At 67.7% G+C, this 55,442-nt stretch carries 52 protein-coding genes (2 of these 52 cut by a window edge); 32 read left to right on the top strand and 20 right to left on the bottom strand.

Annotated features, from left to right (window positions below; translation table 11 throughout):
* Positions 1–24: the final stretch of a TetR/AcrR family transcriptional regulator gene (locus tag ACS5PK_RS04520; RefSeq protein WP_439439058.1), read on the top strand. The gene continues 621 nt to the left of window position 1, outside the view; only the last 24 of its 645 coding nucleotides appear in the window; the start codon falls outside the window, past its left edge; it ends in the stop codon at positions 22–24.
* A complete protein-coding gene (locus ACS5PK_RS04515) occupies positions 21–2,051 on the top strand; it encodes a DEAD/DEAH box helicase (protein ID WP_439439057.1) in 2,031 nt (676 codons plus the stop codon). The genes ACS5PK_RS04520 and ACS5PK_RS04515 overlap by 4 nt, the downstream gene beginning before the upstream one ends.
* Positions 2,052–2,177: 126 nt before the next feature.
* Here ACS5PK_RS04515 and ACS5PK_RS04510 read toward each other — a convergent pair whose 3' ends face one another.
* Positions 2,178–2,453 (bottom strand): HU family DNA-binding protein, encoded by a 276-nt coding sequence (locus tag ACS5PK_RS04510; protein WP_439439056.1) that lies wholly within the window; start codon positions 2,451–2,453, stop codon positions 2,178–2,180.
* A gap of 221 nt (positions 2,454–2,674) precedes the next feature.
* On the opposite strand from ACS5PK_RS04510, the gene ACS5PK_RS04505 reads away from it, so the two are divergent.
* Genes ACS5PK_RS04505 through ACS5PK_RS04495 form a run of 3 tightly spaced genes read left to right on the top strand, consistent with a single transcriptional unit; the run spans position 2,675 to position 5,150 of the window.
* Complete coding sequence (locus tag ACS5PK_RS04505; protein ID WP_439439055.1) at positions 2,675–3,295, top strand: hypothetical protein; 621 nt, start codon at positions 2,675–2,677, stop codon at positions 3,293–3,295.
* An 8-nt stretch (positions 3,296–3,303) separates the two neighbouring features.
* Positions 3,304–4,284: a phosphotransferase family protein gene (locus ACS5PK_RS04500; RefSeq protein WP_439439054.1), complete on the top strand. Its 981-nt coding sequence runs from the start codon at positions 3,304–3,306 to the stop codon at positions 4,282–4,284.
* Positions 4,281–5,150 carry a hypothetical protein gene (locus ACS5PK_RS04495; protein WP_439439053.1) on the top strand — a complete coding sequence of 290 codons (870 nt, stop codon included), beginning with the start codon at positions 4,281–4,283 and terminating at the stop codon, positions 5,148–5,150. Before ACS5PK_RS04500 ends, ACS5PK_RS04495 begins: the two co-directional genes overlap by 4 nt.
* A gap of 102 nt (positions 5,151–5,252) precedes the next feature.
* On the opposite strand, the gene ACS5PK_RS04490 is transcribed toward ACS5PK_RS04495, so the two are convergent.
* On the bottom strand, positions 5,253–5,831 hold the full coding sequence (locus tag ACS5PK_RS04490) for a peroxidase-related enzyme (RefSeq protein WP_439439052.1): 579 nt from the start codon (positions 5,829–5,831) through the stop codon (positions 5,253–5,255).
* Positions 5,832–6,186: 355 nt separating this feature from the next.
* The gene (locus ACS5PK_RS04485) at positions 6,187–7,413 is read right to left on the bottom strand and encodes a diaminopropionate ammonia-lyase (protein ID WP_439439051.1); all 1,227 of its coding nucleotides are present in this window, start codon (positions 7,411–7,413) and stop codon (positions 6,187–6,189) included.
* Between the two features lie 421 nt (positions 7,414–7,834).
* Here ACS5PK_RS04485 and ACS5PK_RS04480 point away from each other — a divergent pair, with 421 nt between their 5' ends.
* From ACS5PK_RS04480 to ACS5PK_RS04470, 3 genes are all read left to right on the top strand, one after another.
* Positions 7,835–10,921: a beta-1,3-glucanase family protein gene (locus ACS5PK_RS04480; protein WP_439439050.1), complete on the top strand. Its 3,087-nt coding sequence runs from the start codon at positions 7,835–7,837 to the stop codon at positions 10,919–10,921.
* Positions 10,922–11,142: 221 nt separating this feature from the next.
* Positions 11,143–11,556: a hypothetical protein gene (locus ACS5PK_RS04475; protein WP_439439049.1), complete on the top strand. Its 414-nt coding sequence runs from the start codon at positions 11,143–11,145 to the stop codon at positions 11,554–11,556.
* Positions 11,557–11,838: 282 nt separating this feature from the next.
* Positions 11,839–12,759, top strand: coding sequence for a hypothetical protein (locus ACS5PK_RS04470; RefSeq protein ID WP_439439048.1), 921 nt, complete (start codon positions 11,839–11,841; stop codon positions 12,757–12,759).
* Positions 12,760–12,840: 81 nt separating this feature from the next.
* On the opposite strand, the gene arsA is transcribed toward ACS5PK_RS04470, so the two are convergent.
* Entirely contained in the window at positions 12,841–14,604 is a 1,764-nt protein-coding gene (gene arsA / locus ACS5PK_RS04465) for an arsenical pump-driving ATPase (RefSeq protein ID WP_439439047.1), read from the bottom strand.
* Positions 14,605–14,617: 13 nt separating this feature from the next.
* Entirely contained in the window at positions 14,618–14,977 is a 360-nt protein-coding gene (gene arsD / locus ACS5PK_RS04460; RefSeq protein ID WP_439439046.1) for an arsenite efflux transporter metallochaperone ArsD, read from the bottom strand.
* A gap of 108 nt (positions 14,978–15,085) precedes the next feature.
* On the opposite strand from arsD, the gene ACS5PK_RS04455 reads away from it, so the two are divergent.
* The 7 genes from ACS5PK_RS04455 to ACS5PK_RS04425 all read left to right on the top strand — a co-directional run bounded on the left by ACS5PK_RS04455 (position 15,086) and on the right by ACS5PK_RS04425 (position 20,860).
* Positions 15,086–15,409, top strand: coding sequence for an ArsR/SmtB family transcription factor (locus ACS5PK_RS04455; protein WP_439439045.1), 324 nt, complete (start codon positions 15,086–15,088; stop codon positions 15,407–15,409).
* Positions 15,410–15,437: 28 nt separating this feature from the next.
* Entirely contained in the window at positions 15,438–15,932 is a 495-nt protein-coding gene (locus ACS5PK_RS04450) for an arsenate reductase ArsC (protein WP_439439044.1), read from the top strand.
* Positions 15,933–15,950: 18 nt separating this feature from the next.
* The gene (locus ACS5PK_RS04445) at positions 15,951–16,454 is read left to right on the top strand and encodes an arsenate reductase ArsC (RefSeq protein ID WP_439439043.1); all 504 of its coding nucleotides are present in this window, start codon (positions 15,951–15,953) and stop codon (positions 16,452–16,454) included.
* Positions 16,455–16,458: 4 nt separating this feature from the next.
* Positions 16,459–17,160 carry an aquaporin gene (locus ACS5PK_RS04440; protein ID WP_439439042.1) on the top strand — a complete coding sequence of 234 codons (702 nt, stop codon included), beginning with the start codon at positions 16,459–16,461 and terminating at the stop codon, positions 17,158–17,160.
* Between the two features lie 111 nt (positions 17,161–17,271).
* The gene (locus ACS5PK_RS04435; RefSeq protein WP_439439041.1) at positions 17,272–17,778 is read left to right on the top strand and encodes a MarR family winged helix-turn-helix transcriptional regulator; all 507 of its coding nucleotides are present in this window, start codon (positions 17,272–17,274) and stop codon (positions 17,776–17,778) included.
* Complete coding sequence (arsN2, locus tag ACS5PK_RS04430; protein WP_439439040.1) at positions 17,769–19,649, top strand: arsenic resistance N-acetyltransferase ArsN2; 1,881 nt, start codon at positions 17,769–17,771, stop codon at positions 19,647–19,649. The genes ACS5PK_RS04435 and arsN2 overlap by 10 nt, the downstream gene beginning before the upstream one ends.
* 2 nt (positions 19,650–19,651) lie before the next feature.
* Positions 19,652–20,860, top strand: a complete 1,209-nt coding sequence (locus ACS5PK_RS04425) for an MFS transporter (protein WP_439439039.1) — start codon at positions 19,652–19,654, stop codon at positions 20,858–20,860.
* 51 nt (positions 20,861–20,911) lie between these two features.
* Here the strand turns inward: ACS5PK_RS04425 and ACS5PK_RS04420 are convergent, their stop codons facing one another.
* The 6 genes from ACS5PK_RS04420 to ACS5PK_RS04395 all read right to left on the bottom strand — a co-directional run bounded on the left by ACS5PK_RS04420 (position 20,912) and on the right by ACS5PK_RS04395 (position 32,242).
* Positions 20,912–21,748 (bottom strand): hypothetical protein, encoded by an 837-nt coding sequence (locus ACS5PK_RS04420; protein ID WP_439439038.1) that lies wholly within the window; start codon positions 21,746–21,748, stop codon positions 20,912–20,914.
* Positions 21,745–27,321, bottom strand: a complete 5,577-nt coding sequence (locus ACS5PK_RS04415) for a CHAT domain-containing protein (protein ID WP_439439037.1) — start codon at positions 27,319–27,321, stop codon at positions 21,745–21,747. Before ACS5PK_RS04415 ends, ACS5PK_RS04420 begins: the two co-directional genes overlap by 4 nt.
* Positions 27,322–27,851: 530 nt before the next feature.
* Positions 27,852–28,865, bottom strand: a complete 1,014-nt coding sequence (gene truD, locus ACS5PK_RS04410) for a tRNA pseudouridine(13) synthase TruD (RefSeq protein ID WP_439439036.1) — start codon at positions 28,863–28,865, stop codon at positions 27,852–27,854.
* Positions 28,866–29,328: 463 nt separating this feature from the next.
* Positions 29,329–29,583 carry a poly-beta-hydroxybutyrate polymerase N-terminal domain-containing protein gene (locus ACS5PK_RS04405; protein ID WP_439439162.1) on the bottom strand — a complete coding sequence of 85 codons (255 nt, stop codon included), beginning with the start codon at positions 29,581–29,583 and terminating at the stop codon, positions 29,329–29,331.
* Between the two features lie 14 nt (positions 29,584–29,597).
* The gene (locus ACS5PK_RS04400) at positions 29,598–30,851 is read right to left on the bottom strand and encodes an acetate/propionate family kinase (protein ID WP_439439035.1); all 1,254 of its coding nucleotides are present in this window, start codon (positions 30,849–30,851) and stop codon (positions 29,598–29,600) included.
* Positions 30,851–32,242 carry a bifunctional enoyl-CoA hydratase/phosphate acetyltransferase gene (locus ACS5PK_RS04395; protein ID WP_439439034.1) on the bottom strand — a complete coding sequence of 464 codons (1,392 nt, stop codon included), beginning with the start codon at positions 32,240–32,242 and terminating at the stop codon, positions 30,851–30,853. The genes ACS5PK_RS04400 and ACS5PK_RS04395 overlap by 1 nt, the downstream gene beginning before the upstream one ends.
* Positions 32,243–32,389: 147 nt before the next feature.
* Here ACS5PK_RS04395 and fabI point away from each other — a divergent pair, with 147 nt between their 5' ends.
* From fabI to ACS5PK_RS04375, 4 genes are all read left to right on the top strand, one after another.
* The gene (gene fabI, locus ACS5PK_RS04390; protein WP_439439033.1) at positions 32,390–33,169 is read left to right on the top strand and encodes an enoyl-ACP reductase FabI; all 780 of its coding nucleotides are present in this window, start codon (positions 32,390–32,392) and stop codon (positions 33,167–33,169) included.
* 18 nt (positions 33,170–33,187) lie between these two features.
* Positions 33,188–35,158 carry a DUF47 family protein gene (locus tag ACS5PK_RS04385; RefSeq protein ID WP_439439032.1) on the top strand — a complete coding sequence of 657 codons (1,971 nt, stop codon included), beginning with the start codon at positions 33,188–33,190 and terminating at the stop codon, positions 35,156–35,158.
* Between the two features lie 6 nt (positions 35,159–35,164).
* A complete protein-coding gene (locus ACS5PK_RS04380) occupies positions 35,165–36,763 on the top strand; it encodes a PEP/pyruvate-binding domain-containing protein (RefSeq protein ID WP_439439031.1) in 1,599 nt (532 codons plus the stop codon).
* A gap of 344 nt (positions 36,764–37,107) precedes the next feature.
* On the top strand, positions 37,108–38,007 hold the full coding sequence (locus ACS5PK_RS04375; RefSeq protein ID WP_439439030.1) for a LysR family transcriptional regulator: 900 nt from the start codon (positions 37,108–37,110) through the stop codon (positions 38,005–38,007).
* 94 nt (positions 38,008–38,101) lie between these two features.
* Here the strand turns inward: ACS5PK_RS04375 and ACS5PK_RS04370 are convergent, their stop codons facing one another.
* Both ACS5PK_RS04370 and ACS5PK_RS04365 read right to left on the bottom strand, forming a co-directional pair.
* Complete coding sequence (locus ACS5PK_RS04370; RefSeq protein WP_439439029.1) at positions 38,102–38,761, bottom strand: pyridoxamine 5'-phosphate oxidase family protein; 660 nt, start codon at positions 38,759–38,761, stop codon at positions 38,102–38,104.
* Positions 38,762–38,945: 184 nt separating this feature from the next.
* A complete protein-coding gene (locus ACS5PK_RS04365) occupies positions 38,946–39,278 on the bottom strand; it encodes a thioredoxin family protein (RefSeq protein WP_439439028.1) in 333 nt (110 codons plus the stop codon).
* 260 nt (positions 39,279–39,538) lie between these two features.
* Here ACS5PK_RS04365 and ACS5PK_RS04360 point away from each other — a divergent pair, with 260 nt between their 5' ends.
* From ACS5PK_RS04360 to ACS5PK_RS04345, 4 genes are all read left to right on the top strand, one after another.
* Positions 39,539–40,981 (top strand): dihydrolipoyl dehydrogenase, encoded by a 1,443-nt coding sequence (locus ACS5PK_RS04360; RefSeq protein WP_439439027.1) that lies wholly within the window; start codon positions 39,539–39,541, stop codon positions 40,979–40,981.
* A 36-nt stretch (positions 40,982–41,017) separates the two neighbouring features.
* Positions 41,018–41,647: a glutathione S-transferase family protein gene (locus ACS5PK_RS04355; protein ID WP_439439026.1), complete on the top strand. Its 630-nt coding sequence runs from the start codon at positions 41,018–41,020 to the stop codon at positions 41,645–41,647.
* Between the two features lie 2 nt (positions 41,648–41,649).
* Entirely contained in the window at positions 41,650–42,261 is a 612-nt protein-coding gene (locus tag ACS5PK_RS04350) for a glutathione S-transferase family protein (protein WP_439439025.1), read from the top strand.
* Positions 42,262–42,359: 98 nt separating this feature from the next.
* Positions 42,360–42,845 carry a DUF1348 family protein gene (locus ACS5PK_RS04345; protein WP_439439024.1) on the top strand — a complete coding sequence of 162 codons (486 nt, stop codon included), beginning with the start codon at positions 42,360–42,362 and terminating at the stop codon, positions 42,843–42,845.
* Positions 42,846–42,959: 114 nt separating this feature from the next.
* On the opposite strand, the gene ACS5PK_RS04340 is transcribed toward ACS5PK_RS04345, so the two are convergent.
* Positions 42,960–43,628 (bottom strand): TetR/AcrR family transcriptional regulator, encoded by a 669-nt coding sequence (locus ACS5PK_RS04340; protein WP_439439023.1) that lies wholly within the window; start codon positions 43,626–43,628, stop codon positions 42,960–42,962.
* 141 nt (positions 43,629–43,769) lie between these two features.
* Between ACS5PK_RS04340 and ACS5PK_RS04335 the strand changes: the two genes are divergently transcribed.
* Positions 43,770–44,789 carry a zinc-dependent alcohol dehydrogenase family protein gene (locus ACS5PK_RS04335; RefSeq protein ID WP_439439022.1) on the top strand — a complete coding sequence of 340 codons (1,020 nt, stop codon included), beginning with the start codon at positions 43,770–43,772 and terminating at the stop codon, positions 44,787–44,789.
* A 53-nt stretch (positions 44,790–44,842) separates the two neighbouring features.
* Positions 44,843–45,391: a carboxymuconolactone decarboxylase family protein gene (locus ACS5PK_RS04330; RefSeq protein WP_439439021.1), complete on the top strand. Its 549-nt coding sequence runs from the start codon at positions 44,843–44,845 to the stop codon at positions 45,389–45,391.
* A gap of 73 nt (positions 45,392–45,464) precedes the next feature.
* Here ACS5PK_RS04330 and ACS5PK_RS04325 read toward each other — a convergent pair whose 3' ends face one another.
* Genes ACS5PK_RS04325 through ACS5PK_RS04315 form a run of 3 tightly spaced genes read right to left on the bottom strand, consistent with a single transcriptional unit; the run spans position 45,465 to position 47,725 of the window.
* On the bottom strand, positions 45,465–46,400 hold the full coding sequence (locus tag ACS5PK_RS04325) for a PDR/VanB family oxidoreductase (RefSeq protein WP_439439020.1): 936 nt from the start codon (positions 46,398–46,400) through the stop codon (positions 45,465–45,467).
* Positions 46,397–47,329: a pyridoxamine 5'-phosphate oxidase family protein gene (locus tag ACS5PK_RS04320; protein ID WP_439439019.1), complete on the bottom strand. Its 933-nt coding sequence runs from the start codon at positions 47,327–47,329 to the stop codon at positions 46,397–46,399. Before ACS5PK_RS04320 ends, ACS5PK_RS04325 begins: the two co-directional genes overlap by 4 nt.
* Before the next feature lie 21 nt (positions 47,330–47,350).
* The gene (locus tag ACS5PK_RS04315) at positions 47,351–47,725 is read right to left on the bottom strand and encodes a DsrE family protein (RefSeq protein WP_439439018.1); all 375 of its coding nucleotides are present in this window, start codon (positions 47,723–47,725) and stop codon (positions 47,351–47,353) included.
* A 570-nt stretch (positions 47,726–48,295) separates the two neighbouring features.
* Between ACS5PK_RS04315 and ACS5PK_RS04310 the strand changes: the two genes are divergently transcribed.
* The 6 genes from ACS5PK_RS04310 to ACS5PK_RS04285 all read left to right on the top strand — a co-directional run bounded on the left by ACS5PK_RS04310 (position 48,296) and on the right by ACS5PK_RS04285 (position 52,283).
* Positions 48,296–48,799, top strand: a complete 504-nt coding sequence (locus ACS5PK_RS04310; RefSeq protein ID WP_439439017.1) for a YHS domain-containing (seleno)protein — start codon at positions 48,296–48,298, stop codon at positions 48,797–48,799.
* A gap of 76 nt (positions 48,800–48,875) precedes the next feature.
* Complete coding sequence (locus ACS5PK_RS04305; protein ID WP_439439016.1) at positions 48,876–49,163, top strand: BufA1 family periplasmic bufferin-type metallophore; 288 nt, start codon at positions 48,876–48,878, stop codon at positions 49,161–49,163.
* A 46-nt stretch (positions 49,164–49,209) separates the two neighbouring features.
* Positions 49,210–50,043, top strand: coding sequence for an MNIO family bufferin maturase (gene bufB / locus ACS5PK_RS04300; protein WP_439439015.1), 834 nt, complete (start codon positions 49,210–49,212; stop codon positions 50,041–50,043).
* Complete coding sequence (locus ACS5PK_RS04295) at positions 50,036–50,812, top strand: HvfC/BufC family peptide modification chaperone (protein ID WP_439439014.1); 777 nt, start codon at positions 50,036–50,038, stop codon at positions 50,810–50,812. The genes bufB and ACS5PK_RS04295 overlap by 8 nt, the downstream gene beginning before the upstream one ends.
* A 66-nt stretch (positions 50,813–50,878) precedes the next feature.
* Entirely contained in the window at positions 50,879–51,349 is a 471-nt protein-coding gene (locus ACS5PK_RS04290) for a DoxX family protein (protein WP_439439013.1), read from the top strand.
* 82 nt (positions 51,350–51,431) lie between these two features.
* Complete coding sequence (locus ACS5PK_RS04285) at positions 51,432–52,283, top strand: cupin domain-containing protein (protein WP_439439012.1); 852 nt, start codon at positions 51,432–51,434, stop codon at positions 52,281–52,283.
* A gap of 164 nt (positions 52,284–52,447) precedes the next feature.
* Here the strand turns inward: ACS5PK_RS04285 and ACS5PK_RS04280 are convergent, their stop codons facing one another.
* The 3 genes from ACS5PK_RS04280 to ACS5PK_RS04270 form a co-directional block, all read right to left on the bottom strand.
* On the bottom strand, positions 52,448–52,792 hold the full coding sequence (locus ACS5PK_RS04280; protein ID WP_439439011.1) for a hypothetical protein: 345 nt from the start codon (positions 52,790–52,792) through the stop codon (positions 52,448–52,450).
* A 485-nt stretch (positions 52,793–53,277) separates the two neighbouring features.
* Entirely contained in the window at positions 53,278–54,366 is a 1,089-nt protein-coding gene (locus ACS5PK_RS04275) for an ATP-binding protein (protein WP_439439010.1), read from the bottom strand.
* Positions 54,363–55,076 carry a response regulator gene (locus ACS5PK_RS04270; RefSeq protein WP_439439009.1) on the bottom strand — a complete coding sequence of 238 codons (714 nt, stop codon included), beginning with the start codon at positions 55,074–55,076 and terminating at the stop codon, positions 54,363–54,365. The genes ACS5PK_RS04275 and ACS5PK_RS04270 overlap by 4 nt, the downstream gene beginning before the upstream one ends.
* Positions 55,077–55,293: 217 nt before the next feature.
* Between ACS5PK_RS04270 and ACS5PK_RS04265 the strand changes: the two genes are divergently transcribed.
* Positions 55,294–55,442, top strand: the 5' portion of a protein-coding gene (locus ACS5PK_RS04265) for a flavin monoamine oxidase family protein (RefSeq protein ID WP_439439008.1). 1,306 nt of this gene lie beyond the right edge of the window; the window shows 149 of its 1,455 coding nt (coding positions 1–149); the start codon lies at positions 55,294–55,296; its stop codon lies off the right edge, out of view.

Genomic DNA, 55,442 nt, shown 5'->3' with positions numbered 1-55,442 from the left:
CTGGGCAGCAGCACTGCGACGTGAGCCTGGCCGACCTGCGGGCGGCCCTGGACGCCGAGCTGGCCGCCACGCCCGAGTACTACGACTTCAAGGTCCTGCGCAGCGAGCGCGAAGGCCCGCTGTGGCGCGTCACGCTCGAGCCGGGCTACGTCTACGCCCAAGGCCAGCCGCCCGGCCAGGCAGCGGCGCTGAGCCTGCTGGATGACAGCCTGGATGGCGCCTCCGCCTGGTGGGGGGAGCCCGCCAAGGGCCATGCCAGCGTGCTGGCCCTGCGGGTGGAGGAGGACCAGCTGCTGCTGCAGAACGCCAGCACCGCCCCGCCGGGGCCGGACCAGTTGATCCGCCTCTATCCGCCGCGCTTCCTCAAGGCCTTGGTCGAGGCCGCCTGGGACACGCCCTGGGCCGAGGCCGCGCTGGCGCTGCGGCCCGCCCTCTCGACGCCGCAGCCGGCGCCCGCGGGCCCGCCCCTGACCGGCGCCCCGTTCCGCTGGCTGCGCGAGGCTCAGCGACGGGCCCTGCAGACCCTGGTGCAGCACCGTTGCGCCTACCTGTGGGGCCCGCCCGGCACCGGCAAGACCACCACCCTGGGGGTGCTGCTGGCCGAATACCTGGACAGCCGCCCCGGCGCCCGCATCCTGCTGGTCTCCAGCACCAACCAGGCGGTGGACCAGGCCTTGATCGCCGTGGACAAGGCCCTGCTCAAGGGGCGGCGCGAGCCCCTGCGCGGCACGCTGCAGCGCTTGGGCACACGCTTCGACCCGGCGGCCTACGACGGCCGCGAGCACCTGCTGCCGGGCACCGATCCGGCCCTGCTGGCCGCCCTGTCACGCCTGGAGGCCGCGCGACCACCCAGCCACGACGCCCAGGCGCTCAAGGCCTGGAGCGACCGCCTCACCGCCCTGCGCGAGCAGCTGCGCGCCGACACCCGCCGCGCGCTGCGCCAGGCCCGTCTGGCGGCCATGACGGCCAGCCGCGCGACCGCCAGCCTGCCCCTGCTGCGCTCGCTGGACGACAGCGGCGCGGGCGAGCCGCCCTTCGACCTGCTGGTTTTCGACGAGGCCAGCCAGCTGAGCCTGGCCCAGACCCTGCTGCTGATGCCCCTGGGCGCGGCAGCCCTGTTCGCCGGGGATCCCCAGCAGCTGGCGCCGGTACTGCGCAGCCGCGAGCCCGCCGCTCGGCGCTGGCTGGGGCGCTCGGCCTTTGCCGACATGCCGCGTCAGGGGCCGGCCGTCGTGCTGCTGGACGAGCAGTCCCGCATGGCGCCGCCCATCAGCACCCTGGTCAGCGAGGTGTTCTACGACGGCGCGCTGAAGGTTGCCGCGGACGCGCTGGAATCGCCCGACTGGCTGGCGCGCCGGCAGCGCCCGCTGGCCGCGCTGCCGGCCTCCGCCCATGTGGCGCTGCTGCCGGTGAAAGGCGCGGGGCGCTGGTCCGCCCAGGACCGCGGCCCTCAGCGACCGGCCTCCGCCGAGGCCCTGTCTGGCGCCGTCGCCCAGGCCCTGGCGGACGGCCACTGGCAGCCCCATGAGCTGGTGGTGCTGACGCCCTTTCGCGCCCAGCGCGCGCTGATCCGCCGCGGCCTGCAGGCCCGGGGCATCGGTGACGAGGCCGGCGTGAGGGTGAGCACCGTGCACCGCGCCCAGGGCAGCGAGGCGCCGGTGGTGTTCTTCGACCCGGTGGACGCCAGCCTGCCCTTTTTGCAGACGGAAGACGCCCGCCGCCTGCTCAATGTGGCCCTCAGCCGCGCCCAGGCCAAGGTGCTGCTCTACCTCTCGGACGCGGACGCCGCCAGCCCGCTGCTGGCGCCGCTGGTGCAGCGCCTGCGCCTGGCCGGGGACAGCCGCCCCGTCGTCCCCCTGCAGGTCCTGGCCGCGGCGCCCGACTTCCCGCGCAATGCCCTGGGCCTGCGGGTGAGTGCCGGCCGCGTCACGGGCGAGGTCCAGCGCCTCAGCCCCGATGGCCGCCAGCTCTGGCTCGTCAACGAGCGCAGCGGCGCCGCCCTGCCCCTGGATACCGACTTCTGGCGCACCAAGGCCAGAAGCAGCGCCTGAGGCAGCGCTTGAGGCAGCGCCTGACGCATTGAGGGACCCGCCCCGCAGCAGACGGCCAGGCCAGAAATGACAAGGGCCGGCACCGCACGAGACGGTACCGGCCCTGGGCCTTCAGCGGCGAACCGCTCAGGCGTTCAGCGCATCCTTCAGCACCTTGCCCGGCGTGAACTTGGCCGACTTGGAGGCAGCGATTTCCAGCGTGGCGCCGGTGGCGGGGTTCTTGCCGGTGCGGGCAGCGCGCTCGCTCACCTTGAAGGTGCCGAAGCCGACCAGGGCGATGGCCTCGCCCGCCACCAGGGCCTCGCTGATGCTGGCCAGCGTGGCGTCCAGAGCCGTGCCGGCGGCGGCGCGGCTGATGCCGGCCTTGGTGGCGATGCTATCGATCAGTTCACTCTTGTTCATGCAAATGCTTCCGTTGGCGCCCGAAGGGGGCAAAGGGGCCGGATTATCACGGAAAGGCAGAGCGGGCCCATGCGGCGGCAACAATGGGCCGGGACCTTAAACTAGACAGTCGTCCGACAGCGCCCCTCCCCCCCCGACCAGCCATGACCTTGGTGGAACTCCTTCCCGACCTCCGGCGCACACTGGCAGCCTGGGGTGGCCATGCCTCGCTGCAACGGGTCATGCAGACCTTTCCAGACCTGCAGGTGTTCCTGGCCGGCGGCGTGATCCGCCAGCTGATGACTGGACACGGCACGGCACCAAAGGACTTTGACTGCTTCCTGGCTGGTCCCAGCGTCGAGCAGGCTGTCGCCAGCCTGGCCCGTGAAGGCACGCTGCATCGCACGCCCTACGGTGCGCCGCGCTGGTACCCCCAGGGAGAGCCCAGCTGCTACGCGGACCTGATTCCCATTGCCGACTTCGTGCCCGGCCTGTGGCCTTGCGAGGACATCGTCGACGTCCTCAACCAGTTCGACTTCACCGCCAATGCCGTGGCCATCGACCTGCGCAGCTGGGTGACCTACGATCCGCAGCACGGCCTGCGCGACGCCCGCCGACGTGTGATGCGCATGGTGCGCTTCGACTACCCCAGCGGCCCCTACATCGCCGGAGCGTCGCTGGACCGCAACGTGGTGCTGTGGTTCCGGGTCATCCACTACGCCAGCACCTTGGCCCTCGAGATCGAGCCCCTCACGGCAGGCTGGCTGCGCCAGCACCGCCGCTGGTGCTCGCATGAAGCCGAGTTCGCGCGGCTGTTCTTCAAGCCGGACCTGCGCGCACTGGCAGCGCTGGGCGTGGCTTGAGCACGCCCATGCTGGACCGCAGCCTGCATCCGCCCCATCTCGCGGGACTGGCCGCCCAGGTCGTCAGCGGGCTGAGCGGCGCGTCGGTGCGCAGCGCGGAAGTGCTGCTGCACGGCATGATGACCTTCAAGTGCCGCGTTCGGACGTCCAGCGGCGAGGACCTGATCGTTCGCTTCTATCCTCGCGGACGCTCCTCCATCGTTCACCAGGAGCCGGACCTGCTGGCGCGGTGCCGGGAGCTGGGCTTTGCAGTCCCCGAGCCGGTGGGCGACTCCCGCAGCGGCCCCCCCTCGCCCCTGGCCTATATGGTGTACAGACGCATCGAAGGCCGGACCCTGCAAGAGCACCTCTCGGACACCGGCGAGCGGCCCCAGGATAGGCTGGCCGGCGAACTGGCCTGGCATCTGCACCGCCTGCAGGAGTTGGACTTCGAGGGCGCAGGCGAGCTGGTCTCGGCAGGCCGTGCACGCGACGCCAGCTGGCAGGCCTTCGCCAGGCAGTCCTTCCATGCCGGCCTGGCAGCCATCGAGGCGCATGCGCTGCTGCCCCAGGCGCTGAGGTCCGCGCTGCGGGACTTGGCAGACGCTGAGCCCGCCCGCATGGCAGGCCCGGCACACCGGCTCATCTGGGGCGACTTCAACTTCGGCAACATCCTCGTGACCGAGGCCGGCAACATGGCCGGCCTCATCGACTTCGAAGGCTGCCTCAGCGGCGACCCGCTCGCCACCCTGGGCTACGGCTTCGCAACACACGGCTTGCATCCCTTCTTCGACCTGGTCCTGCGGGCCTGGCCTGAGGCGCTGGGGCAGGAGGCCCTGGACGCCATTGCCTGGTACGCCCTGCTGCGTGCCATGAGAATCGCGTGCTACGCTCATTTGCCTTTGCCCACGGGGCGCCATCGCGACCCGTTGATGGAAATCCTGCCCGGCATGCTGCCCGCGCTGCAGCGACTGACTGGGCGCCTGTTCACCGCTGTGAGGCCTGAATGAATACCAGCACAACGTCACCGGCCCCAGACGCGGGCAGCCATCCGCCTGCACCTGCCGCGGCATGGTGGGAAAAGCTCGCGCTCTTCGTGGCCCTGCTGGTGCTCTCCGTCACCCTGCTGAAGCTGACCTACCGCACCATCGAACGCTTCAACAATGGCGCGGTAGCCGAATCCACAATCGCCTGGGAGTTGCCCGAGCGGGCCAGCATCAAGCCGGGCCCCGCGAATTTCCACTACGACGCCGAATCCCGTCGCCTGCTGCACCGCGGCCCCATGGACGCACGCCAACTGCTGGCGCTGCGCGACCTGCTTGAGTTCGACACCGGCAAGGGGGCAACAGCCACGCCCGCGGCTACGGCCGCGCCGGCGCGTGGCGCCGCATCGGCGAGCGGCAATGCCGAGCCTACGGCGAGTCAGGTCCAGGCGGCCCTGAAGAGCTACCACGCCGCGCTGGACGCCCTGGCCTACCGCTCCAACGCAAGGCAGGTGGGGCAGATCCAGTTGCTGCTGCTGCTGGGCCTTCTTGGCGGCTGCCTGGGGGCCATACTCCGCTCGCTCGTGGATTTCGTGGGCAACGCCTGCTACAAGGACGCGCTGGACCTGCGCCGCTGGTGGCCCCTGTATGCCACCCGGCCCCTGGTGGGCGCAACGCTGGGCTTCCTGCTCGTGGTCCTGTTCAAGGCCAAGCTGCTGACCTCCCTCGAAACCCAGACCGGGGACGACTCCTTCTGGTGGCTGGGCGTTGCGGCCATCGGCGGCTTCAGCACGGTGGATGTCACCATGCGCCTGCGCCTGGCGGCCAAGGCCTTGTTTGGCGTCGAATCCAAGGATGCGAGCAAGTCAGGCAAGGGCGACGCGGGCGCCTGAGCCGCGTGCAGTCAACCGGTCGGCACGGACAGCCGCGGCAGCCAGGGCAGCCAGGGCAGCCAGGGCAGGCCAAGGCCGGCCGCAGTCCTCGGCCTGCAGCCCTCAGCGCCCGAGTGTGTAGAACTCGTCGTTGGGCCGCATGCTGCTGACATTGGCGATGCGGTTGGAGAGACCAAAGAAGGCCGCGATGGCGGTGATGTCCCAGGCGTCATCCATGCTGAAGCCATGCCGCTGCAGGATCTCAAAGTCCTCGTCTCCGACGGCGTACGAAGCGGTAGACACCTTCATCGCAAAGTCCAGCATGGCCTTTTGTCTGGGCGTGATGTCAGCCTTGCGGTAGTTGATGGCAAGTTGGTCCGCGATCAGCGGACTCTTGGCTCGGATACGCAGGATGGCTCCGTGCGCGACCACACAGTACTGGCACTGGTTGGCGTTGCTCGTCGCAACCACGATCATCTCGCGCTCGGCCTTGCTCAGAGAGCCAGGCTTCTCCATCAGGGCGTCGTGATAGGCAAAGAAGGCACGGAACTCCTCCGGCCGGTGGGCCAGAGCCAAGAAGACATTGGGCACGAAGCCCGACTTCTCCTGCACCGCAAGAATGCGGGCACGCATGTCATCCGGGAGCTCGGCAAGCTCGGGCACGGGAAAGCGGCTGATCTTGAAGGTCGATTTGGTGGGCATTCAGATTCCTTGGCGAGAGCCTGTGGGCAATGAGGGCCTAGCCAGCGCATGGCGGCCATCTGGACGCCTGGAGGGCAGGAGCCGCCAGCGCGGGTTACTCGTGCGGGCAACTCGTGCAGCTTGCTCGAGCGGGCCCCTGCTGATGCCCTCCATGCCAGGCAAGAGGATCATCGCAGAAGGACTGATCCCATCGGCATCTGCACCTCACCGCCCGGCTCCGGCACGCTTGCGCGACCTGCGGCTCCCCGCCGCGCCAGGGTGCTGGCTTCGATGCGCCAGGCCCGACCACCGTCAACGCGAGACGACTCGAATCGCGCGCGCTGACTCTGATGTTGCGCGACCAGCGTCGCCGCAGCTACCGGCTCCAGGTAGTCAGCCAGGCCTGCTGCGCTGCACGCACCGCGGTATCGGACCGGCCGACGATGCCCGCATAGACACCGGGCGCCGTCGCGCCTTCCGTGCTGATGAGCAGCACGCGCGACTGTGCATCGAGTCCGACGGCGCACCGCTCGGCATTCGAGGCCGCCAGGCTTTGCAGCGCCGCCAGACCGGCCACGCCCGACTCGCCCGCCACCAACGGCACGTCGCCCTGGGAGCCGTCCGCCAGGCATCGCATGGCAGCCTCGGCCTGCGTGTCGCTGACCGTCATGAAGGCATCCACGGCTGGCTGCAGGAAGCGCCAGGCCAGGGGCGAGGCCTCGCCGCAGGCCAGGCCCGCCATCACAGAGTCCACGCTGCCTCCCGCCCTCGCCGGCCGGCCCGCGATGGCGCTCTGCAGCAGACAGTCCGCCTGCTCCGGCTCCACCACGATGAAGTGCGGGCGCGCCGCACCGAAGCGATCCCAGAAGCAGCCGACGATGCCGGCAGCCAGGCCACCGACACCGCCCTGCAGCAGGACATGGGTCCAAGGGCAGGAGCCCTCGCTGCCCTGCTCGGTTAGCAATTCGTCGGCGATCACGCCATAGCCCTGCATGACGTCGCGCGGGACGTCCTCATAGCCTTCGTAGGAGGTGTCGGACACCACCTCCCAGCCCCGCTCTTGCGCCAGGCGCGCAGCCTCGTGGACCGAGTCGTCGTAGCTGCCTCTGATACGCACGATCTCGGCGCCAAAGGCTGCAATGGCCTGCTCTCGCTCATCGCTGACCTGGGCATGCAGCACGATCACGCAGCGGCAGCCCAGGCTCTGCGCAGCCGCCGCGAGAGCCCGGCCATGGTTGCCATCAGTGGCACTGATCACAACGAGCTGCGCCAAGTCCTGCGCACACCGGCCAGCCAGCAGCTCGACCGCAGACCAACCCGCCTGCGCAAAGCGGCGCTGCACCAACTTGATCAGGGCATTCGGAGCACCCAGGGCCTTGAAGCTGCCCAGCACAGAACGCCGGGACTCGTCCTTGATCGTCAGCTGCGCGATGCCCAGTGCTCGGGCCAGCCCGGGCATGGACCAGGCCGGCGTGGCCTGCGCGCTCAGCCCGGACCAGCCCGCCAGGCGCAGGCGGGCCGCATGGGCCTCGTCCAGACTGAGCAGGGATCGAAGCCCGGCGTCATAGGTGCGTCGCGTCGCATGGGTGTTCATGAGGAGCATGGGGCGGTCCTTGAGCCAGGGGGCGGAGCGCGCGGACGGGCAGGATGCGGTCGTCAGCGTCGCGGCAGGCCTTGTGAATGGCCATGCTATCGGCTTCGTCGACCTCCGCAGCTGGCGGCAAGAACGAGGGTTCAGCAGCGCTGCTTCATCAATCACCCCACAACAGCCACCCTGGTACGCAACAGGTCAACACTGAACCGCGTACCTGGACGACTGGATGCCTGGCCTTGAACGCAAAATAAAGACATTCAATGAAACCGATTTCATGCCTAACATTGAATACATATTTTTGCGACAGATCGAGCAGCTTTACGCCTATTCAGGAAAGCGCTTTCAATGCAGAATTCAGACTGCAGTACTGAGCACATACGAGCGCCTTCATGCGCCAGAGGGATCCCCCTCAACGAGACTGGAGACAAGCATGACACACACTTTTCTCGGGTTGATAGGACGGCTGCTCTGCGCCGTTCTTGCCCTCTCCCTGGGCCTCCTGCCCGCCCACGCGCGCGCGGCCGACTTCACGGCCGGAGCCGAGCTCGCAGGCAGCACGGCCACCCTCTGGTTCAAGCCCGGCGTCAGCACCAGCTGGGTGGATGCCCACTACAGCGTGGCGGGCGGTGCGCAGATGAATGTGCGCATGAACTACAACAGCAGCACGGCGCGCTTCGAGACCTCATTTGACGCCAGTGCGGGCCAGACCATTACCCACAGCTTCACCTATTTCACCGGTGGCGCGGCCTATGACTCCAGCACCGGTTCCTCGTTGCTGCAAGGCGGCGGTGGCGCGCCGGCCGCGCCGGGCTTCTCGGTGCCCGCAGGCAGCTACGCCGCGCCGCTGAGCATCAGCCTCAGCAGCACGAGCGGCGCGACCATCCGCTACACCCTGGACGGCAGCACACCCACCTCAGTCTCGCCCGCCTACACGGCTGCGCTGACGCTCAATGCCAGCGCCACACTCAAGGCGGTTGCCCTGCTCAACGGGCTCAGCTCCGCCGTCAGCAGCGCCAGCTACACCATTACCAGCAGCGGCGGCACCGGCTACACCCAGGGTGTGGACCATGCCGGCGGCGTGGCCACCTTCTGGTTCGCCCGCGAGCTGGCCAGCACGGCCTGGGTCGACGTGCACTACGACGCTGGCAGCGGCCAGCAGAACGTGCGCAGCAGCTACAACAGCAGCACCCAGCGCTTCGAGTACAAGACCGCCCTGCCCGCTGGCGCCACCGTGAAGTACAGCTTCACCTGGTTTGCCAACGGCAGCGGCGCGGCGGACAGCCCCCTGTTCGTACTCACACTCGGCGGTGGCGGTGGCGGTGGCCATGTGGCGGCGCCAGGCTTCTCCGTGCCTGCAGGCAGCTACAGCAGCGCCCAGCAAGTCAGCCTCAGCAGCAGCACACCGGGGGCCGTGATCCGCTACACCGTGGACGGCAGCACGCCGACCAGCGCATCGCCCGTCTATGCCGGCCCCATCCCCGTGGGCCGCAGCCTGACGATCAAGGCCTTTGCCAGCGCGTCCGGCATGACGGACTCCCCCGTGTCCAGTGCGGACTACGTGATCAGCATCGCCAATGGCGGCTTCTCGCAAGGGGTGTCAGAGTTGGGTGCCACGGCCACCCTCTGGTTCAAGCCCCTGGCGGCCCAGCGGTTCGTGATCCTGCATTACCAGATCGGCACCGGTTCGCAGATCAATCCCCAGATGGCCTACAACCCCAGCCTGGACCGCTACGAGACCGTGCTGAGCGGCCTCAGCGCCGGCCAGCGCATCCACTACGCCTTCACCTATGCCCCGATGTCCGGCGCGCAGACCGACTCGCCGGCCTACAGCTACGTCATGGGCATGGGCAACGACATCCCCAAACCCGTCTTCAGCCCACCCGGCGGCAACTACGCCAGCCCGGTCAGCGTCAGCCTGACCACCCTGGCTTCCACAGGCGTGGTCCGCTACACCACGGACGGCTCCGCGCCCAACGCGCTGTCGCCGCAGTACACCGGCCCCATCGTGGTCAACACGGCCATGACACTCAACGCCATCAGCGTGCTGAGCGACGGCAGCCAGTCCGGCATCAGCAGCAGCACCTATGTGGTGGGCTCGGCTGGTGGCCAGGTCGCCGCACCCGTGTTCTCCCATGCCCCAGGCAGCTATGGCGCACCCATCCAGCTGACCCTGGCCTCCAGCACCGTGGGGGCAACCATCCGCTTCACCACGGACGGCAGCCTGCCCAGCGCCAGCTCGCCCGCCTATGGTGGGCCCATCCCTCTTGCCACATCGACGATGGTGCGCGCCATGGCCTTCAAGCCCGGCATGACGGCCTCCAGCATGAGCCAGGCCAGCTACAGCATCGGCGGCGGCAACGCGCAGGTGTGGAATGGCCAGACCACCTTCAAGCTGGTCAACGCCACGCGAGGCAGGTTCAGCGATGCACAGGTCTACTGGGCCATCATCGGCAAGGACTGGGCCAGCGACCAGTTCGTGCACGTCAATGCGCAGGGCCAGTTGGTGCCCATGAGCCTGGCAGACAACGGCGCCCTCATGAAGAACGGCCTGCCCTACAGCAACTATTTCTTCACCCTGGAGCAGCTGAAGTCCGTAACCATCCCACCGATCAACTCGGCGCGCATCCTCTTCAGCGTGGGCAGCCCCATGTATATCTGGGTCAACACCGACGCCAACGGGAAGATCGCCTATGCCGGCGCGAACATCGAGAACCCGACCGACCCCAACATTGACGTCACCTTCGACTTCGGCGAATTCGCCATCCTGCCCCCGGGCAGCAATCCTCAGGGTATCTTCGTCAACACGACACGGGTGGACCAGTTCGGTTTCCCGGTGCAGCTGGCGGTGACCGGCCTGGACGGCTTCACGCAGACGGTGGGCGAGTCGCTCACCGAGACCCGCGAGGAGCTCTTCGCCAAGTTCATCAACGACATGCCCGCGCCCTTCAAGGGCCTGGCCCAGGCCCCCTATGCGCCGTTTCGCATCATGGCGCCCGCCCACGCCACCTTCCAGGCCGGCCAGGCCCAGGAGCACTACCTCGATGACTACATCAGCGCTGTCTGGGCCCAGTACAGCCAGCAGGATCTGGTGCTGGACCTGCGCAACGGCTGGGGCAGCTTCCGCGGCCGCGTGAGCGGCAACGTGATGCGCTTCACCGATGCCAATGGCGGCGTCTACTACATCAACGGCAAGCCCACGACGGCCATGGTGATGCTGGGCAACGGCCTGCTGGACGACACCAGCGGCGGCCCGACGAACGCAGGCAAGCAGTTGCAGCTGCAGGCCCAGCTGTGCGCTGCGCTGAACCGCCGTGTGGCCCATCTGCCCTTCGAAAGCTGGTGGGACCCGGCCGCCCATTTCCCTGCAGGCCAGCCAGCCAACCACTTCGCCCGCTTCTGGCATGAGCACAGCCTGGGCGCCCTCGCCTACGGCTTTGCCTATGACGATGTGGGCTCGCGCAGCCCGTCCATCCACACGAGGTCACCCCAGACGGTGACCTTCTCGATCGGATGGTGAGCACCACGCCCAGGCGGCCTGGCCTCGACGCCACCCCGCAAGGCCAAGGCCCCGCGACGATCGGGCCCCTGGGCTGGGCTGGCAGCCTGGCGTTGGGTCTGCTGGGCCTGACCGCATGGCTGTTGGGCCCGCCAGACAGCGCACCGGCCCCGGCAGCAAGCCGGCCGGGCCTGCCCGCGTCGACGGCGGCACCCGCGGTGGCCCCGCCGAACCCGGCAGGGTTGAGCGCGTCTGCCGCACGGCCCGCCACGGCTCAGGCCCCGTCACCGGCCCTGAGCGTCCGCGTCCTGGCCCTGCGCAGGGACAGCCGCGGACGCTGGCTGGCGAGGCTGCAGCTAGGGCAAGAGGCGCCTCGCCTGGCCCTGGTGGGTGACGTGGTGGCGCCCGGCCTGCGCATCGAGCACATGGCCCCAGGCGGCATCACCCTGCGCCGGGGCCTGCAGCTGGAGCACCTGAGCTTTGACGGGCCCGTGGAAGCGAGCCCCACGGCGCCAGTGCCCCAGCGGCCACCGGCCCCCTCGGTGATCGTCAGCCCGCCAGGGCAGGAGGCGCCAAGCAGCAGCAGCGTGGAGCGAGCCATCCAGCGCGCAGCCTGGCAGGCCGGCTACGGAAGCGGTCAGCAGAGCGGTCACTAGAGCTGCCATTGACGCAGACTCGGAGGCCGCTGCCCCCCCATGCCCACGCCGGTCCAGGCCCGTCGGAAGGCATAGGGCTGAAAAGGCAGCGGCACCCAGTGGCCAGTCCCGGCGCAACACGGTCGGCTAGCGGTCGGCTAGCGGTCGGCTAGGAAAAACTGTGCCGCAATCTCAGCATTCAGCTGATGGCGCCCACCCCTGAGCTCATGCCAAGCTGCCTGGCACGCGTGACGGCGGGAGGCGCAGATGGCAGGGTTCGATTCAAGAGCAGGCAGGGACGGCGTGAGCCAGCGGTATCCCGCGTCGCAGGGAGCGGGGCCTCAGGAACGAGGCGCATCGGGCGCTGGCGGCGCGCAGGGCACCTCCCTGGGCATCAGGCAGTCGCCGCGGGTGCTCGCTCAGCGCAAGCTGATCACGGGCTGGAACGCCAGCCTGCCGGTTCAATGCTATTCAAAGGTAGGAAGCAAGCTGGTCAGCGCGAGCGCGCAGTACGTGCTGGATGAAGACAAGCGGGACATCCTCCATGCGGCCCAGGGTGCCGCTGTCCCCCAGCCCGCCCAAGCGTTTGAAAAGACAGGGACCACCATCTTCACGGGCGAAGCCCTGGGACGGGAGCAAGATCCTCAGAACTTTGATTCGTACAAGGGCAAGCTCCAGTTCAACGGTGCGCAGTCCTCCGTCAATCCCAATGACTGCGGCATGTATGCCAACGCGCTGGCACGCGGTCGCGACGCCTGGTCAAAGGAGACCCTGAATGGCTTGAGGCCCAGCCGTCGGGAGGGCCTCTCCACGCCGGAAGATCGCTACAAGGCGGCGCAAGGCAATGAAGGGCTGAAAGCCCTGGCCAATCGCGATCGATATGACGAAGGCGACGAGGACAACAAGGAGCCCTACCTGAACATGCAGGTGGGCGATGTCTTCGAGCTCTACTTCTTGGACCACGTGAGCAAGGCGCTCAAAGAGGGCGGGGAATGCTCGCACCATGCGGCAGCCGTCGTCGCCGTGGACGGGACCGACCAGATCACCCATGAGGCCAACGCCGGCCTGGACATCACTGCCGGGCAGTTCTTCATGTACGGACAGGCCCTGAACCAGCAGTTCTACAGCAAGAACATTGGTGGGTTCGACTGGGACAAGGCCCCCTCCATCAAGGATGACGCCGACAAGAAGGGCATCCTGGACCGGCTGATCAAGACGGACTAGCGCTCGGCCGCGCCCCGCAGGCGAACAGCCCGGTCCTCTCGAGCCCCGAAGAACACCCGCCGCCAGGTGCCGCGTGCAGCCTCAGTCCGCTGGCCGCGACAGCCGCCCCAGGCGCTCTATCCCCACCGGCTCCTCGGCCAGCAGCGGCACCACGGCGTAGCGCCTGGCATGCGTGCCGGCCACAGCCTCGATGAAAGGCACTTCCTTCGCGGCCCGCGCCCGCAGCAGCGGCGATGTCACCGGCCTCGCCGCCACGCTGTTGTTGATCACCCAGGCCCAGGGTTCAATGCCCGCCCTGCGCAGGTCCTCCTGCAGCAGGGCTGCCTCCTGAACCGGCGTGTTCTCGGCCAGCGTGGCGATCAGGACCCGGGTGCGCGCCTCGTCCTGCAGCTGCATCATGGGCGTCGTGAAGTGGACGCCGGAGCCCGACATCTGGCGCGCGATCTCCCGGTGGTAGGCCCCCGTGGCATCCAGCAGCAGCAGGGTGTGGCCGGTCGGCGCCGTGTCCATGACGACGAATTTGCGCCCCGCCTCGCGAATGATCCGCGAGAAGGCCTGGAAGACGGCGATCTCCTCGGTGCAGGGCGAACGCAGGTCCTCTTCCAGCAAGGCACGGCCCTGGGCGTCCAGGTTCCTTCCCTTGGTCGCGAGGACCTGCTCGCGATAGCGCTGTGTCTCGACATGCGGGTCGATGCGACTGACCGTCAGATGCTCCATCTGCCCCTCCAGCGTCTCTGTCAGGTGCGCGGCCGGGTCTGAGGTCGTCAGGTGCACGGGCAGACCGCGCCGCGCCAACTCGACGGCCAGCGCCGCGGCCAGCGTCGTCTTGCCGACGCCCCCCTTGCCCATCACCATGACCAGCCCGTGACCCGCCGTGGCCAGCTCGTCCACCAGGCCGGCCAGGGTGGGCGCGTCGATCGCCTCCTGCGCGGGGCTGCCGCCGTCCTGCGCCAGTGATGGGGTGTCATTGAAGAATCCGCGCAGGGCCTCGAGCCCGACGAGATCGAAGGCCTTCAGCGGGACCTGGTCCGTCGGCAACTCGCGCAGGGGAGCGGGCACGGCCGCCAACGCGGCCTGCTCACGCCGGACCACGGCCGCCGCCAGCGGGTCCTGCGCCCCTTCGGCGGCGGGCATGACACCGTTGACGACCAAGTGCTGGCGCGTCAGGCCGATGCGCGCCAGCTCGTCATGGGTGCGCGCCACCTCGCGCAGCGTCGAGGCCTGCGCTCGGGCCACCAGGATCAGACGCGTGCGGGCCGGGTCGGACAGCGCATCGACGGCCGCCTTGTACTGGGCACGCTGCTTCTCCAGGCCGGCCAGGGGGCCCAGGCAGGAGGCGTCGCCCTTGCCGGCTTCAAGAAAGCTGTTCCAGGCGCCAGGGAGCTGCAGCAGGCGGATGGTGTGGCCCGTGGGCGCGGTGTCGAAGATCACATGCTCGAATCGCCCGACCAGCGTCTCGTCGGTGAGCAGTCCCGTGAACTCGTCGAAGGCGGCGATCTCGGTCGTGCAGGCACCGGACAGCTGCTCTTCGATGCCCTTCACGACCTCGCTCGGCAGCACGCCCCGCACCGGCCCGACGATGCGGTCCCGGTATCCCTGAGCGGCGGCCTGCGGATCGATCTCCATGGCCCACAGGTTCGCGACCTCGGGCACCGCCGTGATCTGGTTGCCGATGCGGATGCCGAAGACCTGGCCGACATTGGACGCCGGATCGGTGCTGACCAGCAGCACGCGCCGGCCGGACTCGGCCAAGCTGACGGCCGCGGCGCAGGCCAGGGACGTCTTGCCGACACCCCCCTTGCCGGTGAAGAAGGCGAAACGGGGCAACTGGTCGAGGAACTTCATGGGCACTCCTGGTTCAGCAGCACCGGCCGCCGCTGCAGCAGCTGGCGGCGGTGGGCGCGTCTGCAGGCATTGTCAGGCCGGCCCACTGCGCCAGCTGCTGGCGGCTGGGATAGCGCCCGGCCAGCACCACCTGCCCGTCCAGCACGGCGATGGGAAGGGCGTCCTGCCCCGAGCGCTCCAGAAAGCCGCGCACGGCCTCGTTCTGGGCAAAGGCCAGGGGCTGCTGGGCGAGGTTGAAGCGCTCGATCTGCGCGCCTTGCGCCTGGGCCCAGGCGATGTCGGCGGCGGCCTGGATCAGGCCGGCGTCGACGTCCGGGCCACAGACGCCGCTGCTGCAGCACAGGGCAGGGTCAAAGATCTGGAGAGAAGGCATGGCGAACTCCTATGGATAGCGTCATCAGACTGACACAAGCATGGCGGACAGTCAGGCCTCGCGGCTTGTGTTGCATCAATAGTTCCAATTCTATAGAATTATCAACCTATGGAAGAGCAACACGTTGTCCGCGCCCTCGCAGCCCTGGCTCAAGCCCACAGGCTCAAGGTGTTTCGTCTGCTGGTCGTGGCAGGCCCACAAGGCCTGACCCCAGGCGCGATTGCCGAGGCGCTGGAAGTGCCTGCGGCGACGCTGTCCTTTCACCTGAAGGAACTCAGCCATGCCGGTCTGGTGACCCAGGAGCGCATCAGTCGCAACGTGGTGTACCGCGCCGCCTTCGAGCGCATGGACGAGCTGCTGACGTTTCTCACCGAGAACTGCTGCAAGGGGGAAGCCTGCCTGCCCGTGTCATCCACGTCCTGCGCGTGCTGACACCAACCCCTGTCCTCGAAGGATTCGCGTGAACGCTACTGCCTACAACGTGCTTTTTGTCTGCACCGGCAATTCGGCCCGGTCCATCCTGGCCGAAGCACTGATGAACCATCTGGGTCGAGGCCGGTTCAAAGCTTACTCTGCGGGTAGTCATCCCGCAGGCCGAGTCCACCCGCGGTCTCTGGACACGCTCGCCTGGCTGCAACTGCCCATTGACGGCTACCGCAGCAAGCGCTGGGAGGAGTTTGCTCGCCCCGACGCCCCTGCGCTCGACTTCGTGTTCACCGTCTGCGACAAGGCGGCCGGTGAAGCCTGCCCGGTCTGGCCCGGCCAGCCCATCACGGCACATTGGGGCCTGCCCGACCCTGCCGCTGCCGAGGGCAGCGAAGCCGAGAAGCTGCAAGCCTTTCACGACACGGCCCTGGCCTTGAAGCGACGCATCGAGCTGATGCTGGCGCTCCCTTTTTCCACCCTTGACAAGATGTCGCTGCAGAAGGCCGTCCGCAACATCGGCCAAGCCTGACCACTCTCATCGCCCACCATGACCACCCACGTCCTCATCCTCTGCACCCACAACTCCGCGCGCAGCGTGCTCTCCGAGGGCATGCTGAACCACCTGGCCGCCCGGCTGGGCAAGGACGTCCGGGCTCACAGCGCCGGCAGCGCCCCCAGCGGGCGGCTGAACCCCTTCGCGCTGGAGGTGCTGACCCAGGCCGGCGTCGATGTCAGCGGCTACCGCAGCAAGAGCTGGGACGAGTTCACCACGCCCGAAGCGCCGCCGCTGTCCATCGTGATCACCGTCTGCGACAGCGCCGCGGCCGAGCAGTGCCCGGTCTTCTTCGGCGGGCATGGCCAGCCGGTGAAGGTGCACTGGGGTTACCCGGACCCCTCCCATGCCGAAGGCGGCGATGAAGGCAAGCGCCGCGCCTTCGAGCTGACGCGCCAGGCCATCGGCTACCGCATGCTGCAGCTGCTGGCGCTGCCGCTGGAAACCCTGGGCAGGCAGGAACTGCTGGCGGCCCTGAACGCCATCGCCAAGAGCTGAGCCCATGTCTGCGCGAAACACTCAGAAGTTGCTGGCCGAGGGCCTGGGCACAGCACTGCTGCTGGCCGTGGTGATCGGCTCCGGCATCATGGCCGAGCGCCTGGCCGGCGGCAACGTGGCCATCGCCCTGCTGGCCAACACGGCGGCCACCGTGGGCGGGCTCTACGTCCTCATCGAGGTGTTCGGCCCGATCAGCGGGGCGCACTTCAACCCAGCGGTCTCCCTGGTGATGGCCGCACGCGGCGAGCTGGCCCGGGGCCTGCTCCTGCCCTATGTGCTGGTTCAGCTCCTGGGGGCGATGGCCGGCGCCTGGCTGGCCCATGCCATGTTCGACCTGAGCCTCCTGCAATGCGCCGGCAAGCTGCGCGGCGGCCAGGGGCAGTGGATCGCCGAGGCCGTGGCCACCTTCGGCCTGCTGCTGGTGATCCTTCGCGCACCGGCCGGGCGGGCCTCCGCCCTGGTGGCAGCCTACATCGGCGCGGCCTACTGGTTCACGGCCTCCACCTCCTTCGCCAATCCGGCAGCCGTCTTCGGCCGCATGTTCAGCGACAGCTTTGCGGGAATCGCCCCCGCCAGCGCGCCTGGCTTCGTCCTGGCGCAGTTGCTGGGCGCGGGGGTCGCCATGCTGGTGGCCCGCCTGCTCTCGCCGTTGCGTCCGTCGACACCGCCCCTGGCCGCCGGGACGGAGCAGACTCAGAAAGCCTGAGCGATCGGAGCACGGGGCTGCGGCCCCGTTCTTTCCGCCCAGATAGTTGCTATTGACAACCTACAAAAGGAGCTCGTATGGTGTCGACAGATAGTTGCTATTCGCACCCATATGAACCCACCCGTCCTTTCCCCGGCGTCCAGTCCCGGCAGCCTGCTGCGCGAGGTGGCGCGTCTCTACACCCGGGCGCAGCGCGTGGTCGCGGACTGCTGCCGCACCACCAGCACGCAATGCCATCTGCTGACCGAGCTGGCGCGCTCAGGGCCCTTGCCGCTGTCGGAGCTGGGCCAGCGGCTCAGCCTGGAGAAGAGCTGGGTGTCACGCGCGGTGGAGGCCATGGCAGCCCGTGGCTTGGTGACCAAGGAGCCGAACCCGTCCGACGCAAGGAGCTGGCTCGTCACGCTCACCGCCGACGGCGTTCGCACGGTCCATGAGCTGAACCACACGCTCGATGCCCATGCGGACCAACTCCTGGACCGCCTGGGCGAGCGCAATCGCGCTGCGATCGAGAACTCTCTGCTGCTGCTGCTCCAGGCCCTGCGGGACGACCAGGCCGCCAATTGCTGCCTCCCGCCGCCTGAAGCCCAAGACACCAAGGACAAACCATCATGTTGCTGAACCAAGTTGCACTGCGCCAGGCTGGCGCTGCGGACTGGCCCGAGATCGAAGCCCTGCTGCAGGCCAACCAGCTCCCCACCGCGGGAGCACGGGAGCACCTCTCGACCTATGTGCTGGCCGTGTCCAACGGCGAGGTCGTCGGATGCGCGGGTGCCGAGGTCTATGGCTCCGTGGCCTTGCTGCGCTCGGTGGCGGTGCGGCCGGGCCTGCACAAGCAGGGCATCGGTCGGATGCTTCTGCAGCCCCTGCTGCAACAGGCTCGTGTGCGTGACATTGCCTCGCTCCATCTGCTGACCGTCACCGCGCCGGAATACTTCGCCCAGTACGGCTTCAAGCGAGGCAAGCTGGAGGAGGCGCCCGCCGCCCTCAGGGCCTCGGCCGAGTTCCAGGGCGCCTGCCCGGCCTGCGCCGCCTTCATGAGCCTGAGCTTGCGCGAGATGCCCCAGGCGGAAGACGGCCTGCCAGTCGCGGTGCTGGGCGCGGGCCCTGTGGGGCTGGCTGCCGCCGCACAACTCATCGAGCGCGGGCTGCCTTTCGTGGTGCTGGAGGCCGGAAGCAGTGTTGGCGCCCACCTGCTGGATTACGGCCATGTGCGCTTGTTCTCCCCCTGGAAATACAACATCGATGCCAGCATGGCACGACGGCTGGCATCAACCGGCTGGGTGGCCCCCCCGGACGCCGAGCTGCCCCTGGCTGCGGAGCTCGTGGAGCGCGTGATGAAGCCCTTTGCGGCCCTGCCAGAGGTGGCTGGATCCCTGAAGCTCGAGGCTCGGGTGGTCGGACTGAGCCGCGAGGGCCATGACAAGGTGAAGAGCACGGGGCGAGACCAGGCCGCCTTCGTCGTGCGCTACCTGCAGGACGGCCGCCTGCAGGAGCTGCGCGCACGCGCCGTCATCGACGCGACGGGCACCTGGAGCAGGCCCAATCCCCTCGGCGCGAATGGCCTGCCCGCTCTCGGTGAAGCCGAGGTGGCTGACCAGATCTTTCACGGCATTCCCGACGTCGCCGGCACACAAAGGCCGCGCTATGCAGGCAAGCGGACCCTGGTCGTGGGCGCCGGGCATTCGGCGGCCAATGCGCTGTTGTACCTGGCCGAACTCGCCCGGCAGGAGCCCGGCACGCGGCTGGCGTGGGCCGTGCGTTCGCCGTCGCTGCAGCGTGTCTTCGGTGGCGGCAGTGCCGACGCGCTGCCAGCGCGTGGCGAACTGGGCGGCTCGCTGCAGCGCCTTCAGCAAAGCGGCGAGATGGAGTTCTTCAGCGGCCTGCACATCACGGAAGTCCGGCGCGAGGCCTCGGGTCAGCTAACGGTGCGGGGCAGGGACACTCAGCGCCGTCCAGTCGAGGTGGCAGGCATCGATGAAATCATCTGCGCGACCGGCCAGCGCCCTGACTTGAGCATGAGCCGAGAGCTGCGCCTGAGGCTGGATCCCTGGCTGGAATCCACTGAGGCCCTGGGCCCGCTGATCGACCCCAACCTCCACAGCTGCGGCACGGTGAGGCCGCATGGCCACCGTGAGCTGTCCCACCCTGAGCCTGGCTTCTACACGGTCGGCGTGAAGAGCTATGGCCGCGCGCCGACCTTTCTGATGGCCACCGGCTTCGAGCAAGCCCGGTCTGTCGTAGCGGCCCTGGCCGGCGACCTCGAAGCGGCGGACCGGGTCGAGCTGGAGCTTCCGCAGACGGGCGTCTGCTCCATAGGACCGGCCCACGCGGGCACGGGCGGCAGCGCCTGCTGCGACACGCCTGCCGAGGCGCCGCAGGCCGCCGCGACGCCCGAGCCCCTCCCGACCCCGGCCTCTGCGGCCTCGTCCTGCTGCAGCGCCCGCGCTGCAGCTCCGGCGACGGCCTCTGCATCCAGCTGCTGCGGCTGAGCATGCGCCAAGGACGTTCGGCCACCGCCACCGTCGTCGCCCTGGGCCTGGCTCAGACCCTGGCCTGGGCCTCGTCCTACTACCTCCCGGCGATGCTGGCGCAGCCTATGGCCGCCTCGCTGGGCCTGGGGGCGCCGGACATCTTTGCGGCCTTCTCGGTGGCCCTGGTGGTGTCTGCCCTCGTGGGCCCTCGCGCGGGCCGGCTGATAGACCGGCACGGCGGCCGGCCAGTGCTCGCAGGCACCAGCCTCCTCTTTGCCGGCGGTCTGATGCTGATGGCCATTTGCACGAGCTTCTCCGGCCTGCTGCTGGCCTGGGTGGTGATGGGTATCGCCATGGGCAGCGGGCTCTACGAGGCAGCCTTCGCCACCCTGGTCCGACTGCATCGGCTGGAGTCGCGCCGCATGATCACCGGCATCACCCTGATTGCAGGCTTTGCCAGCACGATCGGCTGGCCCTTGAGCGCATGGCTGGCCACGCAATGGGGCTGGCGTGAGGCCTGCTGGACCTGGGCCGCCCTGCATGTGTTGATGGGCCTGCCCTTGAATCTGTTGCTGCCGCCAGCCGAGTCCGAGCCGGACACCGCGGCCGCCAGCGCCGCCGTCCCGGGCGAGCCGGCAGCCGCTGAGCAAGCAGGACTGGGGCCGGTACTGGCCTTGTCCTTTGTGTTCGCCGCCACCTGGTTCACCAGCACGGCCATGGCAGCCCACTTTCCCCGGCTCTTGCAGGGCTTCGGCATCGGCGTGGCTGGCGCTGTGGCCATCGCCGCACTCATCGGCCCATCGCAGGTGGTGGCGCGCCTGTTCGAGTTCGGCTTCCTGCGCAGGACGCATCCCCTGCTGTCGGCCCGTCTTGCCGTCCTGGCGCATCCCCTGGGCGCGCTGGCCCTGCTGGTCCTCGGCGCTCCGGCGGGGGCGGCGTTTGGCATCCTGCACGGCGCGGGCAACGGCGTGCTGACCATCGCCAAGGGCACCCTGCCTCTGGTGATCTTTGGTGCCCAGGGTTACGGCCATCGCCAAGGCCTGCTCATGTTCCCCGCACGCATTGCCCAGGCCTTCGCGCCCTGGCTGTTCGGCATCGCGCTGGACCGCTGGCAAGGCAAGGCTCTGTGGCTCAGCACCGCACTGGGCCTGCTGGCCTTTGGCATGCTGATGCTGCTGGAGCGTCTGCGCATCGCTTCGGCAGCCGCGCGATCCGCCCCGGCGCCATGACACCTGCTTGCTTGCGATTTGCCGCGAGCCTGCTGCCGTCACCGACAGGGCTCAGGCGACCTGGCCTCTCGTCCGCGGCCGGTCCGGCCGGACCGGCTTGTAGGCGCCCCGTTTTTTCTTGGCGAGCGCGCATTCCCTTTGAGCGTAGGACTTGGGATCGGCGTAAAGGGGCGACTCGATGCCCCACACGACGGCAGCCGATCGCAGCATGCGCATGAGGTGGGCGTCGAGCTCGCCATGGCTCACGCGCTCGCGACGTTCCGCAAGCCGACGAGGCAGGCACCAACGATCCCAGTACACCTTCTTGCCGCGCCGAAGCAGCTTGCGCACGGTCTTGAAGGCCAGCGCGGTGCCGTCAGCGATGCGGTAGCTGACGAAGTTCAGCGGCAAGGGTTTCGATCTGCGCTCCCAGTCCAGCAAGGCCTGGGCCGAGTCAAGGCGCCGCATGCTCTGCAGGCTGTGGCCTATGGGCTTGCGGGTGTCGGCCCACAGCATTCGCTTGTCGCCCGCGCAATTGACCGTGAGGAGGCCCGCCAGCAGGCTCTGGGCGTCCCTCAGCGGAAACCATCGCGAAGATGGAGCTGCCATGAAGTGGAAGCCGCCTCCGCGCCTGCGCTGCACTGACGCCACCACCAAGCAGGCATCTATGCCCGGCGGCAAGTCCCCCCAAGGCGAGAAGATCTGGCTGACGATCCAGATGCGGTCGCCAGGCTGCACCACGGCCGCCATGCCTGTTTGCCGTCGAGTGGTGTGGCGGGTGGGCCGCTCGAAGCCGTCATGACGACGCTGATAGCGGCGGAACCAGGGATCCGACGCCTTCTTGGGGAATCTCAAGACGACCTGCCTCGGCAGGTAGTGGATGAAGTCCTGCGGCGGGCGAGAGCTCATGGCTTGTTGCCCCGCCCACTCTTGCGGCCTGGCTTGGCAGACGCCTGGGCAGGTGCTTGCGCTGGCTCTTTGGCGGCCTCTGATCCCAGCGCCGCCAGCATCTCCGCGATGGCCGTTCGCTCGGTCGCCGGATGGGCTGAATCCTTCCATGCGGGCAGCATCACGAACTCCGCTTGTGTCGCCACGGAATTCCACAACCGGCGCGAAGTGGCGTGCAGGCGCAGGTCCTCGATCTCTGCCTTCAGCAACTCGACCTTGTCCGCCAGCCATCTTCCGGCGAAGGCCTCGTACATGTGCAGCTCGACACGCGCCCCCACGGCGGCCCAGAAGTCAGGGGCGCTGTTGAGCTTGGCATGGTGACAGGCACGGGCTTCATCCAGATCGGCTTGAGAAACTGAGCGACCGAGCCGCATGTGGATCAGCATGCGGTTGAGCAAGGGATAGAACAGGTCGGCAGACTGGCTTTCGCGGGCCAGTTGCTCGCCGAGCAGGTAGTGCTCGCAGGCCGCATGCAGACTGGCCTTCACCTCGTCCGAACCTGGAGCGCTGCCGGCCCGTTCATCAAGGAGGGCCAGACGCTTCCAGGCGGAGGCAAGCAGGCAGGCGCCATGGCAAGACCGGACCAGCGCGAAGGCATGCTGCAGCAGCTGGATGGCCTCCAGCACGGCGGCGCGGTCGCCGCTTCTCTCTGCGGCCCTGGCCTTGAGGTTGCCCAGCTGCTGCAAGGCCTGGATGCTGCCGCCGCCGTCCTCGGCCCTGCAGGCTCGCTCGTACCAGAAGAGGGCCCGGTCAGTCAGGAAGTCCTCGGCGTAGGCGGCACCAAAAGCTGCGCAGACCTCGCCGCTGGCCCGCCAGATGTCGCCGAAGGCCAGGTCCAGTTGCTGAATCTCGGCCTTGGTCCGTTCCTTGTCGACCTCATCGCCGTGCTGCAACTCTTGCGTATGGGCCTGCAAACGCAAAATGAGGCCTTCGGGCGAGTGGACTTTGGGCGCGGCCTTGGAGCCCGTGACTTCGCCGCCTTCGACCAGGCGCCAGCCGGGATCGCCATAGCACTGGTAGGCAGCCCAGGTGTTGCTGTCGGGGAACTGCTGCCAGATCTGCTCACGGGCACGGCTGACTGCATGAACAAAGGGCTCGCCAGCCAGCAGTTCGTCGTAGAAGCGCCGCGCAAAGGCCGCCGCCGGCGCGTCACCCACGGCCCAGCCGGCGGCCACGACGCAACGCACGCCAATCTTGATCAGCGCCTCGGCCACGCTGGCGGCAAATTTGGGAGGGCTGCGATCAGCGCCGCTGCAGCTCTGCAACATCTCGCTTTCCATGCGGCCGACATGACAGCAGTTGATGAAGACGAGGTCAGGCACCCGGCGCATGGCGCGCACTTCGTCAGGGCCGAAGAACAGGTCGTCCGACAGCACGATGCCACCGACCTGCTGCTCTGCGTCTGTGCGCACGACCGTCTTGAAGTCACCATGCCCCGCGACATGAATGACGCGGTAGTTGTCGTTGAAGGCAGCATTGGTGATGTCGGCCGCGCCACGTTGCAGCAACAGGGTCACGGCATGTGCCGCGCCCTTGCCGTCAATGGCAGCGGCAAAGGCGGCGGCGACATTGCGGGCTTCGCGCTGGGCGGCGGGCAGCGGGCCGTATCGGCTGGGGTCGCACAGCGGTTCGCCGATGACGAGAATCGCGTCGTCATGTCCGGCGTACTTGGGCGCTTCCCGGTAGTCCTCGGTTCGCAGCTTGCGCAACAGGCGCGAACGCAGCGCCCAAGGGCGCTTGTCACCGGCTGCACGCTCCTCCTGCGAGGTGGCATCCAGCAGCTCCCAAGGGTATTGGGCGGCATGGCGGTCCAGCTGCAGCAGGACTTGGCTTGACTCAGCCAGGAAGGGTTCAATCTCCACAGGCACCATGAGCTGGAACAGGCTGCGGCCGGTCTGGTTGTCGCGGGCGCCGCTGAAAGCGCCTTGCTCTATGAGCGTGCGCATCAGGCCGCTCTGGGGCCGCACGCCGCTGACCTCGCTGCGCGCGCGGCGCGTGTCCAGGGTGAAGCGCAAGGGCGCTTGCTCATCGGCCTGGCTGACGGAAATGAAGTCGTAGTCAACGCCGCGATAGCCCGCTTCGGGCGGCCGTCGCAGCGCACCGGCGGCGCGGCCTATCAGGGGAGCCACGTCCAGGTCCTGGGCAAGCGTATCGGAGAGCGAGAGCAGCGCCTGCAGGGCCTCGGCAGCACGATCGAGGTAGCGATCCACGAGCTGCAGCGTCAGCACCTGCGGCCAGCCGACCGCAGCAAGCCGCTGATTGGCTTGCTGCACGCCCAGTGCAATGGCCTGGGCAGAGGTGGCCACGGGCATGCTGCTACCACCGCTGCCGACCAGCACGGCTGAAAGGTCGAATCCACTGCCTGCATCGCGCTGCTCGGCCACGCGCTGGGCGTAGAGGAGCACGCCCTGGCGAACGGCGTCGCTCAGCGTCGAGAGGTTCAGCTCGCCTTCCTCACCCAGGCCAACGACCAGGACCGTAGAGGGCCGAGGCTGCAGGGAAGGGTCGTCGGGGCGGCGATAGGTGTTGTTGAACAGCTGGGCCGAGCCGATGTTGGACGGGTAGGCCCCCGCGTGCAGCGCCTTGCGCATGGAGCCGCCCAGCAGGCGGTTGGCGACAGCCTCCGCACCCGTGAGATCGAAGGAGCGGTAGTGGCCGATGAGCAGGGGCCCGGCGAGCAAGCGCAGGTCTCCGTTGACAACGCGTACGCTCAGCCTGCCGGGCAGCACGGAAGCTGGCGGGGCTGTTTCGCCGTCGGGGCGGAAGACGGCATCGACTGTTTCCGGTGGCTCGCCACCCCGCACAGCACGCATGGCCACGAGGGCAGGCGCAGCATCTGCCTCCCCGCCCATGCCTGCGCGCGTGTTGGCTCCAACCGGCTTGAGCTTGTTGGTATCGCCCTTGTCGAGCAGTTCGACATAGGCGCTGAAGCAGTCTTCCAGGTCAGGCAACTTGCCATGGGCGCCTGAGGCCTGCCAGGTCTTGACGCCGGGCAGCATGGCGCGATCCAGGGTGACGCGGCCGTCGCCGCCATTGGCAGCGTTGAGGTACTGCACGCCGTCCTTGCCGACACGCACGCCGGTGGGGGTGAACTTGGCTTGACCGACGACCAGGAGCAGTTGCCCCGCGTTGGGCAGAGCCTCGCGCTGCTGATCCAGCCGCTGGCGCAGCGCCACGGCACGCGTGAGGATTGGCTGCGCAGGCTGGCCCCATTGCAGAGCCTTCCTCTGCAAGAGGTCGCGGTGCCACCAGCTTTGGGCGTCGATGCGCTTCTGTACCGCGTCAATGTCGGACTGCTGCAAGGCGGCCCAACCGGCGGGGGTGTCGAGGCGGAGCTTCTCGTCCAGCAGGTCGGCCTGCAGCTGCAACAGACCTGGCATCCCGGCGATGAGCTGACGGGCTTCGTAGCCGTCGAACAGGCTGCCAAAGCTGGACAGGAGGTTGCCGAAGGTGTCGTCGCCGCTGAGCACCTGCATGGGTGCGTAGGAGCCCCCATTGGGCGTACCCAGCATCAGCAGGCGGGCCTGCGGATGACGGAACACCGCGTCCCAGACCTCGGGGCGCTCCAGCTGCAGGGTCCGCACCACGATGCCCCCCATGCTGTGGGCCACGAAGCGCACCGGCTGGCCGCTGCCGGCGCGGGCCTCCAGCGCCGCCAGCACCGCGTCGCCCAGGCGGCGTGCTTCCTCCTCGATGGGGCGTCGCCAGTCGTAGCTGAACTCGTGGACGTCGTGCGTCTCGCGCAAGTGGGCGATGAGGGCGTCGTAGCTGGGGCCGATGGGACCGTCGGGCGTGGCCTGGCCGGGATAGGCGATGCGGTCGAGCTGGCTGATGAAACGCCAGCTGAGCCAGATGCGCTTGCCGTCCACGGCGAGGTGGGAGCCGAGGATGCCCGGCAGCACGAAGACAGCAGGCAGCGCCGGCCTCTGGCTGGGCTTGCCTGCCCGGTCGCCGCTGTGGTCCTGGCCCGCCCAGGAGAGCGGGCCGATGGGGCGGTAGCCTGCGGGCGCAGCCTTGGCAAGAAGGCCGTTGACGATGGCTGCTGCGGTGAACTCGTTCTCGAAGTAGCGGAAGTGGCTGACCTTGGCACCGCGGTCCAGCACGAAAGATGCGCCTCTTTCACCGCGCGGCGCTCCGCCGTACATGGAGCGGGTCTGCACGACGAGGTCGTGATCCGTCCAATAGAAGGCATCGGTGAGCAGTGTCTTGAGCCAGCTGAGGACAGAGTCGCCTTCGATGTCACCAGCGACAACGCGCAGCTCGCCCGCCAGGGGCGCCTCACAGGGTTGCGTGAGCCATTGCGTTGTGGGCGAGTCGGGCACCATGGCCTGCAGGCCGGGCAACACATCGGGCTTCAGGCGCTCCGTTGCGACGGCGCCAAGAAACCGCACCAGCTGGGGCGCGACGGGCAAGCCGGCAAGTTCCAGCGCCCAGCGAAAGACCGACAGATAGGCGTCAAGCCGGCGCGACGCCAGCAAGGTGCCGCGTGCCGGGCAGGCCACGCGCACCATGCGAGTGACACGTATGCCGCGGCTGGCGTGTCTCTTCAGCGCCTCGAGCTCCTCACGGTGCTTGCTGTAGTTGGCATCTGCGCTGCTGGCGAACAGCGCCATGGAATCGGCATCCAGCCCCTGGCCACCAACGACGCGCGCCACCACCTCGGCGACGATGCCGCCGCGCGAGTGCGTCAGCAGATGCAGCTCGGCGTTGTCGGGCACCTGGCGGAGCAGTGCCAGCGCATTGGCAAACGGGCTGGCGCTCAGCGTTGGATGGTCCAGTGCATAGACACGGCCGCTGTAGTGGCCGAACAGCTTTTCCACGCGGGTCGGATGAAACTGCCAGAGCTTGGCGAATGTGCCCTCGGTGCTGGAGAAAGTGCCGTGGATGAGCACAAGGCTGGGCGCCCCGGCTGGCGCTTCGATCATCCCCGCGACCTTGAACCGGCTGCCTTTGAGTGGCGGCAGCGGCTGAGGCGGCAACTTGTAGACGCCTGGATCGACCTGCTCGTCCACCAACTTGCCGATCTGCTCTGCGGCCACCGTGGACGCCTGACCGCCCGTCACGCGGCGCACCACGCGAAGGGTATCCAGAAGGACGCCGCCCATCGACTGCAGCAATCCGCCGCGTGAGGCCGCTCCGCCATCGTCTTCCAGGCCTTGCCAGGCGAGCTGCGCTGACACACGGACCTGGTTCAGCGCTGTACCGTTTCCATCGCGCTGATTCTGCTGCACCCCGCCTTGCTGCGCACGCAGCAGCTCCAGCGCATGCTGCGGGTGAAGGACCAGGGTGGGGCCGTTGGCGATGACCATCTCGACCAGGTCTTCCCCGGGCCTGGCCGTGAGAGTCAGCGCACCGCCGCTGTCGCGCCGCGCCCCCACGCGCACCGCCTGCCTGACTTCCCCATGCTCGGAGCTGGCGGCCGACGGAGCGCCGCTCCCGTTGGCCGAGCGCGCGCCGCCTGTCAAGTCCGCACCCCACACGACGAAATGGATCTCGGCGTGCGGCGTGCCCGTGTTGTCTCCCTTGCCTGCCATTGGCGCTCCTGATCTTGCTTGGGCGCCTGAAGGAGCCCGGATTCACGACTAGGCTTTTTACCGCGGGAATCGGACAAAGTCGCGCAGCGGCGACTTGCTATCGACAATCTTGTCTAGGTCCGCAACCAAAGCGTAGCGCGCAGCTTGAGGCCGTGCGGGCTCATCGTACCGAGAGGCCATCGTGCAAGCCATCGGCCGGCGGCCCTGGCGCACGCGATGGCACGGCGCATCTGTTGGATCACGTCATCCCGCATGTGCCGGGGCGCCAGTGGGCGTGATCGGCGTGCGGCTTGCCGACAATCACACCGGCCCGTCCGCGTGAACGGCAAGCCCGTGACGGCACGGGGGATGGCTTGACCGCCCAGGCGACCTGAAGGTCGAAGAGAGGTCGCCGCAGAGCCCCCACCCCCGCCGAATCAGGCGTGAACGCGCACGGGCGGGAAGGCGGTCAGACGGAGCCAGACGGAGCCAGACGGAAAGCGGTGCGCCAGGGGCAGGGGCGCCCCCTGCATGCCGAGGTAAGGGCCCCATCATTCGCCAGCCGCAGACTCGTTCTCTGTGTGCCGCTCAGGCTCCGTGGCGCGGAGGATTTCGTTCAGCACGGAGGTGGCGTAGTTCCCGGCGGGCAAAGAGAAGGTGAGCACCAGTTGATGGGCTTGCGGCCATTCCCATGACATGTCCATCGGGCTAGCCACCAGGGCGCGGCGCTCCTGATCCAGACCGGCGTGTTCCATGCCGTCGCACAAGGTGGGGTGGCGTTCAGCCACTCCCATTTCCAGGGCCTGCGCTTGATCGGTGGTGCTCACGCGGCCCCGTCCCCAGAGCGGTCCGGTGGGCCGACCCGCCTCGTCCATCACGTCGCCGGGCAGGGTCTTGCCCCAGAGTCCCTGCTGAATCCGCAGCGCCAGCACTTCATTGAAGACGAAGGAGCGCACCGCAGACAGGTAGATGCCCTTCTTCTTCGGGTTGCGCACGCGGATTTCGCGCGCCAGCATGGCCCGTCCCTGTTCGACGTTGCCGCCATCGTGGCCGAAACGCTGAGCGCCGAAGTAGTTGGGCACGCCATGTGACGCAACGGCCGCAAGATTGGCCTCAATGGCGTCGCGGTCGCCGGTCACGTCGCGCAGCACGATGCGGAACCGGTTGCCCTGCAGATCACCGGGGCGCAGCTTCTTCACGTGGCGGCTCTGGCTCAGCACCTTGAACTCCGGGTGCTGAAGCTGGGTCAGATCGGGCGTCTCGCCCTTCGGCAGATAGATGCTGAACCACTGGCGGGTGATGGCGTAGCGGTCCTTGAGGCCGGCATAGCCCACGTCCCTGTCCTGCACGCCGGCGGCCTCGGCCAGCTGCTGGGCGACGAAGGCGGTGTTGGCGCCGTTCTTTTCGATGTCCAGCCAGATGTGCTCGCCCTCACCGGAGGGTCGCTGCAGCGGCAGTTCGGTCACGATGAAATCCTCGTTGAGGAGTTTCAGGGTCGCGCTGGCGCCGCTGGCCGGATAAGCGTTGGGCCACTGCGGCAAGGTGGTGTATTGAGCGTCGGTCATGAGTAATCTGACGGCACCAGCTGTGGACAGGAACAGGCTGCCTATCCGACCAGGGGCGGTCCAGGCCGTGATTCTCTCCTTACCCGCAGGCCTCGAAGCGCGTCGACAACTGCGGCTTCAATGCGGTACCGTTGCGCGCCATGACAGGCGGCCCAATCACCTCAACTCACGGCCTCGGTCAGGAGCTGACCGCCGTCGCGGCCGAGCGGACAGCCGATTCAGGCTGAATGCTTTCGCCCAGCTCAAGCGCGGCGGACGGCAACATGGGGCTGGGAGCCGTCGTTCGCCTCGCTGAGTTCGGTGCCCAACAACGGCCGTTCAAAACAAGAGTCGTTCACTGAAGCTATCCGCCCCGCGACCGCCAGACGCCGGAGGGCCAGGATGAAGTGCGGCCGGAAGGCGGCATGCCGCGCCCGACCGGATTTGCGATGCGTTGCCGATGCAGCGAGAGCCAGGGCTGCCATCAGGCCGATGGGAAGCACGACGAGTGCGACCGTGCCGGTCCCACCAATGATTGAACATGGGGTCTCGGTGCAGGCTGGAGCAGCGCAGCCTGCGCGGGCTGGGTAGACAGGTGCAAGGCCCAGTCCGTGACGGCCAGCGCCATCGCAACCGGTGACAAGCCCCCGCAGGAGCGGGCCAGGCCGGCCTGCCAGAGAGCGTCCAGGCGCTGCGCGGCATGGCGTGCGGCTGCGTCCGGAGAGAGCTCGGCTGGCATCGAATCGGCGTCTTTCATGGGGTCGAGTCCTTCAGGAGATCGAAGGCCGCCTTCGCTGCGACGCGGCCTTCATCGGTCGGTATCACCCAGGCTTCGACGGAGGAGTCCTCGTCATGGATGGCCTGGATGCTGTCGCCCCGGGCGGCCTGGTTGCGGGCGGCATCCAGACGCAGGCCAAAGGGTTCCAGCGCCGCGGCGATGGCCTCGCGTGTCAGTGCGTCGTGCTCGCCGATCCCACCGGTGAAGGCCAGCACATCCAGCCCTCCCAGCACCGCCGAAAGTGCCCCGGCCTCGCGTCGGGCCCGATGCTGGAAGAGCTCGATGGCCTGCCGGGCAGCCGGGTCAGTGCTCCCGCGCAGCGTGCGCATGTCCGCCGACAGGCCCGAGACCCCCTTCAGCCCGCTGCTGCGGTACAGCAGCGCCTCCACGCGCTGCAGGGTCCAGCCGGTGCGCCACAGGTGCAGCAGCACTCCGGCATCCAGGCTGCCGCAGCGCGTCCCCATCATGAGTCCATCCAGCGCAGAGAAGCCCATGGTCGTCGCGAAGGATCGTCCCTCGCGCATGGCGCACAGGCTGGCGCCGTTGCCGAGGTGGGCCATCAGCACCCGACCCGTGGAGCGGCTGCTGTGCTCACCCAGCCGCGCGGACACGAACTGGTAGGACAGCCCATGGAAACCGTAGCGGCGCAGGCCCTGGTTGGCCAGGGCCTGGGGCAGCGGCAGCCGCTTCTCGACATCCGGCAAGCCCGCGTGGAAGGCCGTGTCGAAGCAGCCCACGGCCGGCACCTCGGGCCACTGGCGTCGGAAGGCCTGGACGCCGGCCAGGTTGTGCGACTGGTGCAGCGGGGCCAGCGGAGCGAGAAGGTGCAGGGCCTCGATCGCCTCGCCGTCGAGCTTGCAGGGCGCGGTGAAGCGCTCCCCGCCATGGACGATGCGATGCGCCACGGCGATCAGCTGCACGTCGGCTTGCGCCAGCCACCCGGCCAGCTCCTCCAGGGCGAGGTCGAAGGCCTCGGTTTGGGGCCCGCCAGGGCGTGGGCGCACCGCCTGCAAGGGCCTCGGCGCCTGGCCGCGCAGTTGCCAGTGCGGGGTGCCCCCAGGCTCCAGCCCCTCGCAGACGGCAGACCATGCGGCCGGCGCGTCCGGCATGGGGTACAGGCCGATCTTCAGGGACGAGGAGCCTGCGTTCACGGCCAGCACTGCCTGCCGGCCGCGCAGTTCGTCGGGAAGGGAGACCGGCCGGTGCTCCTGCGCTGTGTCAGCGTGCATCACGCGGCGGCCCGGGCAGCCACTGCGGCCAGTGCCGCCGAGGCCAGGCGGGAGACAGGGGCATCGGCGCGGCTGGTGAGTGCGATCGGCACCCGCGCGCCCAGAACCACGCCGCAACCGGCAGCACCGGCAAGGTACTCCAGTTGCTTGGCCAGCATGTTGCCGGCCTCCAGGTCGGGCACCACGAGGATGTCAACATCGCCTGCGACCGGCGAGGTGATGCCCTTGATGCGAGCGGCCTCAGCCGAGATGGCGTTGTCGAAGGCCAGCGGGCCGTCCAGCACCGCGTGGGCGATCTGGCCGCGATCGGCCATCTTGCACAGCGCCGCCGCGTCCAGCGTGGAAGCGATGGTGGGGGTGACCATCTCTAGCGCCGACAGCAGGGCCACACGGGGCTGCTCCACGCCCAGCGCTCGCGCCAGCGAGATGGCGTTGCGCACGATGTCCGCCTTCTCCTCCAGGTTGGGCGTGATGTTGACGGCCGCATCGGTGACCAGCAGCGGCTTGGGGTAGGCCGGCACCTCGAAGCGGAACACATGTGACAGGCGACGGCCCGTGCGGAGCCGGGGCTGGTGCAGCACGGCGTGCAGGAGCTCGTCGGTGTGCAGGCTCCCCTTCATCAGCATGGCCACCTCGCCGCCCGCTGCCAGGGCCGCCGCTGCCTCGGCTGCGGCATGGCTGTGGGGTGCATCGACCAGCTCGACAGCGTCCAGCGACAGCCCCAGTTCCGCTGCCAGCGCACGCAACCTGTCCTGCGGGGCCACCAGGACCGGCACGATGAGCCCGGCCGCCGCCGCGTCGAGCGCACCGCGCAGAGACCCCTCGTCACAGGGGTGGACGACGGCGCAGCGCACGGCCGGATGGCTGGCCAGGCCGGCCATCCAGGCCTCGATACGAGCCTTGGGGTCGAACAGGTGCAGCGTGGGCATGGCCGCGCGAGGCCGCAGCACCTTCTTCGTCGGCGCACGCACCAGGGCCACGCCGGACACCACCTGCTCGCCACGCTGGTTGCGCACATCGCACTCCAGCCGAACATTGTGGGTGGCGGGGGACTTTTCCTTCACCACCACGCGCACGTCCAGCGTGTCGCCCACATGCACCGGCCGGTGAAAGCTCAGCGACTGCTCGATGTAGATCGTGCCAGGGCCGGGGAACTCCGTGCCCAGCAGGCTAGAGATCAGCGCCCCTGCGAACATGCCATGGGCGATGACGCCGCCGAAACGCGTGCCCTGGGCGTATTCCGCGTCCACATGCGCCGGGTTGACGTCGCCGGACACGAGCGCAAAGGCACTGATGTCGTCACGCGTCAGTGTGCGGCGCAGGCTGGCGTGCTGGCCGGGCTGCAGTTCGTCGAAGGTCAGGTTCTCGATCAGGTCCGTGTTCGCATTCATGGGCTTGCCTCAAGGAATCGCCGCCAGCTTGGTGGGTGCCTGTGTCCGTCTCGTGAAGCGGGAGCTGGCGATGCGCGGCGCTTGATCTGGCGCAAGGGAGCACCCTGCTGTCACAGCCAGTTCATGGAGACCTCAGAACCTGCCGGCATGACGACACCTCTTTCATCCCTCGCCGGGCGACGCGGCCTGATCATCGGACTGGCCAACGAGCACAGCATCGCCTGGGGCTGTGCCCAGGCCCTGCACCGCAACGGCGCCCGGCTCGTGTTGAGCTGCCTGAATGCCAAGGCCGCCGCGGTGTGCGAACCGCTGGCCGCGTCTATTGCCACCCCGCTGCTGACCTGCGACGTGACCGAAGACGGTGCCACCGCGGCGCTGGTGCAGACAGCCGTGGAGCAGCTGGGCGGCCTGGACTTCGTCGTCCACTCCATCGCCTGGGCGCCGCTGTCCGACCTGCACGGCCGCTTCGTTGATGTCAGCGCCGAAGGCTTCGCCCGCGCCATGCGGGTGTCCTGCCATTCCTTCATCGAGCTGGCCCGCGCCGTCGAGCCGCACCTGCACGAGGCCGGAGGGGGCTGCCTGTTGACCATGAGCTACCTCGGCGCGGAAGGGGCGGTGCCGCACTACGGCCTGATGGGGCCGGTCAAGGCGGCGCTGGAGTCTTCCGTGCGCTACCTGGCGGCTGAACTGGGCCCGGCCGGCATCCGTGTGCATGCCGTGTCTCCCGGCCCGATTCCCACACGGGCCGCCTCTGGGCTGGCCGAATTCGATGAACTGCTGGCTCATGCCCGCAGCCACGCGCCGCTGCGTCGTGGTGTCACGCTGGAGGAGATCGGCGACACCGTCGCTTTCCTCTGCAGCCCCGCAGCGACCGGCCTGACCGGCCAGACGCTGTTCGTCGACGGCGGTCTGCACGCCGTCCGCTGACGAGGAAGGAACGAGACGATGATCAAGCAGGAAGCTGTCGCCGCGCTGGGCCAGGATGCGCTGGTGCGGCCGGCGCGCGTGCGCGAGGCCTTGAAGGCCAATGACCGGCTCAAACTGGCGCTGACCGTGATCCAGGCCTCTGCAGCCCAGGCCGCCGCACCCGAGCGCCCGGCCGTCGACTTGGCGCACGAGATCGCGGCAGCCGGCATCCATGAACGCGATGAGGTGCGCTGGTGGCGCGAGCTGCCGGCGCGCGCCCAGGCGAGCGAGCACGGCCTGCTGCTGCCTGATCTGGATCGCCTCGCCCGTCATCTGGGCACCGACCTGGCCACGATGGCGCGCCCGGTGCTGGACGACAGTGCGGCCGACGCCCCGTGGGCCGCACGCGTGGCTCACTGGCAGGACCACCTGCAGCACCTGCCAACCCAGCCGCTGGACAAGGCGGCCCTGGCCGACCTCACCCGGGGTCATCGCGACGAAGGCGACAGCCTGCACCTCCTGGTGATGGACCTGCACAAGGCGCTCAACCGCCTGGCGGCCCAGCTGCATGGCGAGGACGTGGACGGCGCCCACGCCTGGGGCCTGGCCCCCAGCGACAGCCCCGAAGGCGCTGTCGACCGCTCGCGCCTGTCGGCCTTCATGCGTGGCCTGGCCCGCACCCGCCATCTCAAGGGCACGCACCCAGGCCTGGACACCTCCGCCACCCGTGACGGCGAACGGCTGCTGATCCAGAACGACATCGGCACCAATGACGCCCATGTGCTGGTCCTGCAGGTGCAGGGCTTGGCGCTGTCGCTCACCTATTCCGACCTGCACCGCACCCGCTTCGCCTTCTTCCAGCAGTTGCTGGCCGAGGCGGGTGCGGCCTGGTCGGAAGTCGCCTCGCGCACGCAGGCCGGGCTGAACCAGGGCGAGGCCTACCACGTGGGTACCGCACGCTGGGAGGCCGCCGACGAGCCCGCACTGCAGCAGGCGCTTGAGGCGGTCGGGGCGCGCATCGTCTTCCTGATCGACTGGAACCGAGCCCGCAAGCGCCTGCAGAACTTTGTCGGCAAGGAAGACGCCATCGCGGTGCTCGCTACTGCCGCACATCGCGAGTGCGGGCACATGGCCTGGCTGGTGGCCGGCGGCGAACGCCTGGTCTGGGACGCGATGGCGGCCCAGGGCGAGGGGGTCTTCCGGCTGGGCGATCGGCTGGAGGACGTGCTCGGCGCGCCGGCCGCGCGTGACTGGCTGGTGACCCTGCTGGAGCTGGCCGCCACCGGTGTCGGCCGCGGGCAGCCGGCGGCCTGGGTGGCCGACGAGGCACGCCTGCTCCTGGCCCGCACGCTGCGCCACCATGCCGGAGGCGGGGGCTTCGGCAGCCCGCTGCAGGAACATGCCTCCTGGTGCCACGCCCTCGCCCAGGGCTTGCGCGATGCACTGGCGCACGGCGCGGCCCGGCATCCGCACGCGGCCAAGGCGCTGGCGACTCGGGCCAAGCATTGGGAGCGTCGTGCCGACGAGTTGGTCGAGCAGGCCCGCCACCGTGCTGAGCGCCACCCCGCCACGGCCAGCGGCGACGCGGAGCTGCTGCACGCCGCCGACGACATTGCCGATGCACTGGAAGAGGCCTGCTTCGCGCTCAGCCTGGCCGCCGAGGCCCGGCCCGATGGCTGGGGACCGCGCACCACCGCCGCGCTGCAGTCACTGGCGGATGCGGTGCTGTCGGCCGTGCAGGAACACGTCAAGGCCGTCACCATCGTCGGCCAGGACAGCGCCTCGGCTGCCGACGAGACGCTGGATGCCCTGTGGCATGTGGTGCAGGCCGAGCGGCAGTGCGACGAGCTGTTGCGCGCGGCGCGTCGTGCGCTGGCACACGAGGCGAAGGACGCGGTCGCCTGGGCGACCGGCAATGAACTGGCGTCCGCGCTGGAGAAGGCTTCCGACCACTTGCTGGCCGTTGGCCATGCGCTGCGCCGGCGCACGCTGGCGGCTCGGCCGGAGTAGCCCGTGATGCACACCGATCTCCCTGACGACCTCTACCTGATCGCCCGCAAAGCCACCAGCGCCGATCCGGTGCCCGGCCCCAGTGCCATCGGCAACAAGGCGCACAACCTGGCTCGCATGGTGGGCATCGGGCTGCGCGTGCCACCGGCTTTCGTGATCGGCACCGCCTGGTGTGCCCGGGCCGGCGAGCTGCGCCCGGGCCATTGGGCGCCCGCGGTGGCGGCGCTGGAAGAGGCCACTGGCGGGCGGCTCGGGGACCCGCGCCGCCCGCTGCTGCTGTCGGTGCGCTCCGGCGCGCCGGTGTCCATGCCCGGCATGATGGAAACCCTGCTCAACATCGGCCTGAACGATGCTGCCGTCCAGGGGCTGGTGCGCGGCACCGGCAACCCACGCCTGGCCTGGGACGCCTATCGCCGCCTGGTGGCCGGCTTCGGCGAGGTGGTGCTGGGCCTGCCGGCCAGCGCCTTCGAGGCCGACCTGGCGCACATCGCCGACGAAGACCATGACGAACGCGCGCTGGACTTCGACGCCATGCGCAGCCTCACCCAGGCCCACCTGCGCACGGTCGAGCGTCTGGCGGGCCGGCCGTTTCCCCAGGATCCGCAGCAGCAACTGGGCGAGGCCATCGATGCGGTGTTCCGGTCCTGGCAGAGCGAGAAGGCGCTGACCTACCGCCGGCTCAAGGGCATTGCCGACAGCCCGGGGACTGCGGTGACAGTGCAGGCGATGGTCTTCGGCAATGCGGGAGGCGACTCCGGGGCAGGCGTGGGCTTCACTCGTCACCCTTCGACCGGCGAGCCGCAGCCCTGGGTGGACTACCTCTTCAATGCGCAAGGCGAGGACGTGGTCTCGGGGCGGCGCAGCGCGCTGGGGCACGACGAGCTGCAGGCCGTGGCGCCAACCGTCTGGCAGGAGCTGCTGGACGGCACCGCGCGGCTGGAGGCCGAGTTCGGCGACATGCAGGACTTCGAGTTCACTGTTGAGCGCGGTCGCCTGTACTGGCTGCAGACCCGCAACGGCAAACGCACGCCACAGGCGGCTGCGCGCATCGCACTGGACCTCCACGATGCCGGCCGCATCGACCGCACCGAAGCCCTGCGGCGCACCGAGGGGCTGGACGCCGAAGCGCTCAGCGAGACCGTGCTGGCCCCTCAAGGCTGTGCTGGCAGTGCTGCCATGCTGGCGCAAGCGCAGAGCGCCTGCACCGGCGTGGCCGTCGGCGAAATTGCACTCGACGAAGCCCGGGTTCGCGAACGGCAGCGGGCCGGTGTTGCCACCCTGCTGCTGCGGCAGGATGCCGAGACCAGCGACATTGGTGCGCTGGAGCTGGCCAGCGGTCTGCTGACCTCACGGGGCGCTAGAACCTCGCATGCCGCGGTGGTGGCTCGGCAGCTGGGCAAGGTATGCCTGGTAGGCTGCGATGCGCTGGAGATCGACCTGGCAGCGCGCCGCGTGCGCCTGGGTGGCCGCGAGTTCGCCGAAGGTGAAGTGTTGACCCTGGACGGCCACAGCGGCGCCGTGCACGTCGGCGCCCTGGAACGACGATGCCAGGCCCCAGAAGCCTTGCTGGTCCGGCTGCAGGCGCTGAGGACAGGGGCCGGCTGAGGCGAGGGTCAGCCCTGCACGGCGCGACTCCAACAAAAAAGCCGTCGAGACTGGCGCACGTCATTCGTTGACTCGCCTGCTCAGCGCTGAACCGCTGAGTCCGTCGGGAATCCTGGAATCCGCCGTCTTCTGGGAGCTACTGCCTCGATTCAGCCGGGGCAGCTCAGTGTCAACGCCGGGGATGCTGAGGCGAGACATGTGCAAACTCCGGCTTTTTGCCGGCCTTGTTGACAAGGTTTTTGGATCTTTCCGCTGTGCTTTCAGCGAACGAGTGCACCGTCCTTGAATCGCCTCATACTTAGAATCGCCTGCAAATCCAGGGCACCGTTGCGCGAGGAGGAATAGTGGACCGATTGCACCTGATCAATGTCTTCGTTTCGGTGGTCGATGCGAATGGGTTCGCGGGCGCTGCACGCAAGCTCAACATCTCCCCGCCCGCCGTGACCCGCGCCATCAGTGAGCTGGAAGCTCATCTGGGCGTGCGCCTGCTGACACGGACGACCCGCGTGGTGCGTGTGACCGAGGCTGGGGCGCGTTATGTGGAGGACTGCCGTCGCATCCTGGCTGAATTGGCCGAGGCAGATGAATCGGTGAGCGGCTTGCATGCCGCACCGCGCGGCCGCCTCACGCTGACCGCACCGGTACTGTTTGGGGCCTTGTTCGTCACCCCTGTCGTGGCCGAGTATTTGCAGCGCTATCCAGAGGTGACGGCCTCCTGCTGGTTCCTCGACCGGGTCGTGAATATGGTCGACGAGGGCGTGGACATCGCGGTTCGCATCGGGGAACTGCCTGACTCGTCCTTGCAAGCGATCCGGGTGGGCCGGGTGCGCCGCGTGATCTGTGCGGCACCCGACTATCTGGCGCGCCATGGCACCCCACAAACGCCGGACGAGTTGACGACCCACACGATCGTATCGGCCAGCGGCGTCACTCCCACGCCGGAATGGCGTCTGGTCGAAAACGGCGCGCCCAAGCTCGTCAAGCTGCAGCCGCGCATGACCACCACCACCAACGACTCAGCCGTGGCTGCGGCGGTAGCGGGCTTCGGTCTGACGCGGCTGTTGTCCTACCAGGTGGCAGAGCATGTGCGTGAAGGTCGGCTTCAAATTGTGCTGAGCGAGTTTGAAACGGCGCCTCTGCCTGTGCATCTGGTGCACCGCGAGGGCCGCCATGCCTCACAAAAGGCGCGTGCCTTCCTGGATCTGGCGATCGAGCGTCTGCGCACCAACCCCGCACTGGATTGACAGCGGCAACGCCAGGGAAGCGCCGTTCCCCTTGGCGCGTGTTGACACAGCGCCAGGGACCGTCGATCACTGGCGGCGCCCCCGGGCTGACGGGTCAGGCCAGAGGCTCCGCTCCGAGCCCCCGGTCAGCGCCTGCTGAAGGGGCTGCCTCGCGCAAGCGCTTCAATTCCTCCCGAGCTTGCAACAGCTCGGCGCGCAGCGGCGCCATTGCCGCATTCACCTCGGCCTCGGTGAAGCGGGGCGTGATGTGCTTGGGGCAATTCCAGTCGTAGGCTTCCACCGTGATCAGCATGGCGCGCTCGACCCGCGCCTCGTACTGGGGCAGGGCCAGCCGCGCCAGCAAGGCCGGGTCTTCATCGGCTGTCACCAGCCTCACACGCCCCAGGATCTTCAGCCGGCGTTGATGGGCGTAGTCCATCAGAATGATCGAGACGCGGTCATTGCCCTGCAGATTGCCGACGCTGATGTACTGCACATTGCCCCGGAAGTCGGCATAGCCCAAGGTCTTGGCGTCCAGCACCTGGAAAAAGCCCACAGGCCCGCCACGGAACTGCACATAGGGCCAGCCCGTTTCGCCCACCGTGGCTTGATAGAAGCCATCGCGGGCATGAATGAACTCGGCCTCGCGTGCGGTGAGTGCATCACGGCGCTCGTCCGTGTGGTCCAAGGCCTCGTAGGCCGAACGGCTGCCCATGCGGGTTTGCATGGCCCTCACGGTCGGAGTGAACGCGAGGTCGGAATAGGCTCGGCTCATGATGGTTCCTTGGGGCTTTCAGAGCTTGTGAGGGTGCTGCGTTCACGGCTTCAACGCCTGCAGTCGCGAAGTGTTCAGCCGTGCTCGACGGGGGCTTTCTTTGGGGGCTGAGCCAGGCAGCGCCGGCCTGTGTGTGGTCAGGCCGGGCACCCGGCTCGCCCGGGGCAGCGTGGGGTTCAGCGCGTCATGCCAGCGCGCTGTCGACGAAACGGCCCAGCTCGCCCGACGAGGCGGCCCCCAGACGGCTGGCGAGGACCTCGCCGTTGCGCACCAGGAGCAAGGTCGGCACGCTGCGGATGCCCACCTCCCGAGTCAGGTCGGGACAAGCGTCGATATCGATCTTGAGAACGCGCAATGACTCGGCACGCGACTGGGCAAAAGACTCCAGCACTGGCGCAAGGCCCTGGCAAGGACCGCACCAAGCGGCGGCGAAATCCACCAAGGTAGGCCGGTCGTCTTCCAGGGCCAGGACTTCGCGGGCGTGGCTGTCGCTACGGGCTTCGAGAACTGATTTCATGATCGCTGCTTCTTTGTCGCTGGAGAGGCTCCATTACATGCGTCAGCCGTTGCCGCTTCAAGCAGGCCGAGCGAATCGGAGCATTCCGCGCAGCGTATGGAATCAACACTGCCGCCTTCAATGAATCCCATTGTTCCGCCATGCGTAGCAGTGACTTCGCTGCCATGGTGGTTCACTTGCGATCGACAACTGCGCACAGTGGAGTCCTTGCCAAGCGACTGGCGCTTGGTTGACACCCTCGCCATCCAAAGGAACGCCGCATGCGTGAGCACCAAGTTGACGTTGCCATCATCGGCAGTGGGACGGCCGGCATGTCCGCCTACCGCGCTGCCTTGGCGCACTCCTCCCGCGTTCTCGCCATCGAGGGCGGCCCCTACGGCACCACCTGCGCCCGCGTAGGCTGCATGCCCAGCAAGCTGCTGATCGCAGCAGCCGAGGCGGCCCATGCCGTGGCCGAGGCCGGGCGCTTTGGCGTCCGCGTCGACACGCCGGCTCGTATCGACGGCGCGGCCGTGATGGACCGGGTGCGCAGCGAGCGCGATCGCTTTGTGGGCTTCGTCACCGAGGCAGTCCAAGGCTGGGCGCCGGAGCACCGACTGCAAGGCTGGGCGCGCTTCACGGCACCACAGACGCTGGAAGTCAAAGGCCATGACGGCGAGCTGCATCGGGTGCATGCAGCGCGCATCGTCATCGCCACCGGCTCCGAGCCGCACGTGGAGCCCGCCTGGTCGGCGGCGCTGGGGGATCGGCTGATCCGCAACGATGAACTGTTTGACTGGCAGACCCTGCCCGCAGCCGTGCTGGTGCTGGGCACGGGTGTGATCGCGCTGGAGTTGGCCCAGGCATTGCATCGCCTGGGGGTGCGGGTGCGGGTGCTAGGCCGCAGCCAGCGCGTGGGCCCGCTCACCGACCCGGCACTGCAGGACTTGTCACGCGAACTGTTCGGCAAGGAGCTGCCACTGTCGCTGAGCCAAGTCACCCCCCGCTTGCGGCGCGAGGGCGATGAAGTTCTGCTGGAGCTGGACGGGCGCGTCGAACGCTTTGACTTCGCGCTTGCTGCCGCCGGGCGCCGTCCGCGGCTGGCGAACCTGGGACTGGAGCACAGCGGACTGCCCGTGCAGGCCGACGGGCAGTTGCCCTTCGATCGCCGAACCGGGCAGGTCGGCGACGCCCCGGTGTTCATCGCCGGCGATGCCAATGGTGAGCGGGAACTGCTGCATGAGGCTGCCGACGAAGGACGCATCGCGGGCGACAACGCCGGCCGCTGGCCCGATGTGCGCGTGCGGCCCCGCCGAGCACCGCTGGCCGTCGTGTTCAGCGATCCCCAGATGGCCATCGCCGGGTGCAGCCACGCGGAACTGCTGGCGGCGGGCACCCCGTTTCTCACCGGTCAGGTTTCGTTTGCCGACCAAGGCCGCAGCCGCGTGATGGGCGTCAACCGCGGCGCGCTGCATGTATACGCCGAAGCGGGGAGCGGACGCCTGCTTGGCGCCGAGATGCTGGGGCCACGCGCCGAGCATCTGGGCCATCTGCTCGCCTGGTCGGTGCAGCGCGGCGACACCGTGCAACAGATGCTGGACAGCCCCTTCTACCACCCGGTCATCGAAGAAGGCCTGCGCACGGCGCTGCGCCTGTTGCAGCGTGAACTGCGCATGGGCCCACCGCCTGTGGAGCGTTGCCTGGACTGCGGGCCGGGCGCCTGAGTTCCATCGATTCATCACTTCAAAACACCGACAACCATGATCGACGTCTACTACGCCCCCACGCCCAATGGCGTGAAGATCCCCATCGCGCTGGAGGAACTGGGCGTGCCCTATCGCATCGTGCCCGTCAATCTGGGCCGTGACGAACAAAAGCGCCCGGACTTCCTGGCACTCAATCCCAACGGGCGCATCCCGGTGATCGTCGACCCCGAAGGGCCCGAGGGTGAGCCGGTGTCGGTGTTCGAATCAGGTGCCATCCTGCTCTACCTGGCCGAGAAGTTTGGCGGGCTGATGCCGTCCGCGCCGAGGGATCGGATTCGCGCCTTGGAGTACCTGTTCTTCCAAGTCGGCGGCGTCGGCCCCATGTTCGGGCAGGCAGGGTGGTTCATGCGGCAGCCCGAGCGCATCACCGTGGGCATCGAGCGATATCAAGCGGAGTCGCGCCGCTTGACTGCCGTGCTGGAGACACGGCTGCAAGAGGCCAGCTGGCTGGCCGGCCAGAGTTTCTCGGTGGCCGACATTGCCCACTTTGGCTGGCTGCGCGTGGCCGACTATGCCGGCGTCCGTCTCGATGCCTACCCGGCGGTGCAGGACTGGGTCCAGCGCATCGCAAGTCGGCCCGCTGTTCAGCGGGCTCTGGATCCAGTCCAAAGCGCCCGAGGGTGATCATGAAGCTGTATCACTTCCCCCTGTCCGGCAACGCGCACAAGGTGCGCCTCATGCTGTCCCTGCTGGGGCTGCCGCATGAGGCGGAGGTGCCCACGGGCGGTGCGCACAAGCAGCCCGAGTTCCTGGCCATGAACCCCTTCGGCCAAGTGCCGGTGCTGGTGGACGGCGAGGTGGTGGTGCGTGACAGCCAGGCCATCCTCGTCTACCTGGCGGCGCGCTACGGTGGCCCGGCCTGGTGGCCGGAGGACCCGGCTCGCCTGGCTGCCGTGCAGGCATGGCTGTCCACGGCCGCCAATGAGGTGGCGCATGGGCCGGCCCTGCTGCGCATGCACCGCAAGTTCGGCCGCCCCATCGATCTGGAGGCCACCACGCAGCGCAGCCAGGCCTTGCTCACCCTGCTGGATGCGCAGCTGCGCGATCGGCCCTGGCTGGTGCGGGGCGATCAGCCCAGCATCGCCGACCTGGCCATCTACCCCTACATCGCACTCGCCCCCGAGGGCGGCCTGGATCTCTCACCTCACCGCCATCTGATGGCTTGGCTGACTCGCATGCAGGCACTGCCTGGCCATGTGGACATGCCTGGCCTGTGGCGCCCCACTCTCCAAGAATGAACATCACCCATCGACCCGATCTCACCCGGCGGGACTTGCTTGTGGCTGGCGCCGCAAGCGCCACCGCCGGATTTCTCAACCCCAGCCTTGCAAACCCCATGAGCACCACCCCCACCGACGCACCGCGCCCCCCATTGCCTCCGTTCAGCCGTGAGACGGCGATCCAGAAAGTCCGTGCAGCCGAGGACGCCTGGAACACGCGCGATGCCAAACGTGTGACCCTGGCCTACACGGCCAACAGCCGCTGGCGCAACCGGGCCGAGATCTTCCAGGGCCGTGAGGCCATCCAGGCCTTTTTGGAGCGCAAATGGGCCAAGGAGCAGGAGTACCGCCTGATCAAGGAGCTGTGGGCCGTGAGCGAGAACCGCATCGCCGTGCGTTTCGCCTATGAATGGCGCGATGACTCCGGCCAGTGGTATCGCGCCTACGGCAATGAGAACTGGGAGTTCGATGCCTTGGGCTATATGGCTGTGCGCCACGCCAGCATCAATGACCTGCCCATCAAGCCTGAAGAGCGCAAGTTCCACTGGCCCCAAGGTCGACGGCCGGATGATCACCCTTCCTTGAGCGATCTGGGCCTGTGAACGTCCGGGGCTGACTTCAGACAAACGCTCGCCAAAGGGCGCCCCAGCTGGGGCGCCCTTTTTTCCTGGGGCCGCCACTCGGACGCAGACAAGACGGCGTGTGGGCGCCCCGCGCTAGCGGCCGCGAACGCCTGTGCTCACAGGGGCCGGCCATGCCGCCATGGCCACGTCCACCATGCGCAGCAGGCTGCTGGTGCTGGCGCCATCACGCGCCTGAATCGCCAAGCCTTGGATCACCAGCGCAAAAAAGCCGGCCAGGGCGGCACAGTCCGTGCCGGCGGCCAACTCACCCTCGGCGCGAGCGCGCCTGAGTCGTTGCTCGATCGCCTGCCTGGCCTGCAGGCGCATGGCTTCGGTTTGCGCGTGCTGGGCGGCGTTGGCGGGCGCGCCTTGCAGGCCGGCGGTCGACACCATGCAGCCAGCCTCATGGCTGGGGTCGGTGTACTGGCGACAGGCCGCCCGCAGGGCTTGCTCCATGCACGCGCGCGCCGACAGATCAGCCAGCAGGGCATCGCCAAGGAAGGCGCCATGGCGCTGCGCGTAAAGGTCCAGACATTCCCGATAGAGCGACTCCTTGTTGCCAAAAGCCGCATACAGGCTGGGTGGCGCAATGCCCATGGCGCCGGCCAAGGTGGCCGTGGACACGCCTTCGTAGCCATGCCGCCAGAAAAGACCCAACGCCAGGTCCAGCGCCGCGGCGCGGTCGAAGCTGCGCGGGCGTCCTGGCAGGCGGGGGCCCTCTGGCTCATTGGCAGGGTTGCTAGCTGATTTTGGCTGAGGCATGAATGAATTGTATGGATCCCTACATAAACAAGCGAATAGCGATTGCTGCCACGCGAAATTCAATCTTGCATCAATCGGAACACTGCGATGAACTCGCGCCGTCTACCATTTGTGTATCGGTCACTACACAAACATGATCTCATGAACAGACAGTTCACCATCACCATTGACGGCATGCATGCACGGCTTCAGGCGCAGACTCGCGCAGCGCAGCACGAGGTCGCAGCCGGCCAGGTTCTTCTGCAAGTAGATGCAGCGAGCCTGAACTACCGCGACCTGCTTACCTTGCAGGGCGCCGCCAGCGGGGCGGCGCGCGATGGCCTCGTTCCCCTGTCTGATGCCGTCGGGACTGTGCTCGCCGTAGGCGACGGCGTGCAGGGCTGGCAGGTGGGTGATCGCGCCATCCCCAACTTCTTCCCGGCCTGGATTGAAGGCCGCTTCGACCCTGTCCATCTGCAGAACGCCCTGGGAGGCGGCAATACCGACGGCGTCCTGAGCCAGCGGCTGGAGGTGCCTGCTCAGTCGCTGGTAGCACCTGCTGCGCACCTCAGCGATGAAGAAGCCTCCACCCTGCCTTGTGCCGGCTTGACGGCCTGGCACGCCTTGTTCGAGCGTGGCCCTGTCATGGCCGGCGACACTGTGCTGGTGCAAGGCACCGGCGGTGTGGCGCTGTTCGGACTGCAGCTGGCCGCTGCCGTGGGGGCTCGAGTCATCGTCACGTCCTCCTCGCATGTCAAGCTGGAACGGGCCCGGCAACTGGGTGCCTGGGCCACCATCCACTACGGCGAAACCCCGGCGTGGGACGAGCAGGTCCTGGCGCTGACCGATGGACGGGGCGCAGACCACATCTTGGAGCTGGGCGGGCCGGACACCTATGACCGCTCCATCCGCGCGGTGGCACCCGGCGGGCGCATCGCACAGATCGGTGTGCTCAGCGGCTTCAATGCCCGCCCCGACATCCAACCCCTGCAATTCAAGAACGCCCGAATCGACGGCATCTGCGTAGGCTCCGTGGCTCAGTTGCGGCGGCTGAATCAGTTCATGGCGCAGCACGCCATTCACCCTGTCATTGATCGCGTGTTCGACTTCGAGGACAGCCCCGCGGCCTACACGCACCTGGCCTCCGGGCAGCACTTCGGCAAGCTTGTGATCCGCCTGTGATCTGGCGCGTCAACCGCTGCCACCCACACCCCTTCTGCAACTGAAAGAAGCCAATGAGCGCATTTCCCATCCATACCCCTGCCTCCGCACCTTCCGCCGCGCAAGCGCTGCTCGCGCAAGCCCAGGAACGCTACGGCTTTGTGCCCCATCTTTTTGCGGGCATGGCCAGCGCCCCGGCCTTGCTGGCGGCCTATGTCGACACCTCCGAGGCCTATGCCTCCAGCAGTCTGAGTGCGATTGAACAGCAAGTGGTGAGCCTCACCGCCAGCCGCCTGCACGAATGCCACTACTGCGTGGCCGCACACAGCACCATCGCCCGCATGCAGCGCCTGGATCCCGCGGTGGTGCAGGCCTTGCGCCAGGGCGTGCCGCTGCCAGATACCAAGCTGGAAGCGCTGCGTCAGTTCACGCAACAGATGGTGGAACAACGCGGCTGGGCGCGTCCCGGGCAGTTGGAATCCCTGCTGGCAGCTGGCTACTCGCAGCAAAGCGCTTTGGAGGTTGTGCTGGGCATCGCCATGAAAGTGATGTCCAACTACAGCAACCATCTCGTCGGCACGCCGCTGGACGCCGCCTTCCAGTCCGAAGCCATTGAGGCCTGAAGTGATTGCCGGCTCGACACGCACTCGCCCGCTCGACGGCCGGAGGGGACGGCGTCGGTCACGAGCCCTGGCCTTACAAGTCCAGCGTCAGGCTTTCGCTGCTGGCCCAGCCCACGCAGATGCACAGGCCCTCGGCGCGCTGCGCAGGGTTCAGGCAGACGTCGCGATGCACCGGGCTGCCGTCGAGCACGCGGCTGTGGCATTGCCCGCATTCGCCGCGTTTGCAGTCGTAGGCGACAAAGGCGTCAGCGGCAATCAGCGCATCCAGAATGCTGGTGCCCGGTTGAACGTCAACCACCATGCTGCTCTGCGCAAGATGCACGCGGATCGGCCTGTCGCCCTGCTGCGTACGGGCACCAAAGCTCTCGAAGTGCACTGACGAGATCGGCCAGCCCAGACCGGCGCTGTGCTCTCGCAAGCCATTCAACAAGGGCGACGGGCCACAGGCATGCAGGCTGGCGCCGGGACTGAAGGGGCCCAGCAGGGCATCCAACGCCGGCGGCTTGGCCCCCACATGCAGGTGCAGACGCGCATTGGGCAAGGCGCGCAGTTCGTCCAACAGCACCAGCCGCTCCTCGCTGCGCGCCAGGTAATGCAGCTCGAAGGGCTGTCCCCTGTTGTTCAAGGCATGGGCCATGGCATGCATGGGCGTGATGCCGATGCCGCCGGCCACCAGCACGGTGCGGCCCTGCTCGGCTTGCAGCGGGAAGCTGTCGAACGGCCCCTCCACATCGAGCGCCTGCCCTGACACCAGTTGCTGATGTATCCAACGCGAGCCGCCGCGCGAGGCCGGGTCGAGCAACACGGCAATGCGGTATTCCTCGGCTGCGCCTTCTGTGCCGATGAGGGAGTAATGGCGCTCCAGCCACTGGCCGTCGGCGACCGGGAGTTGCAGCCTCAGATGCGCGCCTGCGGACCATGGTGGCAAGACCTGACCCTGCGGATGCCGCAGGCGAATTTCCAGGACCTCAGCGCCATGGCGCAGCAATTGGTGGACGATCAGTTTCATGCAATGACCTCGGGATTGAAGGGCGAGGCGTCCAGGAACTCCCAGCTCAGGGGCATGGCCTGCTCGCGCAGCAGCCACTCCTCGATCTCAAATTCCCAGAATCGGCCAGTGCCTCCGGTGCGCCCCTGCGGGTCTGCCTGGTCCCACAGCAAGCGGGCCCGGCCCGTCAGGTGCAGGAGTCGACCTGTCGTGAAGTCCGGCACCACCAGACCGCAGGCCGGATCCAGGGCGAGATTGCCCATGGTGTTGAACAGGCTGTTGCCTGCGTAGTCGGGTACGCGCAGGTGTTGTGCGTCGAGGCGCTCGATAAAGCCGGCCGGACCGCCACGGTGCGAGGCATCAAGCGAGCCACCCGGCGCGCCGCTTGCCATGAAGAGTGTGTCCGCCGCACTGAGCAGCGCAGCGCTGTCCTCGTCGAGCGCATGGCCGCGTCGCACGCAGTTGGGGTCGGCTGGATGGGCGTCTCCCGCTGTGCCCTGCGGATGACGACGCTGTATGTATTTGGGGCAGTTGGGATAGGCCTCGTCGATGCCCACACGCAGCAGCTGATCATCGACATGCGCGACATGACCGTTCACGCGGTAGCGGCGCCGGGTCGAGAGTTCAATGAACAGCAGACCGGCCTGTGAGCCGAGGGCCAGCTCCTGCCAGAAGGGATCGTCGGCCTGGCGCTGCGCGAGGCTAGACGCGATCTCGATGCTGCGGCCGTCCGGGCTGCGCAGAAAGCCCGGCGGCCCGAACAGCAGCGAGGCCCAGAGCTGGCCTCGCTCTGTACGGGCCGCGGTGGCGACCATGACTTGCTTTTCGATGAAGGGGCGGGCGCCCGCAATCACCGTGTCGGTGATCACGCTGGCGTTGCGCGCCGCGATCGCCGCCTCTCCGGCGCGCGCCTGCACGGCACGCTCGCCATCGTGGAATGCATGGGTCATGGTCGTCTCCCGCCTGCTGGCTTAGAAGGTGAAGACGGTGAAGCCGTCTGCCACCAGCTTGCCCAGGCTGGGCAGGCCGGAGGTGCCGGGCACGCTGTTGTCGGTGATCAGGTCGAAGCCGCTCTTCACCGCATCTTCACGCGAGCCGAACACGTCGGCGCAGCCGCAAGACACGCCTGCGATCTCGTTTTCCACGGCCTTGAACAGGGCATGCACCGGGTGGTCGGCCTGGCTGATCACGCCGGGCCAGCGGGTGCCTGCGCCCTGGAAGTAGATGGACACGTCCGTGCCGCGCTGCTTGAAATCGTAGGCGGCGGCCAGGCCGTTGAACATGCGTCCCAGAGCGTCTTCGCCGCCGTTCTTCGGGTCGGACAGGATGATGATGGCTGCTTTCATGGTGCTTCCTTGGTGAGTTCGAATCAGAGTGATGGAGGTCCTGCAAGGGGCTGCAGGCCTGGGACTGAACTCTAGGGATCGAGCCGCGCTTCAGAAATCACTTGCACGGCAATGGGCTGTTCCGGCGCGCGGAAGAATGCCCCGGGCTGCACGCCCTGGCGCGTCGACACGGCACGCCTGCAGCAAGGGCAGAGCGAGCCGGCTCTGGCAGGCAAGTGCGAGGAAAGACTGCAGCGGGCCGCAGGCGCAAAGGCCATCGCGAAGGAACTGGGTCACCAGCGGCGGCCTGGCGACGACAAGGTCCCCCTCACAGCAACGCAAGACGAATGGGACAGCGAATGAGACGCGCAGTCACCACGGCAGGGGCGCCGATTTCTAAAGTTCAGTCCATGCAGTCGGTGCAGGCCCAGCGAAAGCAAGAGGCCCTGGCTCAGCTGCTGTGGCACCGGAGGTCGCGGCGATCTTGAATCTTGTACGCCGAGCGACTTCAGCACTTCCGCTTGCACTCAGGGGTTGGCCTGAGGCAAGTCATTCAGAACCTCCAACCGATTCGCCCCAGAAAGGCACATCATGTCCAAGAGTTATTTCCGTGTTTCCCTGGTCGCCGTGGCGGCCGCTGCAGCACTGACTGCCGGCTTCGCACCGTCCGCCGCGTTCGCCTATGACGATAACTCCACCGCGGCCGTGAACGTCGACAGCAAGGGCATCGGCCTGCGTGGCCACGACCCCGTGGCCTATCACACCGTGGGCACGCCCACCGCGGGCAAGGCTGAGTTCTCGGCCAAGCACAACGGTGTGACCTATCTGTTCGCCAGCGCCGCCAATCGCGATGCCTTCAATGCCAATCCCGGCAAGTACGAACCGGCTTACGGCGGTTTCTGCGCGATGGGCGTGGCCCTGGAAAAGAAGCTGGACGGCGACCCGACCGCCTGGAAGCTGGTGGACGGCAAGCTGCATCTGAACGTGAACAAGGACGTTCAGAAGAAGTGGCTGGAAGACGTGCCGGGCAACAACAAGAAGGCCGATGCGAACTGGCCTGCCATCAAGGCCAAGACCCCCAAGTCCCTGGCTTGATGCTGAAGCGGGGGGCGCGCCGACCTGAGATGAGCGCGCCCTTCCATCCCTCCCTTCCCAGCGAGTCCCACACATCATGAGCACTCGACGACACCTCATCACGGCCCTGGCATTGGCGGCGGCTGTGCAGGGCGCGGCCCTGGCGGCTGAGAACAAGCCGAGCGGCGGCAAGCCCGGCATGGAGAAGTGCTATGGCATCTCATTGGCCGGGCAGAACGACTGCGCCGCAGGCCCCGGAACCAGTTGTGCCGGCACCTCCAAGGTGAACTACCAAGGCAATGCCTGGAAGAAGGTGCCCGCAGGGACCTGCGTCACCATCAAGACGCCCAAAGGCCAGGGCTCGCTCACACCGCTCAAGGCCTGAGTCGGGCGGGTATTGACTCTGCTTCGCCGCAGGAAAGAGCGCCATCGTGCAGCCGACTATCGGGCTGAGCTTCAAGCCCCAGCATTTTCAGCAGGTCATGCAGGCGCAAGCCGAAGGCCTGTGGTTCGAGGTGCATCCCGAGAACTACATGGCCGACGGTGGGCCCCGCCCGCGCATGCTCGCTGCACTGGCCGAACGCCACCCAGTGGCGCTGCACGGCGTGTCGCTTTCATTGGCGGGGCCGGAGCCTCTGGATCTGCAGCATCTGCGTCGTCTTCGACACCTGATCGACCAGGTGAAGCCGGTCCGCCTGTCCGAGCATCTTGCCTGGTCGCGCCTGGGGACACGCTATGTGCCTGACCTGCTGCCCGCGCCGCGCACAAGCGCGCTGCTGGAACGGGTCGTCGCCCACGTAGACCAGGTGCAGCAGGCGACCGGCATGCGTCTGGCGCTGGAGAACCCCAGTCACTACCTGAGCCTGGAGGGGCATGAGTTCAGCGAACCGCATTTCCTGAACGAAGTGGTCCGCCGCACAGCCTGCGCCTTGCTCGTGGATGTGAACAACCTCCACGTGAGCGCCAGCAACATCCATAAGCACGCCAGCGATTGGCTGGCAGAGATTGATGTTGAGGCCATCAGCGAGATCCACCTCGCTGGGCACAGCGAGGACCCCCAACTCGGGCCCCAATTGCTCATCGATTCCCACGACGGCCCGGTCTCCGAGGAGGTGCTGGCGCTGTACGCCGCTTTGTGTCAGCGCATCGGCCCGCGCCCCACGCTGATTGAGTGGGACGAAGCCGTGCCGGATTTCTCCGTGCTCTGGCAAGAGCGAGCGCGCGTTCAGGCTGCCACTCCAGCGTGGAGCTTTGCCCATGACTAACAACCCCTCCGGCTTCTACACACAATTCCTGACCAGCATCGATGGCTGGCATCTGCTGGCCGGCACCGATGTGGAAGCCGGGCTGGCCCCTGCGCCAGCAGCCACGGCCGTCTATGCCAACACCGGCCTGCGCGCTGCCATCGAGTCCCTGGAGGCCAACTTCCTCAGCGTCTCCAACTGGCTGGGCGGCCCCTGGTTCTGGCCGGCGGCCACTGCATTTGCGCGCGCTCACCCGCCTCTGGAAGGCCGGCTGTTTCTGTACGGCGATGGCTTCCCGGAGTTCCTGGCCTCGCTGGAACATGCGCAACTGGCCCGTTACACCAGCGATCTGGCCTGGGTGGACTGGATGTGCATGCGCGCCCATGCGGCAGGCGATCATCTGCCGCTGACCGCCACTCGCTTGGCCACGGTGCCAGCCAAGGCCTTGCCTGGCTTGCAGCTGAAAGTGGCACCGGCGACGCATTGGAAGGTCTCGCCAGGCTACGCACTGGTCGAGCTGTGGCGCAGCGCGCGCGCTGGGCACACCGAGATCGAGATCAAGCCGAAGGCGAGCGCCGGTGTGCTGGTGACCCGACCCGAAGACGAGGTCTGGGTACACGAAGTTCCGATCGCCAGCTTGCACCTGCTGGATGCGCTTGCAGCGGGACAGAGCCTTGGCAAGGCCGCCGCTCATGCCAGCAGCCAGGCATCTTCAAGCCACCCGTTCGACCTTCAGGCGGCGCTGAGCGCACTGCTCGATAACGGCGCTCTCCTGATGCCGACCACCTGAGAGGGCCTCAGCCCTCTGCGCCCGCACCTGCCATTCCCCCGAGTACTCCCACAGAAGGAAGCCATCGTGAACGCTCGCCCTCCCGCGCTGCTGCATGCGCATCAAGCTCTGGTTCACTGGGCTGGACATCTCTTCTCCGACACCCTCGTCTTGCTGGCAGCTCGTCTGGCCATAGCCGGCATCTTCTGGCGCTCAGGGCGAACCAAGGTCGATGGATGGTTCACCCTCAGCGACTCGGCCGTGGCCTTGTTCGCGGAGGAGTACCAGCTCCCGTGGGTGGACCCGGAGCTGGCTGCTTCGCTGGCAGCGCTTGCCGAACATGCGCTGCCGATTCTGCTGGTCCTGGGCTTGGCCACACGCTATGCAGCCATCGGCCTCCTCATCATGACACTGGTGATCCAGCTCCTGGTCTACCCGGACGCGTGGCCCACGCATCTCAGTTGGATGAGTCTGCTGGCCTTGATCGTGGCCCGTGGTGCCGGCGCGCTGTCCGTCGACGCGACACTCTCCCAGCGATTGTTTCGCTCTGCGCAATGAGCTTTTGCGACGGACGTGGCTTGGCATCCCTGGAGCTGGCAGTCGATGATGTCGCATCTCCGCAGCACAAGTGCAGGCTCACATGTCAGACGAAATCGATACCTTGTTGACGCGTTTCGAGCTCAGATCGCGGGTGTTCTTCTCAGGGCAACTCTGCGGCGTCGCGAACTTCGACGATGGCCAAGGTGTGGGTCATTTGCATGTGATGCGACAGGGGCAACTGGAGGTATTGCTGCCCGACGGCTCGGTTCAAGCGGTGAACGCCCCGGCGGCCCTGTTCTTTCCTCGTGCGACGCCGCATCGTTTGCGCGCGCCCGAAGTCGGTGGTCCCGATTTGATCTGTGCGTCGGTTGTCTGTGGTGCGCCCTTCGGCCAGCACTTGATGGCGGAGCTTCCCGCCATGTTGGTCATCCCTCTGGAGCAACATGCCGGCTTGCAAATGAGCCTGCATCTCTTGTTTGAAGAAGCGTTTTGCAAGCGCCAAGGGCGAGCAGCAGCCATCGACCGCTTGAGCGAACTGGTGCTCATCCATCTGCTGAGAGAAGTGCTGACGCAGGGCCATTTGAAGACCGGCGTGCTGGGCGGCTTGGCCGACCCTCGCCTGGCCCGGGCCTTGCACGCCATTCACACCGACGCCGCAAGGCCCTGGACACTGGAGCAGCTCGCCATCGTGGCGGGTATGTCGCGCGCGCGCTTTGCGGCGCAGTTCACCCAGGTCGTTGGGCAATCACCGGGCGAGTACCTGTCAAGCTGGCGCATTGGCCTGGCACAAAGCCTCCTCAGCAAGGGCCGCCAAGTCAAACATATCGCTGACGAGGTGGGTTACGGCAGTGCCTCAGCGCTGACCCGGGCTTTCGTCCTCAAGACTGGCATGGCACCCACCGATTGGTTGGCAAGCAAGCGTGCAGGTGCGCACGCTGCGCTCAATAGCTAGGAAGGTCCTTCGCGGAATTGACCCGTGAGCTGCTGCCGGTTTCTAAGACACCTTGTTAAGGTGAAAGATGAAGTCTTCATGACGAAATCTCAGACGTTCTCAGGGAGCGGGCCGCCCAGCGCGGCCTTGACCTTGTCGACGTTGATACCGACCGTCGTATAGCCCTACAACCAGATGACCAGAAACTTGTTGCCGGGATCAACCTTGGAGAGCCGCTCATTGATGCTCGGGTCGATGTTCTTGAGGTTCGGGATCTTCGGCTTGTCCAGCTCCTGCAGCAGCCCACCGAGGATCTGGAGACCAGCCCCATTTGATCCGGGCACCACCACGTCGTAGCGGACCTTGATGGCCGTCTCCTTCTCGAACTTCTGGATGGTCTCCTCGGAGATGTAGTCCGGCCAGTTGTAGACGTTCCGGACCTTTGCTTCTTCCGCCTGCGCAGCGCCTCCGTCGGCGAAGAGCAGAGCGCCAAGAAGCGTCAGGGCACAGCGGGCTAGCGAGAGTTTCATCAGGGGATCTCCGTAAAGTCGAGCGATGGGGAGGGCAGGATCGAGAGAAGTGATCAGCCCTTGCTGCTGCCTAGTACCGGCATTCGAGGGGACAGCGGCGCCAACGTTAGGGGGGCGTCCGCCTTGTATGTCAGCCCGCGGGAGGACAGACGTCATCGCCACGAACAAACGGAGCGCATTGCACGTTGCCATGCAGCAGCAAGCCGCCGATGCACGCACCGCGCGTGGGCATCGGCGGTGCTGAGCCGGTGCTTGCATGCATGCAGCAAATGCACGCGGAGGGCACATGCAGCGGGCACATGCGTCGGGCGTATGCGGTGGGTGCACGCGGCGAGTGCCCCCCGCAGCAGGTCCCCATGCCTACGCTCAGCCGGTGTGCGCAGTTGCGCCGCGGCGCAGTTGCGAGAACGCCTCTCCTGCCGCGCTGCGGCGCGGGGATCGAGGGGGATGAGCGGCAGGCGGGCGCGCTTGCGGCGCCTTGGGCCTCAATCGGGCGAACGGGCCGACTCCGGAGACGAAATCGGCCAGCGGATCGAGAAGCTCGTTCCACCGGCTTCGTTCGCCGTGCAGCGGGCGTCGCCACCGTGGGCCATCGCGATCGCCTTCACAACAGACAGCCCAAGCCCGTTGCCGCCGGCGATCTTGGCGCTGACGCTGTCGGCCTGCCAGAACGCCTGGAAGACCTGCCGCATGGCGGCTTCCGGCAGGCCGGGGCCAGCATCATCCACGCGCAGGACGTTGTGTTCCAACTCGCGGGTGAAGCGAACCCAGAGTTCACCGGCCGTGGCGTACTTCAGGGCGTTGTCCAGCAAGGCCACCAGCGCCTGCCGGATGCGCAGCGGGTCGCAGCGCACTGGCATGGCCTCTACCAGGATACGCAGACGCAGCCCCGCCTTCTGGAGCATTGGCTCGTAGATGTCGCCCACCATCCGTATCTCTTGCTCGAGGTTGACACTGCGAAGGTCCAGTCGCAGCTGATGGGACTCGAACAGACTCAGCAGGCGCAGGTCCTCGATCAGGCGGGACAGCCCGTCGACTTGCGTCAGCAGCTTGCGCAGCGCCTCTTCCGTTGGAGGAAAGACGCCATCGGCAAAGCCCAGCAGGCGCCCGCGCAGGATGGTCACCGGCGTGCGAAGCTCGTGGGCGATGGCCGCATTCCACTGAGCTCGTTCATTCACCGCGCGCTGCAGCTTTTCTGCCATCTGGTTGAAGTCCTGTACCAGCGCAGAGGCCTCGCCCAGCGGCGCATCAGTGGCCTGGGCCCGGGCGTCAAGGTCGCCTGCCGCCACGCAGCGAATGCCAGTGGCCACGCTGTTCAACGGCTCCACGAGGCGACGGGCGATCCGCGTGGAGAAGTAGAGCGACACCAGCACGGCCACCAGCCCCAGCACCAGGAAGAGCAGGAAGTCCGGCAGGGTCGGCAGGTCTGACTCGCAGTCAAACAGCGTGGGCCAGTACTTGCCCGCCAAGTAGTAGATGGCGTAGCAGAGAATGAAGATCACCGCATGGACCAGCAGGACCGTGCTGGCCACTGCGCTGGCGATCTTGCGCCCCAGGCCGTAGCTCAGGTTCATCGACGCTCCAGACAGTAGCCAACCCCTCGGACGCCGGCGGGCATGCCCTCCAGCCCCAGCTGCTCGATCTTCTTGCGCAGCTTGCTCATGTGGCTGTCGATCGTGCGCTCCTGCGTGTCACCCTCGGGCAGGCAGGCATCCATGAGTTCGGCACGGCTGAAGACACGCGTCGGCACCTGCGCCAGCACCTGGAGCAGCCGGAACTCTGTCACCGTGAGCACCAGCGGGCGGCGCTCCCCCTGCACATGCAGCCAAGCGCTGTGGCTCTGACGGTCCAGCTCCAAGGGCCCGGCCTTCAGCACGGCGGGGGACAAGTCCACGGACGTCGCCAGCGTTCGACGGAGCACCGCCCGGACGCGGGCCACAACCTCCGACGGGTTGAAGGGCTTGACGATGTAGTCGTCCGCCCCGATGCGCAGCGCGGAGATCTTGTCCACATCCCCCTCCAAGGCGGTCAGCATGATGACGGGCGTCCCGCCCCGCTGCCGCAAGGCAGAGAGGACCTCCCACCCGTCCATGGCCGGCATCTGCACGTCCAGCAGCACCAGGTCCGGATTGAGCGCCAAGTGGAGCTGCAGCGCCTCCCTGCCATCGCGCGCCCAGGCCGTGCGCAGCCCCTCCCGCTGGAGGTAGGCGTCCACGATGTCGGCAATCTCGGACTCGTCCTCCACGACAAGCACTAGCGCCGAACCTGGACTTTTGGCTTGCATACGGAACCCTTTTTTGTGTTTTGTTGCACTCGATTCTGAGGGCAACAGGCCCCCTCCACACAACCTCCACAGTTCCTCATCCTTGCATCCACCCCGGCCTTCGACACTTCTGCGACGCAGCCGACAGGCTCGGGTAAGACAGGCCAACGACTGGGCCCGCCGTCCGGCTGGCACGCCTGCGTGGAGTCAGGTGGCCTTCCAGCAAGCAGAGCAAAACATGCAACGACGACACTTCTTCACTTTGACGGGAACCCTGGCCTTGGCAGGCTGCGGCGGCGGCTCCGACGGAACGGATGCCCCCATCACTCCGACGCCGACTCCATCGCCGGCACCGGCGCCCAGCCCCACACCGAGCCCGACGCCGAC

The sequence above is a fragment of the Roseateles sp. DB2 genome (genome assembly GCF_051857535.1).
Classification (GTDB): Bacteria; Pseudomonadota; Gammaproteobacteria; order Burkholderiales; family Burkholderiaceae_C; genus Roseateles_B.
The sequence above is the reverse complement of the archived record's forward strand: the minus strand, read 5'-3'. Positions and strand labels throughout refer to the sequence as shown.

Excerpts from the sequence above, each read along its gene's own strand:
- arsD (WP_439439046.1), bottom strand. The coding sequence starts at position 14,977 with ATGCCTTCTCTCCAGATCTTTGACCCTGCCCTGTGCTGCAGCAGCGGC.
- ACS5PK_RS04315 (WP_439439018.1), bottom strand. The coding sequence starts at position 47,725 with ATGAAAGCAGCCATCATCATCCTGTCCGACCCGAAGAACGGCGGCGAA.
- ACS5PK_RS04350 (WP_439439025.1), top strand. The coding sequence starts at position 41,650 with ATGAAGCTGTATCACTTCCCCCTGTCCGGCAACGCGCACAAGGTGCGC.
- ACS5PK_RS04480 (WP_439439050.1), top strand. The coding sequence starts at position 7,835 with ATGACACACACTTTTCTCGGGTTGATAGGACGGCTGCTCTGCGCCGTT.
- ACS5PK_RS04445 (WP_439439043.1), top strand. The coding sequence starts at position 15,951 with ATGACCACCCACGTCCTCATCCTCTGCACCCACAACTCCGCGCGCAGC.
- ACS5PK_RS04505 (WP_439439055.1), top strand. The coding sequence starts at position 2,675 with ATGCAGACCTTTCCAGACCTGCAGGTGTTCCTGGCCGGCGGCGTGATC.
- ACS5PK_RS04355 (WP_439439026.1), top strand. The coding sequence starts at position 41,018 with ATGATCGACGTCTACTACGCCCCCACGCCCAATGGCGTGAAGATCCCC.
- ACS5PK_RS04500 (WP_439439054.1), top strand. The coding sequence starts at position 3,304 with ATGCTGGACCGCAGCCTGCATCCGCCCCATCTCGCGGGACTGGCCGCC.
- truD (WP_439439036.1), bottom strand. The coding sequence starts at position 28,865 with ATGACCGACGCTCAATACACCACCTTGCCGCAGTGGCCCAACGCTTAT.
- ACS5PK_RS04435 (WP_439439041.1), top strand. The coding sequence starts at position 17,272 with ATGAACCCACCCGTCCTTTCCCCGGCGTCCAGTCCCGGCAGCCTGCTG.
- arsA (WP_439439047.1), bottom strand. The coding sequence starts at position 14,604 with ATGAAGTTCCTCGACCAGTTGCCCCGTTTCGCCTTCTTCACCGGCAAG.
- ACS5PK_RS04320 (WP_439439019.1), bottom strand. The coding sequence starts at position 47,329 with ATGACCCATGCATTCCACGATGGCGAGCGTGCCGTGCAGGCGCGCGCC.
- ACS5PK_RS04275 (WP_439439010.1), bottom strand. The coding sequence starts at position 54,366 with ATGAACCTGAGCTACGGCCTGGGGCGCAAGATCGCCAGCGCAGTGGCC.
- ACS5PK_RS04345 (WP_439439024.1), top strand. The coding sequence starts at position 42,360 with ATGAGCACCACCCCCACCGACGCACCGCGCCCCCCATTGCCTCCGTTC.
- ACS5PK_RS04295 (WP_439439014.1), top strand. The coding sequence starts at position 50,036 with ATGACTAACAACCCCTCCGGCTTCTACACACAATTCCTGACCAGCATC.
- ACS5PK_RS04285 (WP_439439012.1), top strand. The coding sequence starts at position 51,432 with ATGTCAGACGAAATCGATACCTTGTTGACGCGTTTCGAGCTCAGATCG.
- ACS5PK_RS04340 (WP_439439023.1), bottom strand. The coding sequence starts at position 43,628 with ATGCCTCAGCCAAAATCAGCTAGCAACCCTGCCAATGAGCCAGAGGGC.
- ACS5PK_RS04280 (WP_439439011.1), bottom strand. The coding sequence starts at position 52,792 with ATGAAACTCTCGCTAGCCCGCTGTGCCCTGACGCTTCTTGGCGCTCTG.
- ACS5PK_RS04270 (WP_439439009.1), bottom strand. The coding sequence starts at position 55,076 with ATGCAAGCCAAAAGTCCAGGTTCGGCGCTAGTGCTTGTCGTGGAGGAC.
- ACS5PK_RS04305 (WP_439439016.1), top strand. The coding sequence starts at position 48,876 with ATGAGCACTCGACGACACCTCATCACGGCCCTGGCATTGGCGGCGGCT.
- ACS5PK_RS04325 (WP_439439020.1), bottom strand. The coding sequence starts at position 46,400 with ATGAAACTGATCGTCCACCAATTGCTGCGCCATGGCGCTGAGGTCCTG.
- ACS5PK_RS04420 (WP_439439038.1), bottom strand. The coding sequence starts at position 21,748 with ATGAGCTCTCGCCCGCCGCAGGACTTCATCCACTACCTGCCGAGGCAG.
- ACS5PK_RS04395 (WP_439439034.1), bottom strand. The coding sequence starts at position 32,242 with ATGAATGCGAACACGGACCTGATCGAGAACCTGACCTTCGACGAACTG.
- ACS5PK_RS04455 (WP_439439045.1), top strand. The coding sequence starts at position 15,086 with ATGGAAGAGCAACACGTTGTCCGCGCCCTCGCAGCCCTGGCTCAAGCC.
- ACS5PK_RS04490 (WP_439439052.1), bottom strand. The coding sequence starts at position 5,831 with ATGCCCACCAAATCGACCTTCAAGATCAGCCGCTTTCCCGTGCCCGAG.
- ACS5PK_RS04310 (WP_439439017.1), top strand. The coding sequence starts at position 48,296 with ATGTCCAAGAGTTATTTCCGTGTTTCCCTGGTCGCCGTGGCGGCCGCT.
- ACS5PK_RS04360 (WP_439439027.1), top strand. The coding sequence starts at position 39,539 with ATGCGTGAGCACCAAGTTGACGTTGCCATCATCGGCAGTGGGACGGCC.
- ACS5PK_RS04415 (WP_439439037.1), bottom strand. The coding sequence starts at position 27,321 with ATGGCAGGCAAGGGAGACAACACGGGCACGCCGCACGCCGAGATCCAT.
- fabI (WP_439439033.1), top strand. The coding sequence starts at position 32,390 with ATGACGACACCTCTTTCATCCCTCGCCGGGCGACGCGGCCTGATCATC.
- ACS5PK_RS04370 (WP_439439029.1), bottom strand. The coding sequence starts at position 38,761 with ATGAGCCGAGCCTATTCCGACCTCGCGTTCACTCCGACCGTGAGGGCC.
- ACS5PK_RS04330 (WP_439439021.1), top strand. The coding sequence starts at position 44,843 with ATGAGCGCATTTCCCATCCATACCCCTGCCTCCGCACCTTCCGCCGCG.
- arsN2 (WP_439439040.1), top strand. The coding sequence starts at position 17,769 with ATGTTGCTGAACCAAGTTGCACTGCGCCAGGCTGGCGCTGCGGACTGG.
- ACS5PK_RS04400 (WP_439439035.1), bottom strand. The coding sequence starts at position 30,851 with ATGCACGCTGACACAGCGCAGGAGCACCGGCCGGTCTCCCTTCCCGAC.
- ACS5PK_RS04385 (WP_439439032.1), top strand. The coding sequence starts at position 33,188 with ATGATCAAGCAGGAAGCTGTCGCCGCGCTGGGCCAGGATGCGCTGGTG.
- ACS5PK_RS04405 (WP_439439162.1), bottom strand. The coding sequence starts at position 29,583 with ATGCCAGCCGAGCTCTCTCCGGACGCAGCCGCACGCCATGCCGCGCAG.
- ACS5PK_RS04440 (WP_439439042.1), top strand. The coding sequence starts at position 16,459 with ATGTCTGCGCGAAACACTCAGAAGTTGCTGGCCGAGGGCCTGGGCACA.
- ACS5PK_RS04495 (WP_439439053.1), top strand. The coding sequence starts at position 4,281 with ATGAATACCAGCACAACGTCACCGGCCCCAGACGCGGGCAGCCATCCG.
- ACS5PK_RS04380 (WP_439439031.1), top strand. The coding sequence starts at position 35,165 with ATGCACACCGATCTCCCTGACGACCTCTACCTGATCGCCCGCAAAGCC.
- ACS5PK_RS04485 (WP_439439051.1), bottom strand. The coding sequence starts at position 7,413 with ATGCTCCTCATGAACACCCATGCGACGCGACGCACCTATGACGCCGGG.
- ACS5PK_RS04510 (WP_439439056.1), bottom strand. The coding sequence starts at position 2,453 with ATGAACAAGAGTGAACTGATCGATAGCATCGCCACCAAGGCCGGCATC.
- ACS5PK_RS04425 (WP_439439039.1), top strand. The coding sequence starts at position 19,652 with ATGCGCCAAGGACGTTCGGCCACCGCCACCGTCGTCGCCCTGGGCCTG.
- ACS5PK_RS04365 (WP_439439028.1), bottom strand. The coding sequence starts at position 39,278 with ATGAAATCAGTTCTCGAAGCCCGTAGCGACAGCCACGCCCGCGAAGTC.
- ACS5PK_RS04335 (WP_439439022.1), top strand. The coding sequence starts at position 43,770 with ATGAACAGACAGTTCACCATCACCATTGACGGCATGCATGCACGGCTT.